41 protein-coding genes and 4 pseudogenes (1 of these 45 only partly in view) are annotated in these 57671 nt (G+C 63.3%); 25 read left to right on the top strand and 20 right to left on the bottom strand.

Annotation, left to right across the window (positions count from 1 at the left end; genetic code table 11):
• The 5 genes and pseudogenes from ACZ5KU_RS25935 to ACZ5KU_RS25915 all read left to right on the top strand — a co-directional run.
• Window positions 1-423, top strand: the 3' portion of a protein-coding gene (locus ACZ5KU_RS25935; protein WP_054057406.1) for a hypothetical protein. Its footprint begins 126 nt before the window's first position; the window shows 423 of its 549 coding nt (coding positions 127-549); its start codon lies beyond the left edge, outside the window; the stop codon is at window positions 421-423.
• Window positions 424-505: 82 nt separating this feature from the next.
• On the top strand, window positions 506-1975 hold the full coding sequence (gene guaB / locus ACZ5KU_RS25930) for an IMP dehydrogenase (protein WP_054057407.1): 1470 nt from the start codon (window positions 506-508) through the stop codon (window positions 1973-1975).
• A gap of 105 nt (window positions 1976-2080) precedes the next feature.
• Window positions 2081-3657: pseudogene (guaA, locus tag ACZ5KU_RS25925) on the top strand (glutamine-hydrolyzing GMP synthase).
• 295 nt (window positions 3658-3952) lie between these two features.
• A complete protein-coding gene (locus tag ACZ5KU_RS25920; RefSeq protein WP_017902439.1) occupies window positions 3953-4264 on the top strand; it encodes a type II toxin-antitoxin system HigB family toxin in 312 nt (103 codons plus the stop codon).
• A 1-nt stretch (window position 4265) separates the two neighbouring features.
• The gene (locus ACZ5KU_RS25915) at window positions 4266-4679 is read left to right on the top strand and encodes a helix-turn-helix domain-containing protein (protein WP_054057409.1); all 414 of its coding nucleotides are present in this window, start codon (window positions 4266-4268) and stop codon (window positions 4677-4679) included.
• A gap of 217 nt (window positions 4680-4896) precedes the next feature.
• On the opposite strand, the gene treR is transcribed toward ACZ5KU_RS25915, so the two are convergent.
• Window positions 4897-5601 carry a trehalose operon repressor gene (gene treR, locus ACZ5KU_RS25910; RefSeq protein ID WP_054057410.1) on the bottom strand — a complete coding sequence of 235 codons (705 nt, stop codon included), beginning with the start codon at window positions 5599-5601 and terminating at the stop codon, window positions 4897-4899.
• Window positions 5602-5825: 224 nt separating this feature from the next.
• Between treR and treP the strand changes: the two genes are divergently transcribed.
• From treP to tadA, 7 genes and pseudogenes are all read left to right on the top strand, one after another.
• Complete coding sequence (gene treP, locus ACZ5KU_RS25905; protein ID WP_054057411.1) at window positions 5826-7268, top strand: PTS system trehalose-specific EIIBC component; 1443 nt, start codon at window positions 5826-5828, stop codon at window positions 7266-7268.
• 31 nt (window positions 7269-7299) lie between these two features.
• A pseudogene (gene treC / locus ACZ5KU_RS25900) lies at window positions 7300-8947 on the top strand (alpha,alpha-phosphotrehalase).
• A gap of 105 nt (window positions 8948-9052) precedes the next feature.
• On the top strand, window positions 9053-10273 hold the full coding sequence (locus ACZ5KU_RS25895) for a maltoporin (RefSeq protein WP_054057413.1): 1221 nt from the start codon (window positions 9053-9055) through the stop codon (window positions 10271-10273).
• 61 nt (window positions 10274-10334) lie between these two features.
• Window positions 10335-12875, top strand: coding sequence for a phosphoenolpyruvate--protein phosphotransferase (gene ptsP / locus ACZ5KU_RS25890; RefSeq protein WP_464736448.1), 2541 nt, complete (start codon window positions 10335-10337; stop codon window positions 12873-12875).
• 2 nt (window positions 12876-12877) lie between these two features.
• Entirely contained in the window at window positions 12878-13180 is a 303-nt protein-coding gene (locus tag ACZ5KU_RS25885; protein WP_054057415.1) for a PTS sugar transporter subunit IIB, read from the top strand.
• A gap of 105 nt (window positions 13181-13285) precedes the next feature.
• Window positions 13286-14662 (top strand): multicopper oxidase family protein, encoded by a 1377-nt coding sequence (locus ACZ5KU_RS25880; protein WP_054057416.1) that lies wholly within the window; start codon window positions 13286-13288, stop codon window positions 14660-14662.
• Window positions 14662-15153: a tRNA adenosine(34) deaminase TadA gene (gene tadA, locus ACZ5KU_RS25875; protein WP_054057417.1), complete on the top strand. Its 492-nt coding sequence runs from the start codon at window positions 14662-14664 to the stop codon at window positions 15151-15153. Before ACZ5KU_RS25880 ends, tadA begins: the two co-directional genes overlap by 1 nt.
• A gap of 6 nt (window positions 15154-15159) precedes the next feature.
• Here tadA and cmoB read toward each other — a convergent pair whose 3' ends face one another.
• From cmoB to lon, 5 genes are all read right to left on the bottom strand, one after another.
• Window positions 15160-16116 carry a tRNA 5-methoxyuridine(34)/uridine 5-oxyacetic acid(34) synthase CmoB gene (gene cmoB, locus ACZ5KU_RS25870; RefSeq protein ID WP_416770426.1) on the bottom strand — a complete coding sequence of 319 codons (957 nt, stop codon included), beginning with the start codon at window positions 16114-16116 and terminating at the stop codon, window positions 15160-15162.
• Window positions 16113-16856 carry a carboxy-S-adenosyl-L-methionine synthase CmoA gene (cmoA, locus tag ACZ5KU_RS25865; RefSeq protein ID WP_054057419.1) on the bottom strand — a complete coding sequence of 248 codons (744 nt, stop codon included), beginning with the start codon at window positions 16854-16856 and terminating at the stop codon, window positions 16113-16115. Before cmoA ends, cmoB begins: the two co-directional genes overlap by 4 nt.
• A gap of 101 nt (window positions 16857-16957) precedes the next feature.
• Complete coding sequence (locus ACZ5KU_RS25860) at window positions 16958-17614, bottom strand: lysoplasmalogenase (RefSeq protein ID WP_054057420.1); 657 nt, start codon at window positions 17612-17614, stop codon at window positions 16958-16960.
• A gap of 1 nt (window position 17615) precedes the next feature.
• On the bottom strand, window positions 17616-18008 hold the full coding sequence (locus ACZ5KU_RS25855) for a protease inhibitor I42 family protein (RefSeq protein WP_054057421.1): 393 nt from the start codon (window positions 18006-18008) through the stop codon (window positions 17616-17618).
• A gap of 234 nt (window positions 18009-18242) precedes the next feature.
• On the bottom strand, window positions 18243-20678 hold the full coding sequence (gene lon, locus ACZ5KU_RS25850; protein WP_054057422.1) for an endopeptidase La: 2436 nt from the start codon (window positions 20676-20678) through the stop codon (window positions 18243-18245).
• Between the two features lie 296 nt (window positions 20679-20974).
• On the opposite strand from lon, the gene ACZ5KU_RS25845 reads away from it, so the two are divergent.
• Genes ACZ5KU_RS25845 through ACZ5KU_RS25830 form a run of 4 tightly spaced genes read left to right on the top strand, consistent with a single transcriptional unit; the run spans window position 20975 to window position 25299 of the window.
• Window positions 20975-21664 carry a methylamine utilization protein gene (locus ACZ5KU_RS25845; RefSeq protein ID WP_054057423.1) on the top strand — a complete coding sequence of 230 codons (690 nt, stop codon included), beginning with the start codon at window positions 20975-20977 and terminating at the stop codon, window positions 21662-21664.
• Window positions 21648-24005 carry a putative bifunctional diguanylate cyclase/phosphodiesterase gene (locus tag ACZ5KU_RS25840; RefSeq protein ID WP_054057424.1) on the top strand — a complete coding sequence of 786 codons (2358 nt, stop codon included), beginning with the start codon at window positions 21648-21650 and terminating at the stop codon, window positions 24003-24005. Before ACZ5KU_RS25845 ends, ACZ5KU_RS25840 begins: the two co-directional genes overlap by 17 nt.
• Before the next feature lie 5 nt (window positions 24006-24010).
• On the top strand, window positions 24011-24877 hold the full coding sequence (locus ACZ5KU_RS25835) for a DUF3034 family protein (protein ID WP_054057425.1): 867 nt from the start codon (window positions 24011-24013) through the stop codon (window positions 24875-24877).
• Window positions 24877-25299, top strand: a complete 423-nt coding sequence (locus ACZ5KU_RS25830) for a group I truncated hemoglobin (RefSeq protein ID WP_054061688.1) — start codon at window positions 24877-24879, stop codon at window positions 25297-25299. The genes ACZ5KU_RS25835 and ACZ5KU_RS25830 overlap by 1 nt, the downstream gene beginning before the upstream one ends.
• A 56-nt stretch (window positions 25300-25355) precedes the next feature.
• Here the strand turns inward: ACZ5KU_RS25830 and ACZ5KU_RS25825 are convergent, their stop codons facing one another.
• Both ACZ5KU_RS25825 and ACZ5KU_RS25820 read right to left on the bottom strand, forming a co-directional pair.
• Complete coding sequence (locus ACZ5KU_RS25825) at window positions 25356-27749, bottom strand: glucose/quinate/shikimate family membrane-bound PQQ-dependent dehydrogenase (protein ID WP_425357880.1); 2394 nt, start codon at window positions 27747-27749, stop codon at window positions 25356-25358.
• Window positions 27750-28162: 413 nt separating this feature from the next.
• A pseudogene (locus tag ACZ5KU_RS25820) lies at window positions 28163-30186 on the bottom strand (TonB-dependent receptor).
• Between the two features lie 266 nt (window positions 30187-30452).
• Between ACZ5KU_RS25820 and ACZ5KU_RS25815 the strand changes: the two are divergent.
• Complete coding sequence (locus ACZ5KU_RS25815) at window positions 30453-30677, top strand: VF530 family protein (RefSeq protein WP_054057429.1); 225 nt, start codon at window positions 30453-30455, stop codon at window positions 30675-30677.
• A gap of 9 nt (window positions 30678-30686) precedes the next feature.
• Entirely contained in the window at window positions 30687-31361 is a 675-nt protein-coding gene (locus tag ACZ5KU_RS25810; RefSeq protein WP_054057430.1) for a Pr6Pr family membrane protein, read from the top strand.
• 45 nt (window positions 31362-31406) lie between these two features.
• On the opposite strand, the gene ACZ5KU_RS25805 is transcribed toward ACZ5KU_RS25810, so the two are convergent.
• Complete coding sequence (locus ACZ5KU_RS25805) at window positions 31407-32189, bottom strand: siderophore-interacting protein (RefSeq protein WP_054057431.1); 783 nt, start codon at window positions 32187-32189, stop codon at window positions 31407-31409.
• Window positions 32186-32770: a PadR family transcriptional regulator gene (locus tag ACZ5KU_RS25800; protein WP_054057432.1), complete on the bottom strand. Its 585-nt coding sequence runs from the start codon at window positions 32768-32770 to the stop codon at window positions 32186-32188. Before ACZ5KU_RS25800 ends, ACZ5KU_RS25805 begins: the two co-directional genes overlap by 4 nt.
• Before the next feature lie 261 nt (window positions 32771-33031).
• On the opposite strand from ACZ5KU_RS25800, the gene ACZ5KU_RS25795 reads away from it, so the two are divergent.
• Window positions 33032-33538: a C40 family peptidase gene (locus tag ACZ5KU_RS25795; RefSeq protein ID WP_054057493.1), complete on the top strand. Its 507-nt coding sequence runs from the start codon at window positions 33032-33034 to the stop codon at window positions 33536-33538.
• 26 nt (window positions 33539-33564) lie between these two features.
• Here ACZ5KU_RS25795 and ACZ5KU_RS25790 read toward each other — a convergent pair whose 3' ends face one another.
• Entirely contained in the window at window positions 33565-36663 is a 3099-nt protein-coding gene (locus ACZ5KU_RS25790; protein WP_464736447.1) for a transglycosylase domain-containing protein, read from the bottom strand.
• 522 nt (window positions 36664-37185) lie between these two features.
• Between ACZ5KU_RS25790 and ACZ5KU_RS25785 the strand changes: the two genes are divergently transcribed.
• The gene (locus ACZ5KU_RS25785; RefSeq protein WP_054057434.1) at window positions 37186-38604 is read left to right on the top strand and encodes an amino acid permease; all 1419 of its coding nucleotides are present in this window, start codon (window positions 37186-37188) and stop codon (window positions 38602-38604) included.
• Window positions 38605-38837: 233 nt separating this feature from the next.
• Here the strand turns inward: ACZ5KU_RS25785 and ACZ5KU_RS25780 are convergent, their stop codons facing one another.
• Window positions 38838-39962, bottom strand: a complete 1125-nt coding sequence (locus ACZ5KU_RS25780; protein WP_054057435.1) for an OpgC family protein — start codon at window positions 39960-39962, stop codon at window positions 38838-38840.
• 212 nt (window positions 39963-40174) lie between these two features.
• Window positions 40175-41017 carry an alpha/beta fold hydrolase gene (locus ACZ5KU_RS25775; RefSeq protein WP_464736446.1) on the bottom strand — a complete coding sequence of 281 codons (843 nt, stop codon included), beginning with the start codon at window positions 41015-41017 and terminating at the stop codon, window positions 40175-40177.
• Between the two features lie 165 nt (window positions 41018-41182).
• Between ACZ5KU_RS25775 and ACZ5KU_RS25770 the strand changes: the two genes are divergently transcribed.
• Genes ACZ5KU_RS25770 through ACZ5KU_RS25760 form a run of 3 tightly spaced genes read left to right on the top strand, consistent with a single transcriptional unit; the run spans window position 41183 to window position 44098 of the window.
• On the top strand, window positions 41183-41572 hold the full coding sequence (locus ACZ5KU_RS25770) for a GtrA family protein (protein WP_464736445.1): 390 nt from the start codon (window positions 41183-41185) through the stop codon (window positions 41570-41572).
• Window positions 41569-42540 carry a glycosyltransferase family 2 protein gene (locus ACZ5KU_RS25765; RefSeq protein ID WP_054057438.1) on the top strand — a complete coding sequence of 324 codons (972 nt, stop codon included), beginning with the start codon at window positions 41569-41571 and terminating at the stop codon, window positions 42538-42540. Before ACZ5KU_RS25770 ends, ACZ5KU_RS25765 begins: the two co-directional genes overlap by 4 nt.
• Window positions 42533-44098, top strand: a complete 1566-nt coding sequence (locus ACZ5KU_RS25760; protein WP_081005904.1) for a glycosyltransferase family 39 protein — start codon at window positions 42533-42535, stop codon at window positions 44096-44098. Before ACZ5KU_RS25765 ends, ACZ5KU_RS25760 begins: the two co-directional genes overlap by 8 nt.
• A gap of 214 nt (window positions 44099-44312) precedes the next feature.
• Here the strand turns inward: ACZ5KU_RS25760 and ACZ5KU_RS25755 are convergent, their stop codons facing one another.
• The gene (locus tag ACZ5KU_RS25755) at window positions 44313-45923 is read right to left on the bottom strand and encodes an FMN-binding glutamate synthase family protein (protein ID WP_054057440.1); all 1611 of its coding nucleotides are present in this window, start codon (window positions 45921-45923) and stop codon (window positions 44313-44315) included.
• A 33-nt stretch (window positions 45924-45956) separates the two neighbouring features.
• Complete coding sequence (locus ACZ5KU_RS25750; RefSeq protein WP_464736444.1) at window positions 45957-46757, bottom strand: helix-turn-helix transcriptional regulator; 801 nt, start codon at window positions 46755-46757, stop codon at window positions 45957-45959.
• Window positions 46758-46899: 142 nt separating this feature from the next.
• Between ACZ5KU_RS25750 and ACZ5KU_RS25745 the strand changes: the two are divergent.
• Window positions 46900-47720 (top strand): annotated as a pseudogene (locus ACZ5KU_RS25745) (carbon-nitrogen hydrolase family protein).
• Between the two features lie 201 nt (window positions 47721-47921).
• Window positions 47922-49247, top strand: coding sequence for an APC family permease (locus ACZ5KU_RS25740; RefSeq protein WP_464736443.1), 1326 nt, complete (start codon window positions 47922-47924; stop codon window positions 49245-49247).
• 22 nt (window positions 49248-49269) lie between these two features.
• Here the strand turns inward: ACZ5KU_RS25740 and ACZ5KU_RS25735 are convergent, their stop codons facing one another.
• The 5 genes from ACZ5KU_RS25735 to ACZ5KU_RS25715 are packed head-to-tail and all read right to left on the bottom strand — an operon-like array spanning window position 49270 to window position 57610.
• Window positions 49270-50679 (bottom strand): ATP-binding protein, encoded by a 1410-nt coding sequence (locus tag ACZ5KU_RS25735; protein WP_054057444.1) that lies wholly within the window; start codon window positions 50677-50679, stop codon window positions 49270-49272.
• Window positions 50676-52490, bottom strand: coding sequence for a DAHL domain-containing protein (locus tag ACZ5KU_RS25730; RefSeq protein ID WP_464736442.1), 1815 nt, complete (start codon window positions 52488-52490; stop codon window positions 50676-50678). The genes ACZ5KU_RS25735 and ACZ5KU_RS25730 overlap by 4 nt, the downstream gene beginning before the upstream one ends.
• Window positions 52487-53446, bottom strand: coding sequence for a cytochrome-c peroxidase (locus tag ACZ5KU_RS25725; protein ID WP_464736441.1), 960 nt, complete (start codon window positions 53444-53446; stop codon window positions 52487-52489). Before ACZ5KU_RS25725 ends, ACZ5KU_RS25730 begins: the two co-directional genes overlap by 4 nt.
• Before the next feature lie 37 nt (window positions 53447-53483).
• Window positions 53484-55358: a putative bifunctional diguanylate cyclase/phosphodiesterase gene (locus tag ACZ5KU_RS25720; protein ID WP_464736440.1), complete on the bottom strand. Its 1875-nt coding sequence runs from the start codon at window positions 55356-55358 to the stop codon at window positions 53484-53486.
• Complete coding sequence (locus tag ACZ5KU_RS25715) at window positions 55358-57610, bottom strand: putative bifunctional diguanylate cyclase/phosphodiesterase (protein ID WP_464736439.1); 2253 nt, start codon at window positions 57608-57610, stop codon at window positions 55358-55360. Before ACZ5KU_RS25715 ends, ACZ5KU_RS25720 begins: the two co-directional genes overlap by 1 nt.
• Window positions 57611-57671: the final 61 nt, after the last annotated feature.

Genomic DNA, 57671 nt, shown 5'->3' with positions numbered 1-57671 from the left:
CGCACCGGCAATCGCATGGCCTACGCCATCGCCCCCGGTGCGGCCAATGTGGTCCTGCGTCCCGAGGCGCTGCCGTTCGGCGAGCCGATCAACGGCCTGGAGATCGTCACCAAGCGCTGCATCTATACTCCGTCCAGGGGCTTTCTCGAAGAGGCCGGCTGTGCCGAATGCCGCCGGGAAGTCGGCGAGGCGCTGTTCGACAGCCTGGAAGACTGGATGCCGGGGCGCACCGAGAACTTCATCTGCCCATTGTGCGGGCATGAGGACGACATCAACGGTTTCCTGTTCCTTCAGCCCTGCGCCTTCTCCAACCTGGGATTCATCTTCAATAACTGGCTGGAAGCCGGCTTCAGGCAGGCGTTTCTCGACGAGTTCGCCGACTGGCTGGATCAGCCCGTCGCCTGGGTGCAGGTCGAGCTGTAAATAGGCCAAGGTTTACATTGAGCCGGGGCCCTGGTGTGAGTATAATGGCGCGCTTCCATTTTCCCGCCCGGGAGCCCCCGCGATGCTGCGTATCAGCCAAGAAGCCCTGACTTTCGACGACATTCTCCTTGTGCCCGGTTATTCCGAGGTGCTTCCCAACGAAGTCAGTCTCAAAACCCGTCTCACCCGTGGCATCGAGCTGAATATTCCGCTGGTTTCCGCTGCCATGGACACCGTCACCGAAGCTCGTCTGGCCATTGCCATGGCCCAGGAAGGCGGTATCGGTATCATCCACAAGAACATGACCATCGAGCAGCAGGCTGCCGAAGTGCGCAAGGTCAAGAAGTTCGAGGCCGGTGTCGTCAAGGACCCGATCACCATCGAGGCCGACGCCTCGGTCCGTGACCTGCTCGAACTGACCCGCATGCACAACATCTCCGGCGTGCCAGTACTGCACGATGGCGACCTGGTGGGCATCGTCACTTCCCGTGACGTGCGTTTCGAAACCCGTCTGGATGTCCCTGTTCGCGAAGTGATGACGCCGAAAGAGCGTCTGGTCACCGTTCGCGAAGGTGCCGACAAGGCCGAAGTCCGTGCGCTGCTGCACAAGCACCGCCTGGAAAAGGTCCTGATCGTCGACGACAAGTTCGCCCTCAAGGGCATGATGACCGTCAAGGACATCGAGAAATCCAAGGCCTACCCGCTGGCCAGCAAGGACGACCAGGGTCGTCTGCGCGTCGGCGCCGCGGTCGGCACCGGCAAGGACACTGGCGACCGCGTGACCGCGCTGGTCAATGCCGGCGTTGACGTGGTGGTGGTCGACACCGCCCACGGTCACTCCAAGGGTGTGATCGACCGCGTTCGCTGGGTCAAGGAAAACTTCCCGCAGGTGCAGGTGATCGGCGGCAACATCGCCACCGGCGCTGCGGCCAAGGCCCTGGCCGAGGCGGGCGCGGATGCGGTCAAGGTCGGTATCGGCCCGGGCTCGATCTGCACCACCCGTATCGTCGCCGGTGTCGGCGTCCCGCAGATCAGCGCCATCGCCAACGTCGCCGCTGCCCTTGAAGGCACCGGTGTTCCGCTGATCGCCGACGGTGGCATCCGTTTCTCCGGCGACCTGTCCAAGGCCATCGTGGCCGGCGCCTCCTGCGTGATGATGGGTTCGATGTTCGCCGGTACCGAAGAAGCGCCAGGCGAGATCGAACTGTTCCAGGGCCGTTCCTACAAGGCCTACCGCGGCATGGGTTCGCTGGGTGCGATGGCGCAGTCCCAGGGTTCCTCCGACCGCTACTTCCAGGACTCCTCCGCAGGTGCCGAGAAGCTGGTGCCGGAAGGTATCGAAGGTCGCGTACCCTACAAGGGCACCCTGACCGCCATCGTTCACCAACTGATGGGCGGCCTGCGTTCCTCGATGGGCTACACCGGCAGCGCCAACATTGAGGAGATGCGCACCAAGCCCGAGTTCGTGCGTATCACCGGTGCCGGCATGGCCGAATCTCACGTCCACGACGTGCAGATCACCAAGGAAGCTCCAAACTATCGCGTAGGCTGATAGTGATCGCCTCCTGGCGCTGGTCGGGAGGCGATTGACGAATTTGAACCGGGGCTGTTGATGACAGCCCCGTGTTGTTTCTGATTTCACAGACGAGAATGAGCCATGGCCCTCGACATTCACGCCCACCGCATCCTGATCCTCGACTTCGGTTCCCAGTACACCCAACTGATCGCCCGCCGTGTGCGTGAGATCGGTGTGTACTGCGAACTGCATCCGTTCGACATGGACGACGAGGCGATTCGCGAATTCGCTCCCAAAGGCGTCATCCTCGCCGGCGGCCCCGAGTCGGTACACGAAGCCAACAGCCCACGCTGCCCGCAGGCGGTGTTCGAACTGGGCGTACCGGTCTTCGGTATCTGCTACGGCATGCAGACCATGGCCGAACAGATGGGCGGCAAGGTCGAAGGTTCCGAGCTGCGTGAATTCGGTTACGCCCGCGTCGACGTGGTCGGCAAGAGCCGTCTGCTGGACGGTATCGAGGACCACATCGACGCCGACGGCCTGTACGGCCTCGACGTGTGGATGAGCCATGGTGACAAGGTCACCCGGATGCCGGAGAACTTCCACATCCTGGCCAGCACCCCGAGCTGCCCGATCGCCGGCATGTTCAACGACGACCTGCGCTACTACGGCGTGCAGTTCCACCCAGAGGTGACCCACACCAAGCAGGGCGGCCGCATCCTGTCGCGTTTTGTCCTCGACATCTGCGGTTGCGAAGCGCTGTGGACCCCGTCGCACATCGCCGACGACGCCATTGCCCAGATCCGCGCCCAGGTTGGCAGCGACAACGTCCTGCTGGGCCTGTCCGGCGGTGTCGACTCCTCGGTGGTCGCGGCGCTGCTGCACAAGGCTATCGGCGACCAGTTGACCTGCGTATTTGTCGACAACGGCCTGCTGCGCCTGCACGAAGGTGACCAGGTGATGGCCATGTTCGCCGAGAACATGGGCGTCAAGGTGATCCGCGCCAACGCCGAGGAGCAGTTCCTCAACAACCTGGCCGGCGAAGCCGACCCGGAGAAGAAGCGCAAGATTATCGGTCGCACCTTCATCGACGTGTTCGATGCCGAATCCTGCAAGCTGAACAACATCAAGTTCCTGGCCCAGGGCACCATCTACCCGGACGTGATCGAATCGGCTGGCGCGAAGAGCGGCAAGGCCCACGTGATCAAGTCCCACCACAACGTCGGTGGCCTGCCGGAAGAGATGAACCTCAAGCTGGTCGAGCCGTTGCGCGAGCTGTTCAAGGACGAGGTTCGTCGCCTCGGCCTGGAACTCGGTCTGCCGTATGACATGGTCTACCGTCACCCATTCCCGGGCCGGGCCTGGGCGTGCGGATCCTTGGCGAAGTGAAGAAGGAATACGCCGACCTGCTGCGTCGCGCCGACCACATCTTCATCGAGGAACTGCGCAAGGCCGATTGGTACCACAAGGTCAGCCAGGCTTTCGTGGTGTTCCAGCCGGTGAAATCGGTAGGTGTGGTCGGTGACGGCCGTCGCTACGCCTGGGTCGTGGCCCTGCGTGCGGTGGAAACCATCGACTTCATGACTGCGCGCTGGGCGCACCTGCCTTACGAACTGCTGGAGACGGTCAGCGGCCGGATCATCAACGAGATCGAAGGCATTTCCCGCGTGACCTACGATGTGTCGAGCAAGCCGCCGGCAACTATCGAGTGGGAGTGATCCCTGCCTGATGTAGGCTCAAGGCGTTAAAACAATGGCGGTCGATACCTCGGTATCGACCGCCATTGTCGTTTCTGGCTATAGGAAAATTCGCTGCTCTTAACCGTCGCAATATCCTGAAAACACACTGGTCTTCTTGCGTTTTCTATCTCTGTACACTCAAGAAACTCTCGCGCGGAGCCCCGACCATGGTGATCAAGAGCGGACTGCGTTTCATGCAGAAAGCTGGACCGGCCAATCGCGGTTGACAAAATGTCAACTTTTTATCATTCTATATCCGTGGGCATGAAACGACATGCACGTCATATCCAGAAAGCCGTTCAGCGATGCGGCAAGAGCCTACCCAAACGATGTTGAAGCTATCGACCGCACCTATCGGGTCTTGCGATCCGGCGAGTTCGATACACCGCAGGCGCTTAGGAAGGTTTTTCCATCACTGGACAACTTCAAATACAAGGATAAGTGGTGGGTACTCGACATTGGTGGCAACAATCTTCGCCTGATTGCCTTCATCGAGTTTCGCGACAACCGCCTGTACGTCAAGCACATCGTGACTCATGCCGAGTACGACAAGCTTTGCAAACGTTACCGGAAGGAGGCTGATTGATATGGGGTTTGCCGCCATCAAGGAAAAAGCCCATGCCTTGTTCAGCGAGGCGGGCTTCATTAGCCGCATAGCCAATGATGACGACTACGCCAAGGCGCTGGCGTTGATGGATGATCTGCTTGAGGACTATGAGGTCAACCGTCCGCTGATCGAAATCCTGGCTCGCTCCATTGAGAGTTGGGAAAACGAGTCTGAGGAGTTTGTGGCGTTCAACGCACGGGTGGCAAAGTTGGGAGGCGTTGACGTGCTTCGGTTGCTGATGGAGCAACATGGTCTAGGAGTGGCTGATCTGCCAGAGATTGGTAGCAAGTCACTGGTGTCCAAGATTCTTAATGGCCGTGGCCGCAACTTGACCCGCGACCACATTGCGGCATTGAGTAAGCGGTTTGCGGTCAGTCCTGCACTTTTCTTTTGATCGCGCCACTTTTCCATCCATACCGGCAGCTTCAGGTGCGTTAAGTGTTGCTCATCTCCCTGTTGACCTTGCCGAGAGACTTCGATTGGCATCTGACTTGATCACGTCATTGAAGTGGTGCCGGACCTGGTCGGGCTCACCAAGGCCACCGGCAAACTCGGTGCGGTGAGCCCCGAGTTGCTGGCACTGGTGCTGTGAATCATCGGCTGGCAGCGCCTCAGCGCCGCGCCACATCCGAAAAGTAGAACTTGTCCAGCGTATGCCGCGACTCGGTGTACTCGAACTGCCGGCCGTCCTGCAGGAAGGTCTGGTTCTTCACCACGATCACGTGGCTGGCGCCGTCCAGGTCCAGGTGCTGCAGGTCGTCCTTGCTGCAGCGCATCGCCTCGATGGTGCGCTGGGCGAAGCTGATGTTCAGTTGCAGGGTTTGCTCGATGTAGGCGTAGATCGAGTGCTCGGCGATCTCCCGGGTGAGGCCGGGAATCAGCTCGGCGAGGAAGTGGTTGATGTCGAGAATGATCCGCTTGCCGTCGATGCGCCTGACCCGCTTGATCCGGATCACCGGGCTGCCCGGCTCGCCCTGCAGGCGTTCCTGCAGGAAACCCTCCAGCGGTACTTCGCTGAACTCCACGACTTCCGTACCGATGTTGTTGCCCAGGCTCGAATGGGCTTCCTGGAAGGTGACGATGCCGCCGAGCTGGAACTCGATCGGGCTGCGTGACAGCACGAAGGTGCCCTTGCCGTGGATCTTCTGGGCAAAACCCCGTTCCTGCAACTGCTCGATGGCCTTGCGCACGGTGCCGCGGCTGGCCTGGTAGCTGTCCATCAGCTCGGTTTCCGAAGGGAGCCGGGCGCCTTTTTCCAATTGTTCGGTGGTGATGCTGGCAAGCAGATCGCTGTAGATCTGGTTGTATTTGCTCATGGTGTTCGCTCTGGATCGGAAATCGCCCGGTAACAGCGTAGCGGACGGGATGTCCCAAGGAATGGAACCTTAAGGGCAGGTCGAGGCTTTGTCCATTTGTCGGGCTTTTTGCCAATAAACGCTCAACTCGTCTGTACGAGTTGTTGATTTAACTCGTACAGACGAGTAACGTCTGCTCATGTGCTGCGACAACCTCCAATAACAATCAGCGCGGAAGAAAAATCATGAGCCACGACTATCCGAATATAGCCCGCCAGTTGCTGAGCAGCCTCGGCGGTGCCGACAACCTCGAGCAGGCCGCTCACTGCGTCACCCGCCTGCGGCTGGCGCTCAAGGACCCGAACAAGGTCGACCGGGCCGCGTTGTCCGCGATCGATCTGGTCAAGGGCTCGTTCTTCACCGGCGGGCTGTTCCAGATCGTCATCGGTCCCGGCGAGGTGGAGCGGGTTTACGCCGCGCTGCGCGAGGCCACCGGCCTCGCCGCATCGACCATCGCCGACGTCAAGAAGGCCGGCGCCGACAAGAGCAACGCCATGCAACGCCTGGTGCGGGTGTTCTCCGATGTGTTCATGCCGATCCTGCCGGCGCTGATCATTGCCGGCCTGCTGATGGGGGTGAACAACCTCATGGGCGCCAAGGGCATGTTCGTCGATGGCAAGACGCTCCTCGAAGCCTATCCGTCGCTGGAGGGGCTGTGGAGCCTGATCAATCTCATGGCCAACACCTCGTTCGTGTTCCTGCCGGCGCTGGTCGGCTGGTCGGCGGCCAAGCGTTTCGGCGGTAGCGAAATCCTCGGTATCGTCCTTGGCCTGATGCTGGTCCATCCCGACCTGCTCAACGCCTGGAACTACGGCAAGGCGGTGGCCGGCCTCGACGGTCAGAGCCTGCCGTACTTCGATATCTTCGGCTGGTTCCGGATCGAGAAGGTCGGCTACCAGGGGCAGATCCTGCCGATCCTGCTGGCCGCCTACGTCATGAGTGTGATCGAGAAATGGCTGCGCGCGCGGGTACCGAATGCCGTCCAGTTGCTCGTGGTGCCGATCACCACCATCGTCGTCACCGGTGTTCTGGCCCTGGCGATCATCGGCCCGGTGACCCGTCACCTGGGCATCCTGATCACCGAGGGGATGGTCTGGCTGTTCGACGTGGCACCGGCGGTCGGCGGTGCGGTGTTCGGTCTGCTGTATGCGCCGCTGGTGATCACCGGCATGCACCACATGTTCCTCGCAGTGGACCTGCAACTGATCTCCGGCCATGGCGGTACCTTCATCTGGCCGATGATCGTGATGTCCAACCTGGCCCAGGGCAGTGCGGCGCTCGCGGTGTTCTACATGAGCCGCAATGCCCGGGATCGCAGCATGGCCTCGACTTCGGCGATTTCCGCCTACTTCGGCATCACGGAACCTGCGATGTTCGGCGTCAACCTGCGCTACAAGTTCCCGTTCTACGCCGCCCTGATCGGCTCGGCCCTGGCCAGCGTGTTCCTGTCGCTGAACAAGGTGCTGGCCTCGGCCATCGGTGTGGGCGGCCTGCCGGGTTTCATCTCGATCGTCCCGCAGTCGATTCCGGTGTTCATCATCGGCATGGCCGTCGCGATGCTCGTGCCCTTTGCCCTGACCTGTGCGCTGAGCCTGAAGATCGTGCGCCCCGGCTATCGCGTCGCCTGATATCGACTCCACCGACTACAAGGGAATCTCCATGCAAGACTGGCAACGCTCGGTGATCTACCAGATCTATCCGAAGAGCTTCCATAGCCATGCGGGCCTGCCCACCGGCGACCTGCTGGGGGTGGTCGACAAGCTCGACTACCTGAAGTGGCTGGGGTCGACTACCTGTGGATCACGCCGTTCCTGCGCTCGCCGCAACGCGATAACGGCTATGACATCAGTGACTACTACGCCATCGACCCGAGCTACGGGACCATGGCCGATTGCGAGTTGCTGATTGCCGAGGCCGGCCGACGCGGGATTCGGCTGATGCTCGATATCGTGGTCAATCACACGTCCATCGAACATGCCTGGTTCCAGCAGGCCCGCAGCAGCCTGGACAACCCCTACCGCGACTTCTACATCTGGCGTGACCAGCCGAACAACTGGCAGTCGAAATTTGGCGGCAACGCCTGGGAGTACGAGGCGCAGACCGGCCAGTACTACCTGCACCTGTTCGATCACACCCAGGCCGACCTGAACTGGGACAACCCCGGGTGCGTGAGGAAGTGTTCCGCATGATGCGCTTCTGGCGCGACAAGGGTGTCGGTGGTTTCCGCCTGGACGTGATCAACCTGATCTCCAAGCCGAAGGACTTTCCCGAGGATGCCTCCGATGGCCGGCGTTTCTATACCGACGGTCCGAACGTTCACCAGTACCTGCAGGAAATGCACCGTGAGGTGTTTGCCGGCCATGATCTGATCAACGTCGGCGAAATGTCCTCCACCAGCCTGGAGCACTGCATCCGCTATTCGCGGCCGGAGTCGCAGGAGCTGTCGATGACCTTCAACTTCCATCACCTGAAGGTCGATTACCCGAACATGGAAAAGTGGGTGTGTGCCGATTTCGACTTCCTCGAACTCAAGCGCATCCTCTCCGACTGGCAGCTTGGCATGCAGGCCGGCGGTGGCTGGAACGCGTTGTTCTGGTGCAACCACGACCAGCCGCGGGTGGTCTCGCGCTTTGGCGACGACGGCGAGTATCGCGTGCACTCGGCCAAGATGCTCGCCACGGCGCTGCACTTTCTCCAGGGCACGCCCTACATCTACCAGGGCGAGGAGCTGGGCATGACCAACCCGGGGTTCGAGCACATCGACGACTACCGCGATGTCGAGACCCTCAACATCTATCGCATCCAGCGCGATGCCGGCCAGTCGCCGGAACAGAGCATGGCGGCGATCATGCAGAAGTCCCGCGACAACGGGCGCACGCCGATGCAATGGACTGCCGGTCCGAATGCCGGTTTCACCTCGGCGCAACCCTGGATCGGCGTGCCGCCGAATGCTGCCTGGATCAACGTCGAACAGCAGTTCGAGGACCCGGATTCGGTGCTGCATCACTACCGCCGGCTGGTGGCACTGCGGCGCAGCGAAGCACTGATGGTCGAAGGCAGCTATCGGCAACTGTTGCCCGAGCATCCGCAGGTCTGGGCCTATGTGCGTGAAGGCCGTGGTGAACGCCTGCTGGTGATCAACAACTTCTATGCCGACAGCTGCGAGATAGCCTTGCCCCATGGGATTTTCCAGCCGGGGCAGCAGCAGCGGCTGCTGATCAGCAACTACCCGGACTGTCCGATCCGAGAGCGGGAACTTTTCCTGCGTCCCTATGAGTCCTTTGTACTTAGTCTTTCAGAAAAATAGGAAAAGTCGTTCATCAAACGCAGCTCGTAGTAGGTCGTGTGCTGGAGGGCCACGTCTGAAAATCGAATCTCGACAATAAAAACAATGAGAACAGCGGAGTGGTTAATGAAGACAATAAGTAGAGGTCTGCTGGTGTCCTGTGTCTGCCTCGGCCTGCCGTTTCCGGCCGAAGCACTGGAGTTCGCCGGCTACCTGCGCAGTGGCATCGGTGGCTCGACCAACGGCGGCAAGCAGAGCTGCTTCCAGTTGCCGGGGGCACCGTCCAAGTATCGCCTGGGCAACGAGTGTGAACAGTATGCCGAACTGGAACTGCGCCAGGACCTGGCGACCCTCGACGACGGTTCGGTGCTGAGCGTCGATGCCATGGCCTCGTTGTACAACCGTTATGGCCGCAACCTCAGCTTCGACGGCGAGAACGGCGCGGCGCGGATGCCGCAGATGTATGCCCAGTGGTCGAAAATGCCATCGCTCAACGGTGGTTCGCTGTGGGCCGGGCGACGCTACTACAAACGTAACGACATCCATATCTCCGACTTCTACTACTGGAACCAGAGCGCTACCGGCGGCGGTATCGAGGACGTGCTGATCGGCGACCTCAAGTACAGCTACGCCTTCTCGCGCAAGGACAACCTGTACCAGAAGGACTACATCAACCGGCATGATTTCAACGTCGCCGGCTTCAAGGTCAACCCCGACGGCGAGCTGGAGTTCGGTGTCAGCTATATCGATGCACCGCGGCGCAACGATACCCACCAGGGCTGGGCGATCACCGCGCAGCATGTTCAGAAGAACTTCCTCGGCGGCAAGAACAAGTTCGCCCTGCAATACGGTGAAGGGCCGGGCACCGGCCTTGGCTACACCGGTGACCCGCGCCTGGATACCAGCAGCAGGAGCTACCGGGCGGTGGAGTTCTTCGACTGGCAAGTGACCCCGCGCTTCGGCGGCCAGTTCGAAGCGGTCTACCAGAAGGATATTCGCCCCGACGGCCAGGACCAGAACTGGATCTCCCTGGGCGTGCGTCCGGCCTATGCGCTCACCGAACAGTTCAAGCTGGTGACCGAACTGGGTCATGACCAGATCGAGGCCCCGGGCGGTACCCGCAAGCTCAGCAAGTTCACCTTCGCGCCGACCTGGTCGCCGAAAGGGCCGGACTTCTGGGCGCGTCCCGAAGTTCGTCTGTACTACACCTACGCCAGTTGGAACGCGGCGGCACAACGGGCGGCCAACGAGTTGGCGGCCGGCTCCGCGCTGTCCGACAGCGGCGCGTTCGGCAATGCGCTGCATGGTTCCAACTTCGGCGTACAGGTCGAGTACTGGTGGAAGTAGCTTCATGCCGGGGGCAGGGGCCCGTCGGCGCGTCACGGAACAACAATCAGAAGGTGATCTCATGAGCGCAATTCCTTCCCTGGAACTGCTGGCTCCGCTGTCCGGGGTGCTGATGCCGCTGGACCAGGTGCCCGACCCGGTATTCTCCGGTCGCCTGATCGGCGACGGTGTGTGTATCGATCCGACTTCCGGCGTGCTCTGCGCCCCCCTGGCCGGAGTGGTCAGCAACATCCAGGACAGCGGACATGCCATCAGCATCACCGATGAGCGTGGCGTGCAGGTGCTGATGCATATCGGCCTGGATACCGTGAACCTGGCGGGCAAGGGCTTCACCGCATGGGTCGTCGAGGGTGAGCGGGTGGAGGCGGGCCAGCCACTGATCGAGTTCGACGCCGATTACCTGGCACTGCATGCCCGCAGCCTGCTGACGCTGGTGCTGGTGGTCAGTGGCGAGCCCTTCAGCGTGCTGGCGGACACGCTGGTCGACAGCGGCCAGCCGCTGCTGCGCCTGGGCTTGCAGGCCCCGTCGAATGGCGTGCCGCTGCCTGAGCATGAAGAGCAGGAGGGCGAGGCGCTGTTCTCCAGGCCGCTGACCCTGCCCAATGCCAACGGCCTGCATGCCCGTCCGGCAGCCGTCCTGGCCCAGGCGGCGAAAGGCTTTGCCGCCAGCATCCAGTTGCACAAGCGCCAGAGCAGCGCCAATGCCAAGTCGCTGGTGGCGATCATGGGCTTGCAGACGGTCCAGGGCGATGTACTGCAACTGAGCGCCATCGGTGAGGACGCCCAGGCGGCCCTCGACAGCCTGATCGCGTTGATTGCCGATGGCTGCGGTGAAACGGGGGCCGTCCAGGCTCCGCAGGAAACCTTCGAGGCCCCGGAGCAATCCACCATGACTCTGCTGCGCGGCGTTTGCGCCTCGCCGGGTGCGGCCCTGGGACAGGTGGTGCAACTGGCCGAGCAGGTGCTGAATGTCCAGGAGGTCGGCACTGGCGAGGAACAGGAGCGTGCGCGCCTGGACGCCGCCCTGCTGCAGGCGACCCGGGAGTTGCAGGCCTTGCAGGACAGCGCCGCCGGCAGCGCCCAGGTGGAGATCTTCCGCGCCCATCAGGAGCTGCTGGAAGACCCGGATCTGCTGCAGCAGGCGCAGGCGCTGCTGGCTCGGGGCAAGAGTGCGGCCTTTGCCTGGCGGGCGGCCACCGAGGACACCGCCGCCCTGTTCCGGCGTCTTGGCAGCGAATTGCTCGCCGAGCGTGCCCTGGACCTGACGGATGTCGGCCAGCGCGTGCTCCGGCTGATCCTGGGCGTTGAAGAGCGTGCAGCGCCACTGCCGGACGAGGCGATCCTGATTGCCGACCAGCTCACGCCATCGCAGACGGCCAGCCTGGATACCCGGCGGGTCATGGGTTTCGCCACGGTCGGTGGCGGTGCCACCAGCCATGTCGCGATCCTCGCCCGGGCTCTTGGCCTGCCGGCGTTGTGTGGCCTGCCGGTGCAGGTACTGGAGGTCGCCAACGGCACTCCGGTGCTGCTCGATGCCGACCTCGGACAGTTGCATCTCGAGCCCGCGGATGCGGATGTCCGGCAATTGCTGGTCAAGCGCGAGCAGCAGCGCGAACGCCGCGAGCGGGACAGCGAGCTCTCCCACCATGCCGCGTTGACCCGCGACGGCCAGCCTATCGAGGTGACGGCCAACGTCGCCTCGCTGGAGGAGGTGAAGCAGTCCCTGGCCCTGGGCGGGGAAGGGGTCGGTCTGTTGCGTTCGGAGTTCCTCTACCTGGAGCGCAGCAGCGCGCCGAGCGTCGAGGAGCAGGGCGCGACCTACCTGGCGATTGCCCGGGCCCTGGGCCCTGAACGCAACCTGGTGGTTCGCACGCTCGATGTGGGTGGGGACAAGCCGCTGGCCTATGTACCGATGGACAGTGAGGCCAATCCGTTCCTGGGTATACGCGGCATCCGCCTGTGTCTGCAGCGTCCTGAACTGCTGCGTCAGCAACTGCGGGCGATCCTCGCCTGCGCCGGGCAGACGCGGCTGCATATCATGCTGCCGATGGTCGCCCGCCTGTCCGAGCTGCGGGAAGCCCGGCAATGGCTGGTCGAGGAGGCGCGGACGCTGGGGATTGCCGAGCTGCCCAAGCTGGGGATCATGATCGAGGTGCCTTCGGCGGCGTTGATGGCCGACCAGTTCGCGCCAGAGGTGGACTTCTTCTCCATCGGCACCAACGACCTGACCCAGTACACCCTGGCGATGGACCGCGACCATCCGCAACTGGCGAGCCAGGCCGACAGCCTGCACCCGGCGGTGCTGCGCCTGATCGCCAGTACCGTCAAGGCCGCCCATGCCCATGGCAAGTGGGTCGGGGTGTGTGGCGCGCTGGCTTCCGAGGCGCTGGCGGTACCGGTGTTGCTGGGGTTGGGGGTGGATGAACTGTCGGTCAGCGTGCCGTTGATCCCGTCGATCAAGGCGGCGGTGCGGGAAGTCAGCCTGGCTGAATGCCAGGTTCTGGCGCAGCGGATTCTTGGGCAGGAAAGCGCCGAGCAGGTGCGCGGCATCCTGCGTGATCATCAACAGGCGACGGCGGCTGCGCCGGTACTGGAGCACTGAACATGTTCGAGAAATTCAGGCAGGCGTTCTGGAAGGCGCTGACACCGGATCTGGTGCCGGAAACCACGGCCTCAGCGAGCGGTGGCGGACCATTACCGCCGACGGATGAGCTTGCCGAGTCGCTACTGGCGGCGCTGGGCGGGCCGGCCAATCTCAAATCCCGACAGCGGGTGGCGCTGACGCGCTTGCGGGTCGAGCTGCACGATGCCGGCCGGCTCGACCCGTCGGCGTTGCGTAGTGCCGGGGTCCAGGGGCTGATGAGCTTGCCCGGTGGTGTGTTTCATCTGTTGGTGGGGCTGGACTGACGGCTCATTGCCACCCCGGCCTTACTGTTTCCCAACTGCGGGTGTATCGTATTCGCCTTTTGCGAGCCGTGGGCTTGCGGCTGATTCGGTGAGGTGGTTGGGGTCATGTCTTTTTCCCGTCGACAAGTACTCGGTGGCCTGGTCGGCCTGGCGGTCGTAGGTGTGGGAGCCGGTGGTGCGTCGCGCTACTGGCTGGGGAAGATGGCGGACGCCGAGGCCGGGCATGACTACGAACTGATCGCCGCGCCGCTGGACGTCGAGCTGGTGGCGGGACACAAGACTCCGGCCTGGGCCTTCGGCCCCTCGGCGCCGGGCACCGAACTGCGGGTGCGCCAGGGCGAATGGCTGCGGGTGCGTTTCATCAACCACCTGCCGGTGGCGACCACCATCCACTGGCACGGCATCCGCCTGCCGCTGGAGATGGATGGCGTTCCCTACGTTTCGCAACTGCCGGTGCTGCCCGGCGAGTACTTCGACTACAAGTTCCGCGTGCCGGATGCCGGCAGCTACTGGTATCACCCCCACGTCAGCAGCAGCGAGGAGTTGGGGCGCGGGCTGGTCGGGCCGCTGATCGTCGAGGAGCGCGAGCCCACCGGGTTCCGCTACGAACGCACCCTCAGCCTGAAGAGCTGGCATGTCGATGAAGAGGGCGCCTTCCTGCCGTTCAGCATTCCCCGTGAGGCCGCCCGGGGTGGCACGGCGGGGCGGCTGTCGACGATCAATGGCGTGTCGCAGGCGGTGGTCGAGCTGCCGGCCGGGCAGATCACCCGGGTGCGCCTGCTCAATCTCGACAACACCCTGACCTACCGCATCAACATCCCCGATGCCGAGGCGCAGATCTATGCCCTGGACGGCAACCCCGTCGAGCCACGGCCGCTGGGCAAGGAATACTGGCTTGGCCCGGGCATGCGTATCTGCCTGGCGATCAAGGCGCCAGCGGCCGGTGAGGAGCTGGCCCTGCGCAACGGCCCGATCCGGCTCGGCACCTTCCGTTCGGTGGCCAACAGCGATGCACCGAGCCAATGGCCACCGGCGCTGCCTGCCAACCCGATTGCCGAGCCGGACCTGGCCAATGCCGAGAAGCTCAACTTCAATTTCGAGTGGGTTGGCTCGGTCTCGGTGAACGTCGATAATGGCAAGCCGCCCAGCCTCTGGCAGATCAACGGCAAGGCCTGGGACATCACCGACAAGACCTGCGCCGACCGGCCCATCGCCAGGCTGGAGAAGGGCAAGAGCTACATTTTCGAATTGAAGAACATGACCCAGTACCAGCACCCGATCCACTTGCACGGCATGAGCTTCAAGGTGCTTGCCTCGAACCGCAAGACCATCGTTCCGTACTTCACCGACACCTACCTGCTGGGCAAGAACGAGCGCGCACGGGTGGCGCTGGTGGCGGATAACCCGGGGGTGTGGATGTTCCACTGCCATGTGATCGACCACATGGAAACCGGCCTGATGGCCGCCATCGAGGTGGCGTGATGCGGCAGATTCGCCCGGCGGCGATCATCGATCGCAGCCGCGACCAGGATTTCATGCGTGAAGCGTTGGCGCTGGCGGCCGAGGGCGCGGCCCTGGGCGAGGTGCCGGTGGGGGCGGTGCTGGTCCAGAACGGCGAGATCATCGGGCGGGGCTTCAACTGCCCGATCAGCGGCAGCGATCCGAGTGCCCATGCCGAGATGGTCGCCATCCGCGCGGCGGCCCAGGCGGTGAGCAACTACCGGCTGCCGGGCAGCACCCTCTACGTGACCCTGGAACCGTGCAGCATGTGCGCCGGGCTGATCGTCCATTCGCGGATCGCGCGGGTGGTCTACGGTGCCCTGGAGCCCAAGGCCGGTGTGGTGCAGAGCCAGGGGCAGTTCTTCACCCAGGGCTTTCTCAACCACCGGGTGCTGTTCGAAGGTGGGGTGCTCGCCGAGGAGTGCGGCACGATCCTCAGCGAGTTCTTCAAGGCCCGCCGCAGCAAGGCCTGATGGCGGTTACTTGCGCGCGACGATCACCGCGCGCATCGGCGCCGGCAAGCCTTCGATGGTTCTGCTGTGGTCGCTCGGGTCGAGGAAGTCGCTCAGGGACTGGTACTTCATCCATTCGGTTGCGCGCTGTTCCTCGACGCTGGTGGTGCTGACATCCACGCAGCGCACGTCGCTGAAGCCGGCCCGCCGCAACCAGCGTTCCAGCGCTGGCACCGAGGGCAGGAACCAGACGTTGCGCATCTGGGCGTAGCGGTCCTCGGGCACCAGTACCTGGTTCACGTCACCGTCGACCACCAGCGTCTCCAGCACCAGTTCACCACCCTTGACCAGGCAGTCCTTCAGCGCCAGCAGATGCTCGATGGGCGAACGCCGGTGGTAGAACACGCCCATGGAAAATACCGTGTCGAAGCCTTCCAGGTTCGCCGGCAGGTCCTCGAACGGGAACGGCAGGTGCCAGGCCGCATCCTGCGCCAGGTAACGTTGCACGGCCTGGAACTGGCAGAAGAACAGCCAGTTCGGGTCGACGCCGATCACCGTGTCGGCGCCGGCACCGAGCATGCGCCACATGTAGTAGCCGTTGCCGCAACCGACATCGAGGATGCGTTTGCCCTTGAGGTCCAGGTGCGGGGCGACTCGCGACCATTTCCAGTCCGAACGCCATTCGGTATCGACATGCACGCCGAACAGCTCGAATGGTCCCTTGCGCCACGGACTCAGGCCCATCAGTGCGCTGCGCACCTGGGCGCGGGTCGCGTCGTCGCAGTCGCTGTCCAGGGTCAGGCCGCCGAGCAGGTCGATCGTCGTCGGTTCCAGTGCTGGCAAGGCGTCGAGCGCCCCCTGCCAGCGCTCAAGGTCGCCATGACCTTTCTCCAGCCGGGTATCGAGCTGGGCCTGCAGGCTGTTGGCCCATTCGGCCAGGGGAGTACGCGCCAGGCGGCGGGCGAGGGGTGACAGATCGATCATGGCAGGGCAATCAACGAGGCAAAGTTAAGGCATTGGAACCAGGGCACGACTTTCGAGAAACCCGCCGCCAGCAGGCGTTCGCGGTGTTCCTCGAGGCTGTCGGGTTTCATCACGTTTTCGATGGCGCTGCGTTTCTGGGCGATTTCCAGTTCGCTGTAGCCATTGGCGCGCTTGAAGGCGATATGCAGGTCGGTGAGCAGCGCATGCTCCTCGGGGTCGTTGAAACGCAATTTCTCCGACAGGATCAGCGCTCCGCCGGGCAACAGGGCCTGGCGAATGCGTCCGAGCAGGGCCAGGCGCTGATCCGGGGCGATGAATTGCAGGGTGAAGTTCAGCGCCACCACCGAGGCCGGGCGGAAGTCCAGGGCGAGGATATCGCCTTCGATCACCTCCACCGGCAGCAACTCCTGGAACATCGAGTCCTGGGCGTTGAGGTATTCGCGGCAACGTTCGACCATCGCCGTGGAGTTGTCCACCGCGATCACCCGGCAGCCGTCGCTGCGCACGTGCCGGCGCAACGCCTGGGTTACCGCGCCGAGGGAACTGCCCAGGTCGTAGAGCACGCTGCCCGGCTGGGCGAACTGGGCGGCGAGCACGCCGAGGTTCTCGACGATGGTCGGGTAACCGGGAACCGAGCGCTTGATCATGTCCGGGAACACCCGTACCACATCTTCGTTGAAGGCGAAGTCCGGCACCTGGGCCAGGGGCTGGGCGAAAAGGCGATCGGGTTCTTTGCTCACGGCGGTTCCGGCGACAATCGAAAAAGGGTCGGCATTTTAGCCAAGTTGGCGCCGGGATGCGCGGTTTGTCGGATAAAGCGCCTGAGGCGTTGGCGCGGGCTTCAGGCGAAGCCCGGCTCCTGCCTGTTGGCCTTTTGCGAGAACGCCGAGGCGGCAATACCCCATTGGCCGATCCAGTAGGCAATGATGATCAGGTAAGGCGCGGCGGCGAACTTGACCACGAAGCGGTCGATGCCGATCAGGCTGTCGGAGAAGGCGAACACCAGCGCGCCACCGGCAGCCAGTCGCGCCGAGCGTTGCGGCACGTCGCTACCCAGCCGTGCGAGGGCTCGCCAGAGCATGCAACTGATGGCAAGGGCATACACACTCACCGGCACCAGCAGGTTGCCCAGCCCCTTGGACATCAGCATGCCCAACAGCGCGGCGCCGATGAGCAGGGCCACGATCAGCTGGACCGGCGCCAGGCGCCGGCAGTCGCCGAGGTAGGCCTTGAGATAACACAGATGGGCGACCAGAAAGGCGCCCAGGCCGAACACGAACAGATCGCCCGGCCAGGCCAGCAGGATGTCGCCGAGCAGCGAGAACACCAGGCCCAGGGCCAGCCAGCGGCGATATTCGCCCCCCGGTGCGTCATGCAGCCAGCCGAGCAGGGCCAGCACCGGCAGGGGTTTGGTCAGCAGGCAGATCAATGGCGAGTCGATACTCAGCCCATACAGGAACGCGACGGCGCCCATCAGGGCGAGAATCAGCCAGGGCATGTCAGTTCACCACGATCGGGCAGTCGAAGCTCTGTACCGGCGGGACTTCCGGTTCCCAGGGCTGCTGGTAGGTCAGGCGCAGGCGACCGGTGCCGGTGGCGAAGGCCTGGAAGCGCCAGGTCGACTGGCCGGCGGCGCCGATCACATCGCTGTTTTCCGGGTTGTGGTAGACCTCCGGGCCAAGGCTTTTCAGCACGCCGCCGGCGGAATCCTGGATGGCCCAGCGATAGCCCGTGGTGGGGTTGCTCGGCAGGCTGAGGATCATGTTCTGCCCGTTCTTGAGCTGCATCGGACAGTCACGCTGGTTTTCCACGGTCACGTTCTGGCGCGGTTGCTGCGCACAGGCAGCGAGTAGCACAAGGCTTAACGGAAGCAACAGACGAGTCGGGGTCATAGTGTCTCCAATCATTACAGCGATGCTGGAGCATAACCCAAGATGCGGCCGATGCGCTGGGCGGGATCGAAGCTGTCCTGGCGGGTCGGGGCGCATGGGGGGACGAGGAGCGTCAAGGGAGGCATTCCCACGCGGATTGTGGGAACGATCAGGGAGCGCTGAGGTATTGGCATTTTTGAGTGCTCCCACGCTCCAGCGTGGGGGCGCTCAGCGACCGCTCCCGTGACGCAATGGTCAGAAAAGCACTTTCGCCACATCGGCAAAACGCTTGGCGAAGTGCACGGTCATGCCTTCCTTGAGGTAGTCCGGCAGTTCCTCGAAGTGGCCGCGGTTGGCGTCCGGCAGGATCAGTTCATGGATCTTCTGCCGGCGTGCCGCGATCACCTTCTCGCGGACCCCACCAATGGGCAGCACATGCCCGGTCAGGGTCAGCTCGCCGGTCATGGCCACGCCCTTCTTCGGCGGCTGGTTGCGGGCCAGTGACAGCAGGGCGCTGGCCATGGTCACCCCGGCACTCGGACCGTCCTTGGGGGTGGCGCCTTCCGGTACGTGCAGGTGGACGAAGGCCTCGTCGAAGAATCGCGGGTCGCCGCCGAACTGCTTGAGGTGCGAACCGACATAGCTGTAGGCGATTTCCGCCGACTCCTTCATGACGTCACCCAACTGCCCGGTCAGCTTGAAGCCGCGGTTGAGGGTGTGGATGCGTGTGGCCTCGATCGGCAGGGTGGCGCCGCCCATGCTGGTCCAGGCCAGCCCGGTGATCACGCCGACGCCGCTGAGCACCTGCTCGTTGCGGAATACCGGCATGCCCAGCGAGGCTTCGAGGTCCTTGGGGCCGATCTTGATGACGCTGTCCGGTGCATCCAGCAGCTTGACCACCGCCTTGCGCACCAGCTTGCCCAACTGCTTCTCCAGCTGGCGCACGCCGGACTCGCGGGCATACCCGTCGATCACGGTGCGCAGGGCGCTGTCGCTGATCGACAGGCTGGTTTTCGCCACACCGGCCTTTTCCAACTGCTTGGGCCACAGGTGACGCTTGGCGATCGCCAGTTTTTCCTCGGTGATGTAGCCCGACAGGCGAATCACTTCCATGCGGTCCAGCAGCGGTCCGGGGATCGAGTCCAGGGTGTTGGCGGTGCAGACGAACAGCACTTTCGACAGGTCCAGGCGCAGGTCCAGGTAATGGTCGAGGAAGTCGACGTTCTGCTCGGGGTCGAGGGTCTCCAGCAGCGCCGAAGCCGGGTCGCCCTGGTAGCTCTGGCCCATCTTGTCGATCTCGTCGAGCATGATCACCGGGTTCATCACCTCGACGTCTTTCAGCGCCTGCACCAGCTTGCCCGGCTGGGCGCCGATGTAGGTGCGCCGATGCCCCTTGATTTCGGCCTCGTCGCGCATGCCGCCGACGCTGAAACGGTAGAACGGCCGGCCGAGGGATTCGGCGATGGACTTGCCGATGCTGGTTTTGCCCACGCCTGGCGGGCCCACCAGCAGCACGATCGAGCCGCTGATCTCGCCCTTGTAGGCGCCGACGGCGAGGAATTCGAGAATCCGCGCCTTGATGTCATCGAGGCCGGCGTGGTGCTGGTCCAGCACCTTGCGCGCGTGCTTGAGGTCGAGCTTGTCCTCGCCGTACACGCCCCAGGGTACCGCGGTGGCCCATTCCAGGTAGTTGCGGGTGACGGCGTATTCCGGCGAACCGGTCTCGAGGATCGCCAGCTTGCCCATTTCCTCGGTGATGCGCTTTTGCGCATGGGCCGGCAGGACCTTGCCTTCCAGGCGCTGCTCGAACTGCTCGATATCGGCGCTGCGGTCGTCCTTGGTCAGGCCCAGCTCCTGCTGGATGACCTTGAGCTGTTCCTTGAGGAAGAACTCGCGCTGGTGTTCGCCGATCTTGCGGTTCACCTCGGCGGAGATCTCTTTCTGCAGGCGGGCGACCTCGACTTCCTTGCGCAGCATCGGCAGCACTTTTTCCATGCGCTTGAGCATCGGCACGCAATCGAGCACTTCCTGCAGCTCATTGCCGGTGGCCGAGGTCAGGGCGGCGGCGAAGTCGGTCAGCGGCGATGGATCGTTGGGGCTGAAGCGGTTGAGGTAGTTCTTCAGCTCTTCGCTGTACAGCGGGTTGAGCGGCAGCAGTTCCTTGATCGCATTGATCAGGGCCATGCCGTAGGCCTTCACTTCGTCGGTCGGCTCGCTCGGCTGGTGCGGGTATTCGAGTTCCACCAGGTAGGGTGGACGGTGGTGCTTGAGCCAGGTGCGGATGCGCACGCGGGTCAGGCCCTGGGCCACGAACTGCAGCTTGCCGCTCTCGCGACTGGCGTGGTGGACCTTCACCAGGGTGCCGTACTCCGGCAGGCTCTTGGTGTCGAAGTGGCGGGTATCTTCGGTCGGGGTATCGACGAAGAACAGGGCCAGGGAATGGTGATCGGACTTGCTCACCAGTTCCAGGGTCTCGGCCCAGGGTTCTTCATTGACGATGACCGGCAGGACCTGTGCCGGGAAGAACGGGCGATTGTGGATCGGGATGATGTAGACCGTGTCCGGCAGGTTCTGCCCGGGCAGCGCCAGGCTGGTGCCGGATGATTCGCGATTGTCCTGGCCGGCGTCGTGACGATCTTCGGCGTTGGTCTGTTGGGTCGGGTGATCGGGGAATTCTTGCTGGTTGCTCATTGGGGCACCTGCACAGTTGAGTATGCAGGTTAGATGGGGCGAGCCGGTGGCGGTTTCAATGGTCCGCTGCTATAGCTTTGGTCAAACCGGCCGATAGCCCGGGCATGAACCTGTACATCTTTCATCTTCGTGTAGAGGTTTTAAGGGGCATGAGTCGTTCGTCGGCTGGCTCAAGATAGTGGCAAAACGCCTCATTTCTTGCGTGATCTTCTGCCCGAGCCTCGGTAATCTGCACTTGCTGATCCCTTTGCGCCAGGGCAGGCCATCTTTTTAATGAACCAGTGAGTAGTTGTTGTATGGCCCGCCCCATTTCATTGCCTGGATTGTTTCTGTGTGTTGCTGGATTGCTCGCCAGTGGCCCGAGCCATGCCGCCGGCCTGCAGGCCGATCTGGTCGACCAACAGGGCAAGCCGCTGGTGGGGGCGGTGCTGACCCTGCAGGGTGGCGCCGCACCTGCCGCCATCAGCCTGAAGGCCGACATGGACCAGCGTAACAAAGAGTACGTACCCCACGTGCTGGCGGTGCATACCGGGACCCAGGTCAAGTTTCCCAACAGCGACAATATCCGCCATCAGGTCTATTCCTTTTCGCAACCCAAGCGCTTTGAACTGCGCCTCTACGAGGGTACACCGTCGGATCCGGTGTTGTTCGACAAGCCGGGTGTGGTCGTGCTGGGCTGCAATATCCACGACTGGATGCTCGGCTACATCTACGTCACCGACGATCCCTGGTTCGCGACCAGCAACGACAACGGCCGGATCGCTTTCGACAAGCTGCCCGCCGGCCATTATCGCGTCACGCTCTGGCACCCGCAGGTCGCGGACATGCAGCCGCAGGCGGGCGGCGAAATCGATGTGCCGGCCACGGGGTTGAAGCAACGCTTCAGCCTGACGATTCAACCGCTGTCGTCGGATGCTCCGTCGGCGCCAGCATCGAGTGCCTTTGGTGATGCCTTCAATAAAGCTCTCAGTGAACCTGCGCAGTAGTTTTCAGGCGCGGATCGCCGTTGTACTGACCCTGCTGTTGCTGGTGGTGATCGGTGCCTTGTACTTCAGCGTCAAGGTGGCGACCAACGAAGCGGTGCAGCGCCAGGCGCGTGCGCAGCTGGAGGTCGGTACGCGGGTTTTCGAGCGTCTGCTGGACGTGCAGAGCCGGCGCCTGGGTGATGGCGTGCAACTGCTGGCGGCGGATTTCGGCTTTCGCGATGCGGTCTCCAGCGGCGACTCGGCGACCATCCGTTCGGTGCTGATCAACCACGGCAAGCGTATCAATGCCAACGACATGATCCTGTTGAGCATGGATGGCACGGTCATGGCCAGCACCCTGGCCGATACGCCCGACGGTACGCCATTCCGTTTCGACCAGGCACTGCGCGAGGCCCGGCGCAACCGGCAATCGGCCCTGATCGTGCCGCTGCAGGGCAAGCCGCACCTGCTGGTCGAGGCGCAGGTGCTGGCGCCGCTGCCGATCGCCCGGGTGGTGATGGGCTTTTCCATGGACAACGCCTTTGCCTCGCAACTGCGTTCGCTGACCAACCTCGAGGTGTCGTTCCTCAGCGTCGATCGGCAGCAGGTCGGCGAACTGGTCAGCACCCAGCCGGCAGCACTGGCACCGAGCATCACCCGGTTGATGCTCGAAGCGTCCGGTGGGCATGACACGCAGATGACCGAGCACCTCAGCCAGAACTTCCTCAGCCAGTCGCTGAGACTGGCCAGCACCAGCGACAACAATGACAGCCAGGTCATCGCCCTGTTGCAGAGCCCCCTGGATGTGGCGATGCAGGCCTTCGCGCCGCTGGACGAAAAGATCCTGCTGATCGCGCTGGTCGCGCTGCTGGCTTCGCTGGTCGGGGCCCTGCTGCTGGCGCGTAGCGTCTCGCAGCCGGTGCGTTCTCTGGCCCAGGCCGCCGAGCGCATCGGCAAGGGCGACTACGAGACGCCGGTCAGGTTGCGGCGCAGTGATGAACTGGGTCTGCTCGCCAGGATGTTCAATACCATGCAGGGTGCCATCGCCGAGCGCGAACAGCAGTTGGCACACAATGCCCTGCACGACCTGCTCACCGGCCTGCCCAACCGCGCACTGGCGATGGAGCGGCTGAGCAGCACGATAGACGCCGCCCGCCCGGTGGCGCTGGTCTACCTGGGTATCGACAACCTGCGTACCGTCAACGAGACCGGAGGACCCGGCGCGGTCGACCAGGTGTTGCAGAGCGTTGGCAAGCGCCTGAAGTCGGCCCTGCGCGCGGGCGACACGGTTGCCCACCTGATTGCCGGGGAATTTCTCCTGCTGCTGCAGGGCACCGGCAGCGAGGGCGCGGTGGCGGTTGCCGACCAGATCCAGCAATTGCTGCTCAAGCCCCAGCGGATCAACGATCACGACGTGGCGCTGGATTGCCGGATGGGGATTGCGGCGTTCCCGAACGATGGCCAGGAGGCGGAGGAACTGCTCGAGCGTGCCGCCATCGCCATGCAGGACGCCGCGCAGATGCCCGGCCGCCTGCAGATCTACGAAGAGGGCCGCGACCTGGCCCATCGCCGGCAGATCGCCCTGATCCGCGACTTGCGCCATGCCGCCGCCAACGGTGAACTGCTGCTGCACTACCAGCCCAAGCTGGATATCCGCCAGGGCCAGGTGCGCCAGGCCGAAGCCCTGCTGCGCTGGCAGCATCCGCAGTTCGGCATGGTGTCGCCGGGAGAATTCATCACCCTCGCCGAACGTACTGGCAGCATCCAGATCCTCACCCGCTGGGTGATCGAGGAGGGCATGCGCCAGCTCTCCGAGTGGAACCAGCGGGGCCTGCACCTGCAACTGTCCCTGAACATCTCCGCCGATGACTTGTTGATCGGCGACCTGCCCGACCGGGTTTCGGCGCTGCTCGAGGTGCATCGCCTGCCCGCCGAACAACTGATCTTCGAGATCACCGAAAGTGCGGTGATGCGCGAGCCGGAACAGGCCCTGCAGGTCCTGCAACGCCTGCGTGCCTGTGGCATCAGCCTGTCGGTGGACGATTTCGGTACCGGCTACTCTTCGCTGGCACACCTCAAGCGCCTGCCGGTGCAGGAGTTGAAGATCGACCAGTCCTTCGTCCGCAACCTGGACGAAACCAGCGAGGACGCGGTGATCGTGCGTTCGACCATTGAAATGAGCCACAACCTGGGCTTGAAGGTGGTGGCCGAAGGGGTGGAGTACGAACACAGCCTGCGCCTACTGGAGCGTTGGCATTGCGATACCGCCCAGGGTTACCTGATCAGTCGTCCGCTGAGTGCGGCGGCGTTCGAGGCCTGGGTCGCAAAACCCTTGAATTCACCCTCTGCCATGGTCCACTGACTGCTATGAAACGTCGTTATTCCCTGTTGTGCCTGCTGGGCCTGCTGGGCCTGGGAATCAATGCCGCCGAGGCCGATAACGGCCGCCTGATCGCCACAGGCGGTGCCAGCAGCCTGGAGGGCGCGGCGGGCGGAGGCATCACGCCGTGGGCGGTGCTGACCGGCTATGGCGAAAAGAACGAATGGGGCGCCACCGCGTTCGCCACCACCGTCAACGTCCCGGACTATCGGCTCGACGTAGTCGGGCTGGCAGCCTCCTATGACAACCGCGTGGAGCTGTCCCTGGCCCGTCAGCGCTTCGACCTGGGCTCGCTGGTGCACAAGCTCAACCTGCCGGAAGATCATCTCGGCCAGGATATCGTCGGGCTCAAGGTCCGGCTGTTCGGCGACCTGATCTACGACACCCTGCCGCAGGTGTCCCTGGGCCTGGAGTACAAGCACCAGACCAACTTCGACATTCCCGAACTGGTCGGCGCCAAGCGTGACCAGGACGTCGAGGGCTACCTGGCCGCCAGCCGGCTGTTCATCGGCGCGGCCTTCGGCTACAACCTGCTGGTCAACGGCGGTGTACGCTACAGCCGGGCCAATGAGCTGGGGCTGATGGGCTTCGGCGGCGATCGTCGCGATACCCGCAGCGTGCTCAAGGAAGGCTCCGTGGCGGTACTGTTCAACCCGCGCTGGGCCGTGGGCGTGGAGTACCGGGAAAAGCCGGACAACCTGTCCTTCGCTGGTGAAAGCGACTGGGCCGACGTATTCATCGGCTATTTCCCCAACAAACACCTGTCCTTCGTCCTGGCCTACGCCCGGCTGGGAGAAATCGCCACACTGGATAACCAGAACGGCACTTATCTGTCCGTACAGGGGAGTTTCTGATGCGGGGTTTGAAACTGCTGCTGGTTGCTGTCCTGCTGGCCGGTTGTGCCCAGCAGCCGCCCAGGGATGACAGCCTCTACCGCGACCTCGGCGAGCGTGCCGGGATCACCCGGATCGTCGAGGGCATGCTGCTGAAGATCGCCCACGACCCGCGGATTGCCGAGCGCTTCCGCAAGATCGACATCGTGCGCCTGCGCAACAAGCTGGTCGAACAGTTCTGCGTCGAGGCGGGCGGGCCCTGTGTCTACACCGGCGATACCATGGCCGAGAGCCACAAGGGCCAGAATGTCAGCCGCAGCGATTTCAATGCGCTGGTCGAGGACCTGATCGCGGCGATGGATGAGCAGGGGATACCGGTGCGGGTACAGAACCGCCTGATCGCCCGGCTGGCGCCGATGCGCGGCGAGGTGATCGAACACTAGGTGTCACGGAAGAAAGGCGGCCCTTGAGAGGCCGCCTTTTTCATGTCTGCCGCACGTTACTCGGACAGCTTGTACGCTAGCACGTAATCACCCTGGCGGGTGCCCAGCGAGCCATGCCCGCCGGCCATCACCAGTACGTACTGCTTGCCGTCCTTGCCGGTGTAGGTCATCGGCGTGGTCTGGGCGCCCGCTGGCAGGCGGCCTTCCCACAGTTGCTTGCCGTTCTTCACATCGTAGGCGCGCAGGTACTGGTCCAGGGTACCGCTGAGGAAGGCCACGCCACCGGCGGTGGTGAAGGTCCCGCCCAGGCTCGGCACGCCCATGCTCAGGGGGATCGGCACCGGCGAGCTGTCACGCACGGTACCGTTCTTGTGCATCCAGAGCGTCTTGTGGGTGGTCAGGTCGACCGCTGCCACATAACCCCAGGCCGGTGCCTGGCAGGGCAGGCCCATTGGCGACAGCAGGGCTTCGAGGATCACCCCGTATGGCGCGCCCTTGTTCGGCTGCACGCCTTCGGTTTCGCTCTTGCGGGGGCCCTGGGAGGCGATCTCCGCCGCCGGAATCAGCTTGGAGCGGAAGGCCATGTAGCTCGGGTTGACGAAGGCGATCTGGCGCACCGGGTCGACCGAAATGCCGCCCCAGTCGAACACGCCGAAGTTGCCCGGGTAGACGATCGAGCCCTGCAGCGATGGCGGGGTGAACGGGCCCTCGTAGCGCAGCGACTTGAAGTCGATCCGGCAGAGCATCTGGTCGAACGGTGTCACGCCCCACATGTCGCGCTCTTTCAGGGGCGGCGGCATGAAGTTGAGGTCGGACTTGGGCTGGGTCGGCGAGGTGTGGTCGCCGGCGACTGCGCCCTGTGGTACCGGGATCTCGTTGATCGGCACGATCGGCTGGCCGTTGCTGCGGTCGAGCACGTAGATGCTGCCCTGCTTGGTCGAAGCCAGCACGGCCTGCTTGACGCCGTCGGCGGTCTTGAGGTCCATCAGGGTCGGCTGGCCGCCGACGTCCATGTCCCACAGGTCGTGGTGGGTGAACTGGTAGGTCCAGCGCACATGTCCGGTGTCGATATCCAGTGCGGTCAGGCCGGCGGCGTATTTCTCCGAATCGGGGGTGCGGGCGCCACCGAACTGATCCGGTGTCTGGTTGCCCATCGGCAGGTAGAGCATGCCGAGTTTTTCATCGACGGCGAACATCGACCACATGTTCGGCGAGTTGCGGGTGTAGGTCTTGCCCGGGGCGATCGGGGTGGTGTCGTCCGGGTTGCCGCTGTCCCAGTTCCACACCAGCTTGCCGGTGCGCACGTCGAAGGCGCGGATCACGCCGCTGGGTTCGTCGGTGGAGACGTTGTCGGTGACGTGGCCGCCGATCACCACCAGGTTGCGGGTGACCGCCGGCGGCGAGGTGGAGTAGTAGCCACCGGGGGCGAAGGTGCCGATGTTGGCGCCGAGGTCGATCTGGCCCTTGTCGCCGAAGTCTTCGCACATCTTGCCGGTGTCGGCGTTCAGGGCGATCAGGCGGGTATCGGCGGTGGGCAGGAAGATCCGCCGTGGGCACTGGTTTTCCTGGCCGGTGGCGACCAGGCGGCCGCTTGGCGCGTTGTCGGCCGCCAGCGACGCGGTGGCGGACGCGTCGGTTGTGGACGGCGCGGTATTGGCGATGTAGGCGTTTTCATCGTGATAGGCCACGCCACGGCAGGTCATGTGGGCCCAGCCCTTGAAGTTCGCCGCCTTCTGCGTGGAAAGTTTCGGATCGAAGCGCCAGATTTCCTTGCCGGTATCCGGGTCGAGGGCGATCACCTGGCTGTGGGGCGTGCACACGTAGAGCATGCCGTTGACCTTCAGCGGGGTGTTTTCCGCCGTGGTTTCGCCGGGATCGTTCGGCCCGGGAATGTCGCCGGTGCGGAAGGTCCAGGCCGGTACCAGCTTGTGCGCGTTCTGCGGGGTGATCTGCGCCAGCGGCGAGTAGCGATCGCCATGGGCGCTGCGGCCATAGGAATCCCAGTCGCCATCGGCCGTGGCCGGTGCGGTGTTGCTCATGCCAGGGACGCTGTCGCGATCGAGCTGGCCCTTGATTTCACCCGGGTTGGTGAATTGGCTGGCGACGGCGGTGGCGCCGGCCAGCACCACGGCCACGCCCAGCGCGCCGGTACCCATCGGTGCGGCACCGCTGTGCAGCAATGGCTGGCGGAACCACGGCAGCAGCATGACAATCCCCAGGGCGAACAGCAGGGCCAGGCGCGGCACCAGTTGCCACCAGTCCAGGCCGACTTCCCACAGGGCCCACAGGGTACTGGCGAACAGCACCAGGGCGTAGAGGCCCAGGGCTGCCCGGCGGGCGGCCAGCAACAGGCCGCCGGTCAACAACAGGCCGATGCCGGCCAGCAGGTAGTACAGCGAGCCACCCAGCAGGCTCAGCCTGATCCCGCCGGCCAGCAGGGCGAGGCCCATCAACAGCAGCACGATACCGAGCAGGCTCGGTAGCAGGCGGCCTCGATTCGAAGCACGGTCAGTGCTCATGGTTTGGTTTCTCCGTGACGTTGAAGGTATCCCGCGCTGTAATCACTGTAGATGACGATTCGGCGGGGACTTCGTTCAGATAAATTGCCCGAGGGACTTCCACGCGGGAGCCGCAACAGGCAGGCGCTGCTTGCGGGACGGGAAGTCGAGGGGGAACCGGAGCGTTTTCAGCCGCGAACTTTGCTGATTAAACGATTCAGGTGTTAGCGCACAAAGGATAAACCCATGTCTATCGCGGAAACAGGGGGTTCCCTGACATGGATCATTTCAGATTCGGTAACAGTCTTCGGGTGGGTGGTGGTGAGCAGGCCGGCCTGCTCACCACGGTCTTGCCTGGGTGAATGTCAGAAGGTGGTACGCAGGCCGACCTCGATGCTGCGGCCCGGCGCCGGCGCGATATCACGCAGGATCGAGCTGGCATAACGCACGGTCTGGTTGGTCAGGTTGTCGCCCTTGACGAACGCCAGCCACTGGCTGCTGCCGATATCGAAGTGGTAGCCGGCACTGGCACCGAAGGTGGTGTAGGCCGAACTGCCGGACTCGTTGGACGGCACCCGTCCCTGGCCCGCCGCATGCTCCACATCGATCCGCGCCTGCCAGCGATCCAGCTCCCACAGCAGGCCGCTGTTCAGGCGTAGCGGCGCGATCCGCGGCAGGGCCTCGCCGGTATCGAGGTTGGTGGCGCGGGTGTAGTCGCTGGACAGTTCGAGGGCGAACTTGCCGTAGGCGCCTTCACCCAGTTTCCAGTGATCCTGGGCCTCGAACCCGGCGAAGCGGGCCCGTACGCCGGAATAGCGGTATTCGGGGATGCCAGCGGCGTCTTCCTCGCCGTCGTCGTTGAGGGTACGACCACTGCCGAGCAGGCCAATGTAGTTGGAGAAGTGGCTGTAGAACACACCGAAGCTGCCCTTGTGGGTGCCGTTGTCGAAACGCAGGGCCAGGTCGCTGGATACGGCCTTTTCCTTCGACAGGTCGGGGTTGCCGACTTCATAGGTGCCGGTGGCGACGTGGGCACCGTTGGCATACAGCTCGTAGAAGGTTGGCGCGCGCTCGGTGTAGCCCAGGGCCGCGGCCAGCGCCCAGACCGGCGTCAACTGGTAGACCGCGCCGGAGGACAGGCTGCCGGCGGTGAAGCTGTTGCTCCGCTCGGCATTGGCAAAACGCTCGTTGCCCTTGGCATCCGGGTCGATACGCGTGTGTTCCAGGCGGCCGCCGAGGCTGAAGGTCAGACGCTCGCTGGCCTTGAGCTCTTCCAGCAGGAACAGCGCGCCGGCGTCGGTGTCGGTTTGCGGAACGAAGGCTTCCTCGCCCAGTGCGGAAAATTCGTTGCGACTGACCTGGCCCCGACCACTCCGTTGAACGGGCCGACCGGCAGGTGGCGGGCCTCGACCCGGGCCTCGTAGCCCTTGTTCCTGAAAATCGTGCCGGTTTCGCCCCCCTCGATTTCCCGATGCTCGTAGTCGGTGTAGCCGGCATCGAGTTTCACCGAACTGAACGGCCCCTCGAGGTTGCGGATTTCCGAGGCGAAGGCGTAGTGGTCCTGCTTCATGCGGATGCGCACATCCTGCTCGGCCGGTGAGCCGTAGTTGCTGTCGTAATTGCTGTAGGACAGCCCGGCGTAACCATTATCCCAGTGGTAGGAGCCGCCCACGGCACCGCCATCCTGGCGACCGTCGCTATTGCCCAGGCGGCCCTTGCGTCCGTCGCCGTCCTCGCTGGCCGGTGCATTGCGGCTACGGGCGTAGCCGGGAATCCGCAGGTCGTTGAACTCGCGGGCGTTGGCGTCCAGGTGCAGGGCGAAGGTGCCGTCGCCGGCTTCCAGCTTGCCGGCGCTGCTGCGGGTGGTGTCGGCGCCGCCGTAGCGCAGTTCGCCGGCACCGTGGATACCATCGATGGGGCTGGTGGGAATGCGGTTGTCGAAGGTGTTGACCACCCCGCCGATGGCACTGCCGCCATAGAGCAGCGCCGCCGGGCCACGGACGATCTCGATCCGTTCGACGTTGACCGGATCCAGCGGCACCGCGTGGTCATAGGACAGCGCCGAGGCATCCAGCGCGCCGACGCCGTTGCGCAGCAGGCGGATGCGATCGCCGTCCTGGCCACGAATGATCGGTCGGCTGGCGCCCGGGCCGAAGTAGGACGACGACACCCCGGGTTGCCTGTTCAGGGTTTCACCGAGGCTGCCCTGTTGCTGCAGGGTCAGGTCGTCGCCTTCGAGCACGGTGCTGGGGGCGGCGGGCTGTTCGCTGCCCAGGGGGTTGGCGGTGATGACCTGGGGTTGCAGCTCCAGGGCGTGGGCCGGGCCCGCGATCAGCAAGGCGGCGGCCAGCGGAGTCAGTCGGGTACGCAGGGGGGAGGAGAGGGACATCGATGTTTCCTTGGCAAGCGCGATGCGAAGCGCATCGGTGAGTCGAAAGAGCAGGCGGATGACGGAGGGGGTGTCCGACGAATGGTTATGATTTGTTATAACGTAACACAGTTTTTCGATTTTAAAACACTGCCCCTGCAACGTATCTCGACGCGGCTAGACTCAAGTAAGGGCCATTGCGCCATCTGCTATCGGTGGCTCTTCCCCCTGGCGAAGGGCTCGGCTAAGGTGCGCGCCTTGTTCCATTTCCTCATCGAAGGTTCGGCATGACCGAAACATCCAACAATCCGCTGCATGGGGTGACCCTGGAGCAGATCCTCAATGCCCTGGTGGCCCATTACGAGTGGCAGGGCCTGGCCGAGCGCATCGATATCCGTTGCTTCAAGAGCGACCCGAGCATCAAGTCGAGCCTGACTTTTCTGCGCAGGACGCCGTGGGCGCGGGAGAAGGTCGAGCGGCTGTACGTGAAGTTGATGCGCACCCGACGCTGAGGTCCTGCCGTGGAGTCGAAGCGCGTGTCCGGCCAGCCGCCGCTGCGCCGCATCCGCTCGCGCGCCGTGCTGCTGGCCGCGGCGGTGCTGGGCTGGAGCGGCCTGGGCATCCAGATGTACCTGATCCTGATCTCGCGCTGGCAGGCCGGGGCGAGCCTGCTCGGCGGGTTGATCACCTTCTTCAGTTTCTTCACCGTGCTGACCAACACCCTGGTGGCGGTGGTGCTGACCTGTGAAGTGACGTCCCGCGATTCGTGGGGCCGGCGCTTTTTCCTCAAACCGTCGGTGCGCACGGCGATCGTCGCCAATATCGTCGTGGTGGGGCTGGCCTACAGCCTGTTGCTGCGCTCGTTGTGGCATCCCCAGGGCTTTCAGTGGCTGGCGGATGAACTGCTGCACGACGTGATGCCGGCGCTGTTCGTGGTCTATTGGTGGGTGTGTGTGCCCAAGGGCCGCTTGCGCTTCCCGCAGGTGTTGTCGTGGCTGGCCTATCCGCTGGTGTATTTCGCTTATGTGCTGCTGCGCGGGCACCTGATCGGCGCGTATCCGTATCCCTTCGTCGATGTTGACCGGCTGGGTTATCCCCAGGTGTTCGTCAACGCCGGGCAGATACTGTTGGGCTTCGTGCTGGTCTCGCTGCTGCTGATCGGCATGGATCGTTGGGGTGGCAGGCGGCGGACTTGAGGCTTGCAGTGAGTGGGGCGGCCCACCCACTGCCGAGGCCGGAGATTACTCTTCGGCGCTACCGTCCAGGCGCCAGTAGCCAGCGGCCTTGACGAACGCCTCATCCAGCCCGTGGATGTCGAGCAATACCCGGCGCACCTTGCGCGACAGCCCGGCCTCGGTGGCGACCCAGGCGTAGAGGCTGCCGCTTGGCGGGGTCAGTTGCTCGACGGTTTGCAGCAGACCCTGTCCTGGCGCGTCGCGTCGCACCCAGATCACTTCGACCTGTGCCTGGCTGTGCAGGGGCTGCTGTTCAGCCGCGTTCTCCACCTCGACCACCACCAGCGCGCGGCGGTTGGCCGCCAGGCCCTCCAGGCGCCGGGCGATGGCCGGCAGGGCGGTTTCGTCGCCGATCAACAGGTAGCTGTCGAAGATATCCGGGACCACCAGCGAACCCCGTGGCCCGCCGATATGCAGGAACTGGCCGGGTGTGGCCTGTTCCGCCCAGGTCGAGGCGGGGCCGTCGCCATGCAGGACGAAGTCGATATCCAGTTCACCCCGCTCCAGGTCATAGCGACGCGGCGTGTAGTCACGCATGGCCGGCAGCGGGCCGTTGTCCTTGGCGCCAATCACCAGGGTTTCCAGCGCAGCCTGTTCGGCGGCGGTCTGCGGGAAGAACAGTTTGACGTGGTCGTCCGTGCCCAGGCTGATGAAACCCGCCAGTTCCGGGCCGCCGAGGGTGATGCGGCGCATGCGCGGCGTCAGGTCCCGCACCCGCAGCACTTGCAGGCGGCGGCGCCTGATCTCGTGCATGACCCGATGAATGCCTTGGCGATTGACTTCGTTCATTGCGCTTGCTCCGAATGGGACTGGGCGGACACGGGACCATCGACGATGGCCTTGGCGGTGTTGTTCAGCAGGTCGCGGACCCGCAGGATTTCCTCCGGGCTCCAGCGTCCGTGATGCAGTTGCAGTGCGTGGCGCAGGTTATGCACCGCCTCGTGGATTTCCGGCGGCCGGTCGTGACCGCGCAGGGAGCGCTTGCTGACATCGATGCGGGTGCGCACGCCGTCCAGGGCCACAGCCTGTTCGCGCAGGAACTGGCGACCGTTGTCGGTCACGCTGTAGCGCTTTTTCCCAGCCTCGGCGTCGCCGCTGATCAGATCGCTTTCCTCAAGGAAGGTCAGGGTCGGGTAGATGACCCCCGGGCTCGGGCTGTAGGCACCGTCGAACATGCCTTCGATCTGGCGGATCAGGTCGTAGCCATGGCAGGGCTGTTCGGCGACCAGGGCCAGCAACAGCAGTTTCAGGTCGCCCGGGGCGAACACCCGCGGGCCGCGGCCGCCGCGTTCACGGCCGGGGCGGCGTTCGAAGCCGTCGTGGCCATCGCCGAATTCGCGGTGGTGGGGAGGGTGGTGATGCTCTCTCATTTTCTCTTTCTCCTCTGTTCTTAAGATATACCGTAAGATATATCTTATTCCTAAGGCAAGAAAAACCGACGAACGTGCTGATGGGCGAGAGGGACGTTGGGAACGGAGAGACAGGCACTGGAGGTTTCGCGGCGCGGAGGGATGTGGTGTTTTCGCTGGTTTGCCTGGGATGCTTCCTACGTGAAACTGCGAAAAGCACTCTGAGCAAGCCCGGGACCGCTCCGTACCATGCCGCCAGGTTTCGAAAAGGCGGTGTTTATCATGTCCAGGTTAGTGTCAGGGGTGCTGTCGCTGGGGGTCCTGCTGGGCTCCTGGTCAGCCCATGCGAACCTCAAGTCGACACAGAACGCCCCGGCCAGGGTTGCCGAGGTGAAGGCGCAATCTTCCATCGACAATGTCATCGATCGTGCCCATCAGTTGATCGGCACGCCCTACCGTTGGGGCGGCATGTCGGTGAAGGGCTTCGATTGCAGCGGGCTGCTGGTCTATCTGTTCCAGAACGAGGCCGACATCAAGCTGCCGCGGACCACGGTGGGCATGCGCCGTTCCAGCGCCAGGACTATCCAGCGTGGCAGCCTGAAGCCGGGTGATGCGGTGTTCTTCAACCGCAATGGCCAGGGCAATGTGAGCCATGTCGGGCTTTATGTGGGCGAGGGCAAGTTCATTCACTCCCCGCGCAGCGGCAAGAGCGTGCGCATCGACTCGCTGAACAATGCCTACTGGAAGAAGAGTTATACCCTGGCCAAGCGCTTTCACAGCAGCCCCTGATGGGGGGCTGACGTAAATTCCCCACCCTACAGATGCGCCACAGCCTGCGGCTTGCACAGGGTGCTGCTGTCCGGCTGCAGGTAGTCGGTCAGAATCGGCGCCATCCCCTTGAGCACCTGCACCGGCAACGCCGAGGTGAACTTGAAGTTCTCCGCCGAGCGTCCGGGCACGAAGGCGGTCAAGGTGCCGAAGTGGTGGGCACCGATGTAGAAGACGAACGTCGCGGTGCGGTTGATCGACTTCGAACTCAGCACCCGCCCACCCGCGCCGATGCTTTCTATCCGGTTGTCCCCGGTGCCGGTCTTGCCTCCCATGGCCAGCGGCGTGCCGTCGGGCAGTTTGAAGCTGCCTGACACCCGCCGCGCTGTCCCTGCGTCCACCACCTGCGACAAGGCTTCGCGCAACGCCGTAGCGACCTCGGAGGGCATGACTCGCTTGCCCTTGCCCGGGTCGTTGGTCACTCGGGTTTCATACGGCGTATGGGCGGCGAAGTGCAGGCTGTCGATGCGCAAGGTGGGCAGGCGTACGCCGTCGTTGAGGATGATGCCGATCAGTTCGGCCAGCGCCGCCGGCCGGTCGCCGGAACTGCCGATGGCCGTGGCCAGTGACGGCACCAGGTGGTCGAACGGATAACCCACCTGCTGCCAGCGCCGATGGATATCGAGGAACGCCTCGATCTCGACCATGACCCGGATACGACTGTCGCGGGCACTCTTGTGCCTGCTCTTGAACAGCCAGCCATAGACTTCCTGGCGTTCGAACTCACTGGCGGCCACCGCCTGGCTGAACCTGGCCTGCGGGTTCTTCAGCAGGTAACCGAGCAGCCACAGATCGAGCGGGTGGACCTTGGCGATATAGCCCTGGTCCGGCAGGTCATAGGCGCCGGGGCCGTAGCTCTTGTAGAGCTTGGCGAGGCGTTCGTCGCTGACCTTCTCGGTCTTCAGGTGGGCCCGCACGAAGGTATCGAAGGTTTTCTGCGGCGCCTCCGGCAGCAGGTAGCGGTGCACCGCCGCCAGGCGGATCGGCGTCGGGTGCATGCTGTCGAGAAAGGTTTCCAGGCGTTCCTGGGAGTCCTTGTTCCGATACTTTTTCCAGAATCGCAGCATGAACGCCGTGCCTTCGCGGTCGGCGAAGCGGGCCAGGTATTCCTGGCGGCGCGGGTTGTCATCGTCCTTGAGCAGTTCGGCGCTGTTGTTCGGGCCCTGATAGGTGCTGTAGCGCACCAGGTCGCGCATGAGGCGGATGAACGGCAGGTTGATCGACTCGCGCAGGGCTTCGAGCAGGGTCGGGTTGCGGCCGTTGTCCTCGTTGCGGAAGTTGTGGAAGCGATGCAGGCCGCCGCCGGTGAAGAAGCTTTCGCCGGGGCTTGCCGAGTACTGTCGGTTCAGCGCCGCATCGAGCATGGCGGGCAGGTTGCGGTCGCTGTTCTGGGCCAGGTAGTCCAGGGCCCAGCGGGTGATCCGGTCCTGGTCGTCGACTTGGACCTTTTTCAGTTGCGCCGGCGATTGATCGCCATAGCGATCATGCAGCTCGGCAATGATCTGCAGGTAGGTGGTCAGCACCCGCAGCTTGGCGGTGGAGCCCAGTTCCAGCTTGCTGCCTTCGTTGATGTCGAAGGGCTGGTCGGTGCTGTCGGTCTGCACCCGCACCCGATAGCTGTCCGGCGTCAGTTCGAACAGGGTGAAGCTGTAGCGCACCTGCTGGGTACTGGTGGCGGTGAGCAGCCGATCGCCGAGCAGGCCGATGGACTGGGCGAACTGCGGATTCGCCAGCTTGCGGAGGTAATCGCTGACCTGGCCCTGCAACTGCGCCTGCAGGGTGCTGGTGGCCGACAGGTCGAGGCGGTCAAGGTCGTAGAGCGGGCGGTCGAGCATCGCCGCCAGGCGGCTGCGGGCGACGCTGATACCCTTGTTCGATTCGATCGGCTGTATCGTCGGTTCCTGCACCCAGTCGCGGTAGCTGACCTTGCTCGCCAGGGCCGCGGCGGCCAGCGGTGCGTCGATGACGCCGTTCTGGGCCAGCAGGCGCAGGTGGCTGTCGGTCAGCTCGGCCAGCTCATCGCGGCCCCGGGCCAGGTAGTGCGAGGGGCGACGCTGGGCGATCATCAGCGAGAGCACTTCGCGCAGCGCCAGACCGCGTCTGGCCAGGCTCTGCGGGTCGCTGGCGGTACTGCTCAACCGGGCGTTGACGTCGTTGAAGTCGGCGCCGTACCAGACCCGCAGGCCCTCGGCCAGGCCATGCACCTCGCCGTGCCCCGGCACGGCCGACAAGGGCACGCTGTTGAGGTAGTCGCGGACCACGTTCTGCCGCACTTCCAGGGTCTGCGGGCCGCCCTGGTAGGCGCGCACGCTGGCGGAAATCATCTGGCGGATCTTCTCGCCGCCGGACAGGGTCAGGCCATCGGGCGAGTGTCGATACTTCTCCAGTTGCGTCGCCAGGGTACTGCCGCCGGCGCTTTGCCCGCCGATATGCAGAACCTTGCCGATCTGCGACAGCACCGCCTTGCCGAAACGCGGCCAGTCGACGGCGGGGTTGGCCTGGGGCTGGCCGGGGTCGAGCAGGTCGCGGTTCTCGATGAACAGCAGGCTGTTGACCACCAGTGGCGGAATCGCCGCGAAACTCCCGTACAACTGCTGCGGGTAGCTGTACTGGTAGAGCCCGGCGCCGCGGCAGTCGGTGATCGACAGGCCGGCCTGGATCTTTTCCGCATAGGGTACGAAGAAGCCGGCCTTGCCGTAGTCGAGCAGGGCGGGGGAGAAGCGCGCCTGTGCCTCGATCAGGTAGCCGCGTTTGGCCAGCCGGCCGAGAAACGTGCCCAGGTCGCTGTAGCCCAGGCGTTTGTCGAAGGGGCCCTCGCCGGGATAGAGCATCGAGTCGCTGGGGCCGTTGGCCATGGCGTAGTCGAGATTGCCGGCAAAGCGGCTGATTTCCCGGGCCTGGATCCTGGAGGTGCGCATTTCCCTGGAGGCGGCGACGCCGAGCAGGATCATCGCGAGCAGCACCACCAGCCAGAACAGTCGCCACCAGAGGCGCCGCTTGTGGGGTTTTTTCGGTACGGGCGCTTCATCCGGACTGTCGGTTGCTGGCACAGTCCTGGTCGAATCGGAATCCCACAGAGCGCCCATAGTCGATTCATCCATACGCAGATTGATCGCACTTGCCTGAAGCTTAGACGCTGGTAAAGGGCTGCGAAAATTTTGTTAATGCAGTCAGTTATTTCCTGCATACGCTGACTTTTCGTGACAATCATGCCGGGAAGACGACGCCTGCCATGGTTTTTGTCGAGGCCCTGCAAGCCTTGGAATAGAGCTGTCCATTGGCGCAAGGTCGAAAAGGGCCGGGACATGACGCGATCTGCCCGGCGTGCCATACTCCCACGGGTTTTTCGTCCGGCCGGGCCGGCTTCTGCCAGCGAATGCACCTCTGTTTTCAGCGCTTCTGCCGAGATTTCCAGCTGAATTTTCTGATTTATAGAGTGAAAAGCCCTGCCATTGGATTCCTATACTGCATCGCCCGCTGATCCCGTCGGTTTTCCCTGCGGGACGGGCCCGCTCACGAAGCGGGTCCGCTGTCGGGAGCCCGGGCCCACTCGCCTGCCGCTCCCTTGTTCGGTGGTTCATACCCAATAACAAGATGAGGTTGTACCCATGCCAGTTGGCACCCACCTGCCCCACGGCGAGACCGCTCAAGGCGGCCCGCTCAAACGCGAACTCGGTGAACGGCACATACGGCTGATGGCGCTCGGCGCCTGTATCGGCGTCGGCCTGTTCCTCGGTTCGGCCAAGGCCATCGAAATGGCCGGTCCGGCGATCATGCTCTCCTACATCATCGGCGGCCTGGCGATCCTGGTGATCATGCGCGCCCTCGGTGAAATGGCCGTGCACAACCCGGTGGCCGGCTCCTTCAGTCGTTATGCTCAGGACTATCTCGGCCCGCTGGCGGGCTTTCTCACCGGCTGGAACTACTGGTTCCTGTGGCTGGTGACCTGCGTCGCGGAGATCACCGCGGTGGCGGTGTACATGGGGGTCTGGTTCCCCGACGTGCCACGCTGGATCTGGGCCCTGGCGGCGCTGTTGAGCATGGGCACCATCAACCTGATCGCGGTGAAGGCCTTTGGCGAGTTCGAATTCTGGTTCGCCCTGATCAAGATCGTCACCATCATCGCCATGGTGATCGGCGGTGTCGGCGTGATCGCCTTCGGCTTCGGCAACGATGGCGTGGCCCTGGGCATTTCCAACCTGTGGAGCAACGGTGGCTTCATGCCCAATGGTGTCAGCGGCGTGCTGATGTCGCTGCAGATGGTGATGTTCGCCTACCTGGGCGTGGAAATGATCGGCCTGACCGCCGGTGAGGCGCGCAACCCGCAGAAAACCATTCCCGACGCCATCGGCTCGGTGTTCTGGCGCATCCTGCTGTTCTATGTCGGCGCGTTGTTCGTGATCCTCTCGATCTACCCGTGGAACGCCATCGGCACCCAGGGCAGCCCATTCGTGATGACCTTCGAACGCCTGGGCATCAAGACCGCCGCCGGCATCATCAACTTCGTGGTGATCACCGCCGCGCTGTCGTCCTGCAACGGCGGCATCTTCAGCACCGGGCGCATGCTCTACAGCCTGGCGCAGAACGGCCAGGCACCGGCGACCTTCGCCAGGACCTCGAGCAATGGCGTGCCGCGTCGTGCGCTGCTGCTGTCGATCGCGGCCTTGCTGCTGGGCGTGCTGCTCAACTACCTGGTGCCGGAAAAGGTCTTCGTCTGGGTGACGTCCATTGCCACCTTCGGCGCGATCTGGACCTGGGCGATGATCCTGTTGGCGCAACTGAAATTCCGCAAGGGCTTGAGCCGTGCGCAGGTCGCAGGCCTGCAGTACCGCATGTGGCTGTACCCGGTCAGTTCGTACCTGGCGCTGGCGTTCCTGGTGCTGGTGGTCGGGCTGATGGCGTACTTCCCCGACACGCGCGTCGCGCTGTATGTCGGCCCGGCGTTCCTGGTGCTGCTGACGCTGTTGTTCCACGTGTTCAAGCTGCAGCCGGGCAATGCCTCGCCGGCTGCGAACCCGGCGGCGTAGAACTCCGTTGAAAAGACAAGGCCCCGGTCGCATGACCGGGGCTTTTTTGTGCGCTACGAAATGTTGGGGAACCTGATGTTTCTGCGTTGTGGTTACGGACGTCTTCGCGGGCAAGCCCTGCTCCTACAAGGTAGCGTCGTATACAAGGTCTGCGAACGCCGTAAAACTGTAGGAGCAGGGCTTGCCCGCGAAGACGTCATCCGCCACACCGCCAAACCCGGCGCGCAGCCGGCTCAGGCGGGAACGGCGCGCATCGGCTGGCCCAGGCGCTTGTTGAAGTCCAGCCAGGCACCGAGCAGGGCCAGCAGGCCGGCACCGACCAGCGCGGTGAAAACCTGCATGGCGACGGCATCGTCGGCCAGGGCGTTGACCATGTCCGCCAGCGGCGCCAGCAGTACGCCCAGGCAGAACACTTCCAGCGAGTAGCGACCCATGCGGCACGTCTGTTGCGCCAGCCAGTGGCGGGTCCAGTTGCCCGTGGGCAGCAGCTTGGCGGTGACATAGGCCAGTGCCAGGAAATGCAGCAGACGTACCGGCGACAGGTCGGTCTTGCTGATCGGGTACAGCCAGTTGCTCAGTGCGGCCGGCATGATGGCGTCATGAATCTGCGGCCAACGCCAGGAGAGGGTGATCACCCCGGCAATCAGTGAATAACCCGCCGCCGCGACGAACAGTGGCCGGCGCAGCAATGGGCGCCGGTCCGGCAGGCGTGGCCGCTGGCCGTGGATGGCCGTCGCACCGCCGAGGATGAACAGCAACTGCCAGGTGACGGGGTTGAAGTACCAGACGCCATCGCCGATTGCCGCCAGGTTCCAGCCCAGTACGGGCGCCAGCAGGTACACCGTCAGCGACACCGCGACCACCGCCAGGGGCTGGCGCAACAGCAACGGCAGCACCAGCGGCAGGCCGAGCAACAGCACGATGTACAGGGGCAGCGGGTCCATCAGGTTCGGTTTGAAGCGCAGCAGCAACTCGTCCGTCAGCGCCTGTTCGGGATGGCTGACGAAATGCTGCAGGCCCATTTCCTGGATCAGGTCGCGGGTTTCCACATGGCTGTTGGCGAAGAACACGATGCCCATCAGCATCGCCAGCAGGAAGATGTGCACCACGTAGAGCACCCAGGCGCGACGCAGGATCTTCACGCAGGCGATCAGGTAGCCGTCGCGTTGCAGGATCTTGCCGTAGGCGAGGACCGCCGCGTAACCGGCGAGGAACACGAAGACCTCCGCCGCATCGCTGAAACCGATATTACGCAGGGTGATCTGGCCGAGTGGGTTGTGGGGCACGTGATCCCAGAAAATGAAGATCAGCGCCAGTCCCCGAAAGAAGTCGATGCGTGGGTCGCGTCCGTTCAGCATGGCAGCGGGCTCTGTGGGCGAATGTTGAATATGACTGCCGCGGCTGTCGGAAATTGCACTGCTTGGGCGGCGGCGCGCAGGGTGGCGCGAATCGCCGCGAATTGCAAAGGTGGGGTATTACTGAATGTCACAATTATTTGCCAGGGCGGCTGGCTTGGCCGACGACGGATGGACGGCCCGGCCCGGGGTCGCCAGGCCGGCCGATCCAGGGGTTACTGGCCGTCGAGGAAATTCAGCAGGGCGGCGTTGAAGAAGGCCGGGTCCTGCAGGAACGCGAAGTGGCTGGCATTGGGCAGGATCAGCAGCCCGGCGCCGGGAATGGTCGCCGCCATGTACTCGGTGTTCTCACGCTTGATCGCCTCGTCGCGGTCGCCATCGACGATCAGCACCGGGGTCTTGATCTTCGCCAGGTCGGCATCGCTCCAGTTCGGCTGGCTGGCCCACATATGGCTGATCTGCTCGACGAAGGCGTCGTACTCCTTCGGTGTTGGCGACAGCTTCACGTATTCCTTGCCGGCCCGTTCGATGTAGGCGGCGAAGGTCGGGTTCTTCTCGACGTTCTCCTTCACCCCGGCGGTGGTGCTGTTGGCGGCGAAGGCGAAGATCCTGCCGACGCGGCTCGGGTGACGGATCGCCAGGTCCAGGCCGAGGATCGCGCCGTCGCTCCAGCCGACGATGTCGGCCTTGGCGATTTTCAGGTGGTCGAGCACGGCGACCACGTCGTCGGCCATCAGGTCGTAGCCGTAGGGGCGGCTGTCGCGCGAGCTGCGGCCATGGCCGCGACTGTCGAGGGCGATCACCGTGTGTTTCGCCGCCAGGGCCTTGACCTGGTTGCCCCAGTAGTCGGAGTTGGCGAGGCCGCCGTGCAGCAGCACCACGGGTGAGCCATGACCGGTGCGGGTGTAGTAGAGCTTGATGCCGTTGACGTTGGCATAGCCGCTTTGCACGCCAGCGACCGGGGCCGGGGTGGGCGGCAGGGTTTCCCAGCGTTCGGCGGCGTGGGCCAGGCTGAACGACAGCATCAGGCAAGCGACGGCGATGAAGCGATTTCCCATGTTGATCTCCTGTTGGTGAAAGCCAGAACTCGTCTGTACCTGTTATTTCTGACAGTAGACAGACCCACCGGGCAATCCTAGTCTTGAGGAATAGCCACGCTGGTATCGCGTAGTACGTGGACGCCCATCCCGGTCGTTATCGGACGGGGTTTGTTCGGCTGCGGAATGGATGACATAGCCTTGCGTGCGCTGCCCAAGAATTTTTCGACCTATGTTTATATCGGGGTGCTCAATACCCTGATCCACGGGTGCGTCTTCCTCGCGCTGCACGGCGGCATGGCGTTCAGCCAGGCCACCAGCAACCTCTGCGCGTTCGCGGTGGCCGCCACGTTTTCCTTCCATGCCAACGCGCGCTACACCTTCAGGCAGGCGGCCTCATTGCCCCGTTACCTGGCCTTCGTCGGTTTCATGGCCGTGCTCAGTTTTACCACCGGTTGGCTGGGTGACTGGCTGACCATGCCGGGGCTGGTGACGCTGGTGGTGTTTTCGGGGGTGAGCCCGGTGCTCGGTTACTGCTATTCAAGCCAGGTGGTCTTTCGGGACAAGGCCAAATGAAGATTTCCCTGGTGGTGCCCGTGTACAACGAGGAGCAGGCCATCCCGGTGTTCTACGAGGCGGTGCGACGGGAACTGCTCGCCGAGCCGTATGAGGTCGAAATCGTTTTCGTCAACGATGGCAGTACCGATAACACCGAAAGTGTGGCCCAGTACCTGGCGTTGCGGGACAACGACACCCTGCTGATCAATTTTTCCCGCAACTTCGGCAAGGAGCCCGCCCTGTTTGCCGGCATCGAGTTTGCCAGCGGTGATGCGGTGATCCCCATCGATGTCGACCTGCAGGACCCGATCGAAGTCATTCCACGCATGATTGCCGAGTGGCAGAACGGCGCGGATGTGGTCCTGGCCAAGCGCCGCAGTCGTTCGACGGACAGTTACCTGAAACGGCAGTCGTCCATCCTTTTCTATCGGGTGATGAACAGGATTGCCTATTCGCACATAGAGGAAAACGTCGGTGATTTTCGCCTGATGGACCGCAAGGTCATCGACGTGATCAAGAAGTTGCCCGAGTACCAGTTGTTCATGAAGGGCGTGCTGTCCTGGGCCGGGTTCACTACCCGGGTCATCGAGTACGACCGGGCTCCGCGCACCCATGGCAAGAGCAAGTTCAATGGCTGGAAGCTGTGGAACCTGGCGCTGGATGGCATCACATCCTTCAGCACCTTGCCGTTGAGGTTATGGACCTATATCGGTGGTCTCATCTCGTTGGGTTCGCTGCTGTACGCGCTCTACATGGTTTCCGACAAGCTGCTGTTCGGCAATGCGGTGCCGGGTTATCCCTCCCTCATGACCGCCATTCTGTTCCTGAGTGGCGTACAGCTCATCGGCCTGGGGATACTGGGTGAATACATCGGCAGGATTTATATCGAGGCGAAACATCGGCCCAGGTATGTGGTGAAGGACATTGTTTCCACTCGGCGGGAAAAGCAACTGTCGTCGAACTACAAGTGGCAATGCAATGAGTGACCTCACGTCAACTGTCGTAACGACCATGCGCTCACGCACCTGGAGCTGGGTCGTGGTCGCGATTCTCAGCGTATCGACACTGGTACGATTTTACTTGTTGACCAACGCTTCCATATGGTCAGACGAAGGCTTTAGCCTGGAGCTGATTGCCTATCCGCTCACCGATATCTGGAAGTTAAGCGGTCGGGATGTGCATCCCCCGCTTTTTTACATGCTTCTGCATGGCTGGGTCGCTTTGATCGGCAGCAATGCGCTGATATGGACGAGAGGTTTCAGCGCCGTGCTTGGAATCGTCAACGTCGGGCTCGGCATCTGGTTGGCGCGAATGGTTTCGACACCGCGAGCGGCCATAACGGCCGGCTGGTTGCTGGCATTATTACCCATAGCGGTTCGAACCAGCCAGGATATACGCATGTATGCCTTAATGGGGGTCGAGCTGACGGGGGCCACCATCGCGCTGGTGTACTGGGTAGGCAAACCGAAAAAAAATATCTATCTGGTTATCTACGCCTTATTGATGCTGAGTGGATTGTACACGCACTATTTTTCGATTTTCTGCGCACTTTCCCACTGGTTGTATCTGTTATTGATCCGGCTACCGGCTCGTGGAGCGTATCGACATATCGAGAGCCCGAGGTGGTGGCTGGCAAATCTGATGATCGCCGTACTTTACTTGCCATGGTTATCAAGCAGCCTGGCACAGTTGAGTACATTCGGCGTGGGATGGATTCAGCCCGTTTCCAGTTATAGTTTGCCTTCGGCGATATGGAGGTTCTTGACCGTTAACGATGGGCGCGGCGGCAACACTTTGGTCTATTGGCTGGTGCCGATCCTGTATCTGGCTGGAGGAAGTGTCGTAATGTGCAAAGACCGCAGTCGACACTCAGTACAGACACTGATTGTCATCTGTGGATTTTTGACGGTGTTGGTCGTGTTCTTGTTCTCTTTCTATATCCCGGTATTTGTAGAGCGGTATCTTTTTTTTTCTGCGGTGATGATGCCTATTGTCATGGCGATGGTGTTGGATAAGCTGCGTAACCAATGGGCGTTTTTCATGGCGGTGTGCGCTTTGTCGGCGGTAGAGGTTTTGGGCTTGGGTTATCTTTATAAACAGCAGCATACCATGAACAATCCTTATGAGGTGGCGGATAATAGGCTAGTTGAATTGATGGCGTACTTTGGAGAAAAATCAATTGATGGCGATACATTGATCGTGGGTGATGCCTATCTTTTTTATGCTGGCAATTTTTATAATGATAAGCATCGGAAACTTTTGTTGTATTATTCGCCGTCGACATACGACCGTGCAAACCCCTCAGGTTTTTTTGCGCCCATGATGAAGTATGGCGATGACACTTTTGTCGAGTCTCTGGATCGTGTCGATACGTCGACAGGTCGAGTATGGTGGCTTGACTACTCCGATAAGGAATCGGATGAAGAAGCGGATATACCTCGGCGTTGGCATCAGGTCCAACAGCTATCGATGGGGGACAATGTTATGAAGTTGTATCAGATCTGTGCGAAGGCGAAAGCGGATAACTCCATCAAGTGTGAGTGAACGTATCTGGCTATCTTTTGCTTGGGCCGTGGGCTTTCACTGGATACCCTAAAAATCTCAGGAGCAACTGTGTCAGGACGAGCAGTGCCCAGGTACGCTTGTACAAGACCTGTCCACTGGCGCGAAACTGACAACCCGATGAGGCAAGGTCTACTTGTCTTGCATCGATGGGTTGCCGTTTCGTTTCATTCGAATGATTGGGGCATCGACTGATCTACGCCGCGTTCGGCTCGAAGCTATCCGCCCGGGCCATCTCCCACATGCGCGAGTAGAACTTGCCGTTGACCTCGCCGGTCAGCAGTTCGCCGGGCTTGAGGAACACGTGCAACTGCGAGAACAGCTTGATCTCGGTGGCCGACATGCGTCGTACCAGATGCTTGGCTTCCAGTTGCGAAGGATGCTGCAGCCCTGCGGCGGCGAGCATTTCGGCCAGGGCCCTGAGGGTGTTGCGGTGGAAGCTGAACACCCGCTGGGCCTTGTCCGGTACCACCAGGGCACGCTGGCGCAGCTTGTCCTGGGTGGCGACGCCGGTCGGGCACTTGTTGGTGTGGCAGCTCTGCGACTGGATGCAGCCGATGGCGAACATGAAGCCGCGCGCCGAGTTGGCCCAGTCGGCGCCGATGGCCAGCACGCTGGCGATATCGAAGGCGCTGACGATCTTGCCGCTGGCACCGAGCTTGATCTTGTCCCGCAGGTTCAGGCCGACCAGCGTGTTGTGCACGAACAGCAGGCCCTCGCGCATTGGCGAACCCATGTGATCGGTGAATTCCACCGGCGCGGCGCCAGTGCCGCCTTCCTTGCCGTCGACGACGATGAAGTCCGGGAGAATGCCGGTTTCCAGCATCGCCTTGGCGATGCCCATGAACTCCCACGGGTGACCCAGGCAGAACTTGAAGCCCACCGGCTTGCCGCCGGACAGTTCACGCAGTTGCGCGATGAAGTGCATCATCTCGATCGGCGTCGAGAAGGCGCTGTGGCTCGACGGCGATACACAATCCTCGCCCATCGGTACGCCACGGGTCTCGGCGATCTCCCGGGTGACCTTGTGCTTGGGCAGGATGCCGCCGTGGCCGGGTTTGGCGCCCTGGCTCATCTTGATTTCGATCATGCGCACCTGCGGGCTCTGCGCCTGGGCGGCGAACTTCTCCGGGTCGAAGCGCCCGTCGCTGGTGCGGCAGCCGAAATAGCCGCTGCCAAGTTCCCAGGTCAGGTCGCCGCCATGTTCGCGGTGATAGGGGCTGATGCTGCCTTCACCGGTGTCGTGGGCGAAATTGCCGAGCTTGGCGCCCTTGTTCAGCGCGCGGATGGCGTTGGCGCTGAGGGAGCCGAAGCTCATCGCCGAGATGTTGAACACCGAGGCCGAGTACGGCTGCTTGCACTGCGGCCCGCCGACGGTCACGCGAAAACTGGCGGGGTCGCTCAACGGCGCCGGGCGCATCGAGTGGCCGATGAACTCGAAGCCTGACTCATAGACATCGATCAGCGTGCCGAAGGGCTTGTCGCCGCCTTCGTTCTTGGCCCGTGCGTACACCAGCGAACGCTGGGAGCGGGAGAAGGGCAGGGCATCGCTGTCGGATTCGAGCAGGTACTGACGGATTTCCGGGCGAATGCCTTCGACCAGGTAGCGGATATTGCCGAGGATCGGATAGTTGCGGCGCACCGCGTGAGGGCTCTGCAACAGGTCGAACACCCCCAGCAGGCTCAACAGGCCGGTGGTCAGGGTGAATGGCCAGAGCCAGTCATGTTCCAGGAACGGCAGGCTGGCGAGGGTGAAGATCACGCAGCCGGCAAAGAAGGCGTAGCGGCTCAGCAGGGACAGGCTCATACGGTTTCCTTGGGTTCGGACTCATCAGGTCGGTCAGGCATTCTGCGCTTGCAGAAATATCGAGAACAGCTCGGACTGGGACTTGATGCCCAGCTTGCTGTACATGTGTTTCTTGTGGACTTTCACGGTTTCGATGGAGATTTCCAGCTTGCGGGCGATTTCCTTGCTCGAGCAGCCGCTGAGCATCAGGCGTCCGACGTCCAGTTCGCGGGCGCTCAGTTGCGCGCCCTTGAGCTGCTGCACCGAGGCTTCCAGCTGGATGCGCCAGTCGCCCTGCGGCGCAGTGGGCGGCGTGACGTTTTCCGGCAGTTGTTCGTGGGGCAGGCGTTGGCGCAACAGGCCCAGCACCCAGGGCTGGATCAGCGACAGCAGGGCGATCTGCTCGTCGCTGAAGCGGCGGGTGGAGCCCAGCGACAGGCAGAGGGTGCGGTCGTCGTCGAGCTGGCAGTTGAACTGGATCTCGTCGGCCACCACGTTCAGGCGGAAGTAGCGCTGGTAGTACTCGGTCAGTTCGAAGTGTTCCGGGGCGACCTCGGCCAGGCGGTACAGGCCGGTGCGCGACTGCTCGCGGCTGGCGATGTAGAACGGGTCCAGCAGGTACAGGCCCTTGAGGTAGTCCTGGAACAACTGATCGGGACTGCCGTCCTCGCCCGGGCATTCGGCGAAGACTTCCGGGCGGCCCTGGGCGCTGAACAGCAGGGCGACCCAACTGTCGAACGGCACGTACCGGTTGAGCAGGCGCACCAGTTGCGTCCAGAAATTGGGCCGATCCAGGGCCTCGATCATTTGCCCCACCGAACGGTGCCAGGCGATGTCATCCAGCGACAGTGTCATTCATCTACCCCTATCGAGTTACCCCGGCGGCGTGATTCCCATGGCCCGGCGCGGGTGCGCATACTGCGGCCACAGGTCATGACCGCGGACTCATTCTGCCAGTTCGGCGGGTCGCGGCGGTTGAACAGAACAAGGAATACCCATGAAAATCGAACTTGCCCAGCTCGCCGGCCGGGACAACGATACAGCTTACAACCTCGAGCGCGCCCTTGCCGCTATCGCCGCCTGCGCCGCCGATACCCGGATGATCGTGTTTCCGGAAACCCACCTGATGGGCTTCCCGTCCGCCGAGACCGTGGCCCGGGTCGCCGAGCCGCTGGACGGGCCGACCGTGCAGGCGGTGCAGCAGGCCGCCCGCGAGCGCGACCTGACGGTGGTGATCGGCATGGCCGAGAACGACAACGGCCGGTTCTACAACACCACCCTGATGATCACCCCGAGGGCATTGCCCTGCGTTATCGCAAGACCCACCTGTGGGCCTCGGACCGTGGCGTGTTCAACCCCGGCGATGGTTATGCGACCTGCGAATGGAACGGGGTGCGGGTCGGCCTGCTGATCTGCTACGACATCGAGTTCCCGGAAACCGCCCGGGCCCTGGCGCAACTGGGTGCCGAGCTGCTGATCGTCACCAACGGCAACATGGACCCGTACGGGCCGACCCACCGCACCGCGATCATGGCCCGCGCCCAGGAAAACCAGGCCTTTGCGCTGATGGTCAACCGCGTCGGCGAGGGCGATGGCGGCCTGCTGTTCGCTGGCGGCAGTGCCCTGGTGGACCCGTTCGGGACGCTGCTCAAGGAGGCCGGGCGCGAGGAGAGCCATTTCAGCGTCGAGCTGGACCTGAGTCAGTTGGCGGCTGCCCGGCGTGACTACAGCTACCTGAACGACCAGCGCCTGCGCTTGCCGGGCGAGGTGGTCGAGCGGGCCGACGGGGTACGGGAGTTGCTGATTCCCCAGGGCTGATCCCTGCGTTGTGCGGCCGGCCCTTTCGCGGGCAGGCCCGGCTCCTGCAGCCTCCCGCGTCACCGGTAGGAGCAGGGCTTGCCCGCGAACGGAGCTACTGCGTGATCCGGCCCACGCACTCATAAGAATTTTGTGACACCGCTGCACTTTCGCCGAACTCGGCTCTGCCATAAATCCAATAACATTCGGAGTAGTCGCCTCATGGCTCGTTTGCAACGCACCCTTTCGCTGGGGGCGGTGGTGCTGTTCGGCATCGCCTACATGACGCCGATCATCGTGCTCGGCACCTTCGGTATCCTCGCCCAATCCACCGCGGGCATGGTCCCGGCCGCCTACCTTGCGGCATTGGTGGCGATGTTCTTCACCGCCATGAGCTACGGGCGCATGGCCGCCGCCTTCCCGGTGGCCGGTTCGGCCTACAGCTATGTGCGCAAGGCCATCAGCCCGAAACTCGGCTTCATCGCCGGCTGGGCGGTGTTGCTCGACTATCTGTTCCTGCCCATGGCGATCTGGCTGATCGGCGCGGCGTACTTGGGTTCGGCCTTTCCCGCCGTCCCGCAGCCGGTCTGGGTGCTGGCCTTCATCGTCATCACCAGCCTGATCAACATCGTCGGCCTGCGCCTGGCCAACGGCGTCAACTCGCTGCTGATGCTGGTGCAGTTCCTGGTGCTGGTGGCCTTCGTCGCCCTGGCGATCCACTATATCGGCGGCGACGCGAGCAAGCCCTTGTGGACCCTGGCTCCGTTCTTCAACGGTGACATGCAGATGCCGCTGGTGATGAGCGGCGCGGCCATCGCCTGCTACTCGTTCCTCGGTTTCGACGCGGTCAGCACCCTGACCGAGGAAACCCGCGATCCGCGGCGTACCATCCCGCGGGCGATCATGCTGATCACCCTGATCGGCGGGCTGATCTTCGTTGCGGTGTCGTACTTCGTGCAACTGGCCCACCCGGCATTCGCCTTCGACAACGTCGACTCGGCGGCGTACGAGATCGCCCGCAACATCGGCGGCGACCTGTTCGTCAGCCTCTTCCTGATCGGCCTGATCGTCGGCCAGTTCGCCTCGGGCTTGTCGGCCCAGGCCAGCGGTTCGCGCCTGCTCTATGCCATGGGCCGCGACGGTGTGCTGCCGAAATCGTTCTTCGGCAGCCTGAGCGAACGCTTCGGCACACCGATCAACAGCATCCTGCTCTGCGCCGTGGTGGCCTTGCTGGCGTTGAAGCTGGACGTCACCACCTCCACCTCGTTCATCAACTTCGGCGCCTTCCTGGCCTTCAGCCTGGTGAACCTGTCGGTGATCTTCCATTACTGGATCGGTGCGCAGCAGCGCGGTCTGCGCGAGCTGCTGCTGTTTCTGGTCTGCCCATCGATCGGCCTGCTGGCGGACCTGTGGCTGATGATCAGCCTCGATCACCTGGCGATCTACCTGGGCGTGAGCTGGCTGGCGATCGGCGTGGTGTACCTGGCTTTCCTCACGGGCGGCTTCCGCCAGCAGCCACCGGAGATGGATTTCCAGGAAGCCAACTGACGCGTATGGCGAACCGCCTCGATCAGGAGGCGGTTTTGTTCTGGCGGATCGGCAGCTCGATCCTGAAGGTCGTGCCCACGCCCAGCTCGCTGCTGACCGTGATCTGCCCGGCATGCTTCTGCACGATGCCGTAGGACAGCGACAGCCCCAGCCCCGTGCCCTTACCGATCGGCTTGGTGGTGAAGAACGGATCGAAGATCTTCTGCAGGGTCTGCGGGGCCATGCCCGAGCCGTTGTCGGCCACTTCCAGCCAGACCTTCTCCCCCGCGCTGCCGCCGCGCAGGCTGATGGTGCCGCGCTCGGGGCCCATGGCCTGGGCGGCATTGACCACCAGATTCATGATCACCTGGTTGATCTGCGAGGGCAGGCATTCGATTTCCGGCAGGTCGGCGTAGTCCCTGACCACATCGGCCTTGTACTTGAGTTCGTTGGCGACGATGTTCAGGGTCGAGTCGATTCCCTGCTGCAGGTTGCTCCACTGCCATTCCTGGCTCGAGTCGACCCGGGAGAAGTTCTTCAGGTCCTTGACGATCTGCCCGACCCGGGCGATGCCGTCCTTGGATTCCCTGATCAGCAGCGGAATGTCCTCCTTGAGGAAGTCCAGTTCGATCTTCTCGCGCAAGGCCTGCAGGCGGCCGAGCAGTTCGGGTGAGGCGATGCCTTCCTCGGCGCTGTGGTAGGCGTCGAGCATTTCCCACAACTGGGTGAAGTAGCCGTCGAGGGTGCCCAGGTTGGAGCCGATGAACCCGATGGGGTTGTTGATCTCATGGGCCACACCGGCCGCCAGCTGGCCCAGGGAGGCGAGCTTTTCCGACTGCACCAGTTGACCCTCGAGTTGCTTGCGCTCGTCGATCTCGTGCTGCAAGGCCAGGCTCGCCTGGGTGAGTGCCTGGGTGCGCTGTTCGACCAGTTCCTCAAGGTGATGCATCTGCAGGCTGGCCTGGCGGGTCATGTCCCATTTGTTGGTCAGGGTATTGGCCAGTTGCTGGACCTCGATATTGTCGAAGGGCTTCTTCAGGATCAGCAACCGGTCATGGCCGTGCAGGCGATCCAGCAGGTCCTCCCAGGAATAGTCGGTATAGGCGGTGCAGACCACGATCTGCAGTTGCGGATCGGCCTGCCACAGGTGCTCGATGGTTTCGACACCGTCCCAGCCCTGGGGCATGCGCATGTCGACGAAGGCCAGGGCATAGGGGCGTTCTTCGGCCAGGGAGCGTTCGACCAGCGCCAGGCCTTCCTGTCCACCATAGGCGGAGTCGAGTTCGAACGGCTGGCTGCCGACGGCCTTGGCCTCATGGCCGAACAGTTGGGCCTCGATCAGGTCCAGGTCCGGGCTCTCGTCCTGCTCCGGCATCAGGATCTTGCGAAAGTCATCATGGATCGATGGCGTGTCGTCCACCAGCAGGATGCGGCGGTTCGGCTGTGTTGTCATGGGACCCCCACGGCGGTTTTCAAGGGCAGTTCGAGAGTGAAGACGGCACCCTTGCCGGGGCCGTCGCTATGGGCGCTCAGGTGTCCGTTCATTTCCATCGCCGCCAGGGCGCAACTGTGCAGGCCGAAGCCGTGGCCATCCTTGCGGGTGGTGAAGCCATGGGCGAATATCCGCGTCATGTTTTCCGGCAGGATGCCTTCGCCGTCGTCCTTGACACTGATGCGCAGGGTCGTGTCGTCGACCACCCGCACCTGCAGGGTGATCTGCCGGGCACGGTCGGACAGGTTGGACATCGCCTGCTTGGCGTTGCTGATGAGGTTGATCAGGATCAGCAGCATGCGGTGCTTGTCGCCCATGATCCGCGGGACATCGCCGTAGTCGCGGATCACGACGACGTTGTGTCGGGTCAGGGCGCCGGAATTCATGCGCAGGGCGTCCTCGAGCAGGTCGCCGACGTGCAGCGCCTCCTCCAGGCTGGAAACCCCGGCATAGGATTGCTGGGTCGAGACGATTTCCTTGATGTGGTCGACGCTCTTGCTCAGTTGGCCCAGCTCCTCGGTCATGCCCTGCTGCTCGACGGCGATGGCCTCGACGAGCTGGTTCAGGTAGCCCGGCAACAGCTTGCCCTTGGCATCATGGGTGAGGAACTCAGCGAGGTCATCGGGGTGCTCGTTCATCAGCCCGACCGCCTTGGCCAGGCCCTGTGCCTTGCTGTTGCGCAATTTGCGGGCGACCAGGTCGGCGGAGATGTTCACGCTGTTGAGCACGTTGCCGACGTTGTGCAGCACGTTGGTGGCGATCTCGGCCATGCCGGCGTGGCGGGCGGTCTCCACCAGCTCGCTCTGGGCGTCGCGCAGTTCGCGGGTGCGCTCCTCGACCCGCTGCTCCAGATGCTCGTTGGCGGTCTGCAGGGCCCGGTTGATCTGGTTGATCTGCGCATAGCTGCGGGCCAGGCGACTGGCCAGGTACAACAGCAGCACGGCCATCAGCGCCGAGAAAATCAGCAGGTACAGGTGATACTGCTGGTCGATCCGTTCGGCGCTCTGCTGGTCCTGGTTCAACTGGTCGGTGATGGCGTCGAGGCTTTCGGAAACCGGTACGGCGGCAATCTCGTCCAGCAGGGTATTGACGTTGGGTTGTTCGCGCAGGATCAGTTGCACGTGGTTGAGCAGGATATCGATCGGCGCCTTGAAGGCCGGCGGCAGGCGCTGCTGATCGACCGTCAGTTGGTTGACCCCCAGCAGGATTTCGTTAGCCCTGTCGTCGGTGGTGATCTGGGAGAATTCGAGGGTACTGAGCAACAGGTCGTAGATATCGTTGGAGGTCGATTGCAGCATCAGTTTGTCGACATCCTCCAGCGTGCTCAACTGGCGCTGGATGTCGTCTTCGGCGGTGGGCAGGAAGGCCAGCGAGTTGCGCAGCACCGCGTTGCGCGACTTGAACTGTTCGACCAGCCGTTCTTTCTCCCTGAGTGCCTGGTTCAGCGTCGCACGACGGTCCTTCCAGGCCCCGGAGGTATCGGTCGGCTGACTCACCTGCAGCGCCTGGAAGGCCTGCCAGTGCGTGTGCATGCCGACCTGGGGTCTGATCAGCGGATCGTAGTTGCGGGCCACGGCGATCCTGGCCTTGAGGATCTCCGTATCCCACTGGGCGTCCAGTTGCTTGATCTGGCCGATCAGGTCGCGGCCTTCGGCGTACTCCTGGGTCAGGTCGCTGCGCGACATGACGTAGAGAAACACCAGCACCGCCGCCAGCACCGAGGTCAACAGCGGCAGGAGGATCCGGTTCAGCAGGCGCCTGGTCGGGTTCATTGCGGCTTGCCTCCCTGTTCACCGGTCAGTGTCTTGAGAAACAGCACGATCAGGCGTTTGTCCTCGGCCGAGGGGATGCGTCCCAACTGATAGGTGAACATCACGTCGACCGCCTCCTCAAGGGTCTTGGCCGAGCTGTCATGGAAGTAGGGGGCAGTGAGGGCCACGTTGCGCAGGCTGGGCACCTTGAAGACATGCCGGTCGTCCTGGTCCCCGGTGACCAGGAAGCGCCCGTCGTCGGCTGCGGTCGGGTTGCCACGGGCCTTGAAGTAGTCGCCCATCACGCCGAACTTCTGGAACATGTTGCCACCGATGTTCACGCCCTGGTGGCAGGCGATGCAGCCATAGTCCTTGAAGCGCTGGTAGCCGTACTTCTCGTCGAGGCTGAGGATGTCGGTGTTGCCCTTGAGGTACTGGTCGAAGCGCGAGTTGGGCGTCAGCAGGGTGCGTTCGTAGGTGGCCAGGGCGTTGCGCACGTTGGCCTCGGTCACGCCATCGCGGTAGGCTGCGGCGAAGGCCGCTTTGTAGGCCGGGTCCTTGACCAGCGTATCGATGATGTTCGGCCAGTTGTTGCCCATCTCGATGGGACTCAGCAGGACCTGGCCGACCTGGTCCTCCAGGCTGTCGGCCCGACCATTCCAGAACTGCTTGAAGTTCAGTGCCGCGTTGAACACGGTGGGGGTATTGACCGCGACGGTCTCGCCATGGAAACCGATGGACAGCGGTTTGTCGTCGACTCCGCCCTTGTCCAGTTGGTGGCAGGTGGCGCAGGACAGGCTGTCGTTGATCGACAGGCGTTTTTCGTTGAACAGCTGGCGGCCCAGTTCGACCTGGCGCGGGTCCTGCTGGGGGATGTCCGGCAGGGGCTTGAGCGGTTCGTCCAGTGGCAACGCCAGGACGGGTTGCCCCCAGGCGCCGGTGAGCAGTAGCAGCACGAGCAATCGGCGAAATGACATTGCAGGTTTCCCTGGCTGTAGACGGTCGTGGGGGCGTTCAGTCCTGTCCTGGCGCTTTTTCCCGCCAGTCCAGTAGCAGGCTAGCGAACGCGTTGGCTTCGACGGCTTTGCTGAAGTAGTAGCCCTGCACCTCTTCACAGGCATGGGCCTTGAGAAAGTCCAGTTGCTCGCGGGTCTCGACGCCTTCGGCAATGGTGTTCAGGTTCAGGCTCTTGCCCAGGCTGATGATCGCGCTGACCAGCGCCGCATCATTCCGGTCGCCGGCGAGATTGCGCACGAACGACTGGTCGATCTTCAGCACATCGACGGGAAAGCGCCGCAGGTAGCTGAGGCTGGAATAACCGGTGCCGAAGTCGTCGATCGCCAGGCGAATGCCCAGGGCCTTGAGCGCGTGCAGCACCTCGAGCGTGGCGTCGATGTTCTGCATCAGGATGCTTTCGGTGATTTCCAGTTCCAGGCAGCGCGGGTCCAACCCGGTTTCCTCCAGCACCTGGCGGATTCCGTCGAGGTAGTCCCGTTGGCGGAAGTCGATGGGCGAGACATTCACCGACATGACCAGCCGGCCCAGACCCTGCTCCTGCCAGGCCTTGGCCTGGCGGCAGGCCTGCCCGACCACCCAGCGGCTCAGTGGAACGATCAGTCCGCTGTCCTCGGCCACGGGAATGAAATCGCCGGGGAAGATCCAGCCGCGCTCCGGGTGCAGCCAGCGAATCAGCGCTTCCGCACCGACCACCTGGCCGCGCCTGAGGTCCAGCTTGGGCTGGTAGTGCAGGACGAACTCATCGCGCTCCAGGGCCAGGCGAATGCCCGACTCGATGGACTGCTGCCGACGCGCACGCAGGTTCATGTCCTCGATGAAGAAGCCGAAGTTGCCCGGCCCTTCCTCCTTGGTGTTGCGCATGGCCGTTTCGGCCTTCTTGACCAGGCCCAGCGCCTCTTCGCCATCGCCCGGGTACAGGCTGATGCCCATGCTCGCGGTGACCCGCAGGGCATGCCCGGCCACTTCCAGTGGGGTGTTCACGGCATTGAGGATCTTTTGCGCGATGCCGTTGGTCTGGTGCGGGTGGGCGATATCGGGCAGTACCAGGACGAATTCGTCGGAGCCATAGCGAAACACCGAGTCCGACTGACGCAAGGCGCCGATCAGGCAGCGAGCCACATGCTTGAGCATTTCGTCGCCGACGGGGTGGCCCAGGGCATTGTTGATGCGCTTGAAGCGATCCAGGCCGATGAACATGACCGCGGTCTGTTCGTCGTGCCGCTTGGCCAGGGCAATCGCCTGGCTGAGCCGGTCGACCAGCAGGGTGCTGTTGGGCAGTTCGGTGAGCACGTCGAACTGCAGCAGGCGCGAGACATGCAGCAGTTCCTGGACGCGCTCCTCGACGGTCCGCTCCAGTTCGCTCATGCGCGTGGCCATGTCCCGGGCCAGTTGCCATTTCCAGGTCAGGGCGCTGGCCATCTGGCGGATTTCCAGGCTGTCGAAGGGTTTCTTCAGGATCAGCAACTGGTCGCCGAAGGCCAGGCGGTCGGCCATCGATTCCCAGGAGTAGTCCGAGTAGGCGGTGCACAGGGCGACCTGCAGGTGGGGGTCGACTTTCCACAGCTGTTCGATGGTTTCCAGACCGTCCCAGCCCGGCGGCATGCGCATATCGATGAAGGCCATGGCGTAGGGCCGGTTGGCGGCCTGGGCCAGCCGGACCAGTTCCAGGGCCTCCTGGCCCTGGTAGGCCGAGTCCAGCTCGAAGACCTGGCGTTGCGGTTGGTCGACGCCGAACAGCAGGGTTTCGGTCGACTCCAGGCTCAAGTCTTCCTCTTCTTCCGGGCCGAGGATCTTGCGGTAGTCCTGATGAATCGAAGCGGTGTCGTCGATGATCAGAATGCGCCGGTTGGCGGCGCCGGTCAGCGCGGTCATCACGAACTCTCCAGGTTGGGCAGTGCCTGCGGAGCGATGCTGCCCCGCTGCAGCAGCCGGGCGGCCTCCTGAGTGTCGACAGGCTTGCTGAAGTAGTAGCCCTGGGCGGCCATCGGCGAGCCGGTGGAGATCAGCGAGCTGCGCTGTTCCAGGGTCTCCACGCCTTCGGCAATGATGCCCACGCCGATTTCACGGGCGAAATTGATGATGGCCTTGAGGGTGGTGGCGCTGTCGGCATCCTGGGTGGCATGGTTGATGAACGACTGTGCCAGCTTCAGGTGATTGACCCGGTAGGTCTTGAGGTAGTCGAAGGAGGAGTAGTCGGTACCGAAATCGTCGATGGCGATCTTCACCCCGAGTTCGCGCAGGCGCGGCAATACGTCGTTCTGCGTCCACTTGGTCTGGGCCAGGGTCGCCTCGGTGACATCGAACTCCAGGTCCGATGGCGACAGCCCCCAGCGGGCGGTGGTCTCGACAACATCGTTCAACAGTTCGCCACCGCTCTTGAGCTGGGCCAGCGACAGGTTGATCGCGATCACCGGCGGTGCCACGCCCTCGTCGCGCCACTGGCGCATCTGCTGGCAGGCGTGGTCCAGCACCCAGTGGCCGAGGGCGACGATGGTGCCGGTCTTTTCCGCAGCCGGTATGAACACGTCGGCCCCGAGCAGGCCGCGCTGGGGATGGTTCCAGCGCACCAGCGCCTCCATGCCGAGGATTTTGCCGGTGGTGAGGTCGACTTCCGGCAGGTAGTGCAGTTCCAGCTGATCCTGATTGATGGCTTCCCTCAGGTCGTTGGCGATGGAGACCCGTTCGCTGACCTCCTGGTTGATCTCCTCGGAGTGGAAGTGGTACTGGTTGCGGCCCTTTTCCTTGGAACGGTACAGCGCCATGTCGGCCTGCACCAGCAGGGTGTCGGCGCTTTCGCTGTCGGCGGCGTAGGTGCTGATGCCGATGCTCACGGAAATCCGCACCTCGTTGCCATCGAGGCTGTAGGGTTCGACCAGGGCATTGCGGATTCTCGCCGCCAGGGCGCCGGAAATGGACGGATCGTTCATTTCCGTCTGCAGGATCGCGAACTCGTCGCCCCCCAGTCGGGCGACCACATCGCCTTCGCGGGTGCAACGCCTGATACGCTGGGACACTTCCTGCAGCAGCAGGTCACCGACCGGATGGCCCAGGGTGTCGTTGATCCGCTTGAAGTGGTCGAGGTCGAGGTAGAACACCGCGAACGGCGAGGCGCCGCGCTGGGCGGCGGCAAAGCTCTGGTGCAGCCGCTCGATCATGGTCGAGCGGTTGGCCAGCCCGGTGAGCCCGTCGGTACGGGCGAGCTGGGCGATCTTTTCCTCGGCGGCCTTGCGCTCGGTGATGTCGATGATGATGCCTTCGACCTCCAGCAATCGGCCTTCGGCATCGCGTACCGGTACGTAGCGGTTCTCCACCCAGCGCCACTGGTCGTCGCCGGTATGCAGGCGAAACTCGATGGAGGCGCCCTGGGCATCCCTGTCCAGCACCCGGGCCATGGCGGCGTCGACCTTGGGCTGGTCCTCCTCGTGGATCAGTTCCCGGGTCCAGTCGCTGGAGGCCACCAGGTCCTTGGCCACGTGGCCGAACTTGGTGATGTTGTGGGAGATGTACATCAGCGGGAACGAAGGTTCGCCGCGCAGGCGATAGAGGATGGTCGGGCTGTTCTGCACGATGATGTTGGCGTCGGACAGCTCGCGGGTGCGTTCCTCGACGGCCTGTTCGAGCTGGTCCATCTTCAGCTCGGCGTCCTCGGTCATCTGCCATTTGACGGTCAGGGCACTGGCCATCTGGCGGATCTCGATCGCATCGAAGGGTTTTTTCAGGATCAGCAGGCGATCACCCATCTCGACGCGGGCGTTCATGTCCTCCAGCGAGTAGTCGGAGAAGGCGGTGCACAGCGCGACCTGCAGCTTGGGATCGACCTGCCAGAGCCGTTCGATGGTCTCCAGGCCATCCCAGCCCGGCGGCATGCGCATGTCGATGAAGGCCATGGCGTACGGCCGGCCCTGCTCCAGCGCCTGCTCGACCCTGGCCAGGCCTTCGCGGCCCTGGAAGGCCGAGTCCAGCTCGAAGACGTGCTCCAGGCGGCTGACGCTATCGCCGAACAGCGCCTGCTCGGCCGCTTGCAGGTCGTCTACACCCCCTCCAGGACAGAGGATCTTGCGGAAGTCCTCGTGAATGGACACGGTGTCGTCGATGATCAGGATACGACGGTTGATCGTGCTCATCGCGACGTCCCTGCCAGCCGGTTGAAATGCACTGAACGCATACAAAGAGGTCCTTTTCCCA

It is taken from the genome of Pseudomonas sp. Tof1, assembly GCF_055390395.1.
This window is presented reverse-complemented; position numbering and strand designations above follow the sequence as displayed.

Bases quoted from the DNA above. Each gene is read 5' to 3' on its own strand.
- ACZ5KU_RS25755 (WP_054057440.1), bottom strand. From the start codon at position 45,923: ATGAGCCTGTCCCTGCTGAGCCGCTACGCCTTCTTTGCCGGCTGCGTG.
- ACZ5KU_RS25730 (WP_464736442.1), bottom strand. From the start codon at position 52,490: ATGAACCCGACCAGGCGCCTGCTGAACCGGATCCTCCTGCCGCTGTTG.
- ACZ5KU_RS25725 (WP_464736441.1), bottom strand. From the start codon at position 53,446: ATGTCATTTCGCCGATTGCTCGTGCTGCTACTGCTCACCGGCGCCTGG.
- treR (WP_054057410.1), bottom strand. From the start codon at position 5,601: ATGAGCAAATACAACCAGATCTACAGCGATCTGCTTGCCAGCATCACC.
- ACZ5KU_RS25770 (WP_464736445.1), top strand. From the start codon at position 41,183: ATGGATGACATAGCCTTGCGTGCGCTGCCCAAGAATTTTTCGACCTAT.
- ACZ5KU_RS25805 (WP_054057431.1), bottom strand. From the start codon at position 32,189: ATGAACGAAGTCAATCGCCAAGGCATTCATCGGGTCATGCACGAGATC.
- ACZ5KU_RS25780 (WP_054057435.1), bottom strand. From the start codon at position 39,962: ATGCTGAACGGACGCGACCCACGCATCGACTTCTTTCGGGGACTGGCG.
- ACZ5KU_RS25830 (WP_054061688.1), top strand. From the start codon at position 24,877: ATGCGGGGTTTGAAACTGCTGCTGGTTGCTGTCCTGCTGGCCGGTTGT.
- ACZ5KU_RS25715 (WP_464736439.1), bottom strand. From the start codon at position 57,610: ATGAGCACGATCAACCGTCGTATCCTGATCATCGACGACACCGTGTCC.
- ACZ5KU_RS25735 (WP_054057444.1), bottom strand. From the start codon at position 50,679: ATGACAACACAGCCGAACCGCCGCATCCTGCTGGTGGACGACACGCCA.
- ACZ5KU_RS25895 (WP_054057413.1), top strand. From the start codon at position 9,053: ATGAAGACAATAAGTAGAGGTCTGCTGGTGTCCTGTGTCTGCCTCGGC.
- ACZ5KU_RS25795 (WP_054057493.1), top strand. From the start codon at position 33,032: ATGTCCAGGTTAGTGTCAGGGGTGCTGTCGCTGGGGGTCCTGCTGGGC.
- ACZ5KU_RS25825 (WP_425357880.1), bottom strand. From the start codon at position 27,749: ATGGGCCTCGCCCTGCTGGCCGGCGGGATCAGGCTGAGCCTGCTGGGT.
- ACZ5KU_RS25855 (WP_054057421.1), bottom strand. From the start codon at position 18,008: ATGACCCCGACTCGTCTGTTGCTTCCGTTAAGCCTTGTGCTACTCGCT.
- ACZ5KU_RS25760 (WP_081005904.1), top strand. From the start codon at position 42,533: ATGAGTGACCTCACGTCAACTGTCGTAACGACCATGCGCTCACGCACC.
- ACZ5KU_RS25775 (WP_464736446.1), bottom strand. From the start codon at position 41,017: ATGGGAAATCGCTTCATCGCCGTCGCTTGCCTGATGCTGTCGTTCAGC.
- ACZ5KU_RS25800 (WP_054057432.1), bottom strand. From the start codon at position 32,770: ATGAGAGAGCATCACCACCCTCCCCACCACCGCGAATTCGGCGATGGC.
- cmoB (WP_416770426.1), bottom strand. From the start codon at position 16,116: ATGATCGATCTGTCACCCCTCGCCCGCCGCCTGGCGCGTACTCCCCTG.
- ptsP (WP_464736448.1), top strand. From the start codon at position 10,335: ATGAGCGCAATTCCTTCCCTGGAACTGCTGGCTCCGCTGTCCGGGGTG.
- ACZ5KU_RS25720 (WP_464736440.1), bottom strand. From the start codon at position 55,358: ATGACCGCGCTGACCGGCGCCGCCAACCGGCGCATTCTGATCATCGAC.
- ACZ5KU_RS25915 (WP_054057409.1), top strand. From the start codon at position 4,266: ATGGGGTTTGCCGCCATCAAGGAAAAAGCCCATGCCTTGTTCAGCGAG.
- tadA (WP_054057417.1), top strand. From the start codon at position 14,662: ATGCGGCAGATTCGCCCGGCGGCGATCATCGATCGCAGCCGCGACCAG.
- ACZ5KU_RS25790 (WP_464736447.1), bottom strand. From the start codon at position 36,663: ATGGGCGCTCTGTGGGATTCCGATTCGACCAGGACTGTGCCAGCAACC.
- ACZ5KU_RS25880 (WP_054057416.1), top strand. From the start codon at position 13,286: ATGTCTTTTTCCCGTCGACAAGTACTCGGTGGCCTGGTCGGCCTGGCG.
- ACZ5KU_RS25920 (WP_017902439.1), top strand. From the start codon at position 3,953: ATGCACGTCATATCCAGAAAGCCGTTCAGCGATGCGGCAAGAGCCTAC.
- ACZ5KU_RS25885 (WP_054057415.1), top strand. From the start codon at position 12,878: ATGTTCGAGAAATTCAGGCAGGCGTTCTGGAAGGCGCTGACACCGGAT.
- ACZ5KU_RS25845 (WP_054057423.1), top strand. From the start codon at position 20,975: ATGGCCCGCCCCATTTCATTGCCTGGATTGTTTCTGTGTGTTGCTGGA.
- ACZ5KU_RS25750 (WP_464736444.1), bottom strand. From the start codon at position 46,757: ATGACACTGTCGCTGGATGACATCGCCTGGCACCGTTCGGTGGGGCAA.
- treP (WP_054057411.1), top strand. From the start codon at position 5,826: ATGAGCCACGACTATCCGAATATAGCCCGCCAGTTGCTGAGCAGCCTC.
- ACZ5KU_RS25765 (WP_054057438.1), top strand. From the start codon at position 41,569: ATGAAGATTTCCCTGGTGGTGCCCGTGTACAACGAGGAGCAGGCCATC.
- ACZ5KU_RS25815 (WP_054057429.1), top strand. From the start codon at position 30,453: ATGACCGAAACATCCAACAATCCGCTGCATGGGGTGACCCTGGAGCAG.
- guaB (WP_054057407.1), top strand. From the start codon at position 506: ATGCTGCGTATCAGCCAAGAAGCCCTGACTTTCGACGACATTCTCCTT.
- ACZ5KU_RS25740 (WP_464736443.1), top strand. From the start codon at position 47,922: ATGGCTCGTTTGCAACGCACCCTTTCGCTGGGGGCGGTGGTGCTGTTC.
- ACZ5KU_RS25785 (WP_054057434.1), top strand. From the start codon at position 37,186: ATGCCAGTTGGCACCCACCTGCCCCACGGCGAGACCGCTCAAGGCGGC.
- ACZ5KU_RS25860 (WP_054057420.1), bottom strand. From the start codon at position 17,614: ATGCCCTGGCTGATTCTCGCCCTGATGGGCGCCGTCGCGTTCCTGTAT.
- lon (WP_054057422.1), bottom strand. From the start codon at position 20,678: ATGAGCAACCAGCAAGAATTCCCCGATCACCCGACCCAACAGACCAAC.
- ACZ5KU_RS25835 (WP_054057425.1), top strand. From the start codon at position 24,011: ATGAAACGTCGTTATTCCCTGTTGTGCCTGCTGGGCCTGCTGGGCCTG.